General features: G+C 40.6%; 50 protein-coding genes (1 of these 50 running past the window's edge). 13 read left to right on the forward strand and 37 right to left on the reverse strand.

Translation table 11 applies throughout. From position 1 onward, the window contains the following. Nucleotides 1-373: 373 nt before the first annotated feature. Nucleotides 374-2,050 (forward strand): ribonuclease J, encoded by a 1,677-nt coding sequence (locus PBAT_RS05780; RefSeq protein ID WP_068647477.1) that lies wholly within the window; start codon nt 374-376, stop codon nt 2,048-2,050. Between the two features lie 34 nt (nt 2,051-2,084). Here PBAT_RS05780 and PBAT_RS05785 read toward each other — a convergent pair whose 3' ends face one another. Next, a complete protein-coding gene (locus PBAT_RS05785) occupies nt 2,085-2,687 on the reverse strand; it encodes a DNA-3-methyladenine glycosylase I (RefSeq protein ID WP_068647479.1) in 603 nt (200 codons plus the stop codon). A 157-nt stretch (nt 2,688-2,844) separates the two neighbouring features. On the opposite strand from PBAT_RS05785, the gene pepT reads away from it, so the two are divergent. Then, a complete protein-coding gene (gene pepT, locus PBAT_RS05790; protein WP_068647481.1) occupies nt 2,845-4,077 on the forward strand; it encodes a peptidase T in 1,233 nt (410 codons plus the stop codon). A 169-nt stretch (nt 4,078-4,246) separates the two neighbouring features. Here the strand turns inward: pepT and PBAT_RS05795 are convergent, their stop codons facing one another. Continuing rightward, nucleotides 4,247-5,896: an alkaline phosphatase family protein gene (locus PBAT_RS05795; protein ID WP_248912407.1), complete on the reverse strand. Its 1,650-nt coding sequence runs from the start codon at nt 5,894-5,896 to the stop codon at nt 4,247-4,249. Between the two features lie 147 nt (nt 5,897-6,043). On the opposite strand from PBAT_RS05795, the gene PBAT_RS05800 reads away from it, so the two are divergent. Further along, nucleotides 6,044-6,751 (forward strand): DUF421 domain-containing protein, encoded by a 708-nt coding sequence (locus PBAT_RS05800; protein WP_068647483.1) that lies wholly within the window; start codon nt 6,044-6,046, stop codon nt 6,749-6,751. A 125-nt stretch (nt 6,752-6,876) separates the two neighbouring features. On the opposite strand, the gene PBAT_RS05805 is transcribed toward PBAT_RS05800, so the two are convergent. From PBAT_RS05805 to PBAT_RS05860, 12 genes are all read right to left on the reverse strand, one after another. Beyond that, the gene (locus PBAT_RS05805) at nt 6,877-7,221 is read right to left on the reverse strand and encodes a 4Fe-4S binding protein (protein WP_068647485.1); all 345 of its coding nucleotides are present in this window, start codon (nt 7,219-7,221) and stop codon (nt 6,877-6,879) included. Then, on the reverse strand, nt 7,218-8,831 hold the full coding sequence (locus PBAT_RS05810; RefSeq protein ID WP_068647487.1) for an FAD-dependent oxidoreductase: 1,614 nt from the start codon (nt 8,829-8,831) through the stop codon (nt 7,218-7,220). Before PBAT_RS05810 ends, PBAT_RS05805 begins: the two co-directional genes overlap by 4 nt. 199 nt (nt 8,832-9,030) lie before the next feature. After that, a complete protein-coding gene (locus tag PBAT_RS05815; protein ID WP_068647489.1) occupies nt 9,031-10,083 on the reverse strand; it encodes an ABC transporter substrate-binding protein in 1,053 nt (350 codons plus the stop codon). A 242-nt stretch (nt 10,084-10,325) separates the two neighbouring features. Further along, a complete protein-coding gene (locus PBAT_RS05820) occupies nt 10,326-11,216 on the reverse strand; it encodes an ABC transporter permease (protein WP_068647491.1) in 891 nt (296 codons plus the stop codon). 15 nt (nt 11,217-11,231) lie between these two features. After that, nucleotides 11,232-12,035 (reverse strand): ABC transporter permease, encoded by an 804-nt coding sequence (locus PBAT_RS05825; protein WP_068647493.1) that lies wholly within the window; start codon nt 12,033-12,035, stop codon nt 11,232-11,234. Between the two features lie 99 nt (nt 12,036-12,134). Next, the gene (locus PBAT_RS05830) at nt 12,135-12,911 is read right to left on the reverse strand and encodes an ABC transporter ATP-binding protein (protein ID WP_068647495.1); all 777 of its coding nucleotides are present in this window, start codon (nt 12,909-12,911) and stop codon (nt 12,135-12,137) included. Between the two features lie 254 nt (nt 12,912-13,165). Continuing rightward, nucleotides 13,166-13,870 carry a M50 family metallopeptidase gene (locus PBAT_RS05835; RefSeq protein ID WP_068647497.1) on the reverse strand — a complete coding sequence of 235 codons (705 nt, stop codon included), beginning with the start codon at nt 13,868-13,870 and terminating at the stop codon, nt 13,166-13,168. Nucleotides 13,871-13,948: 78 nt separating this feature from the next. Further along, nucleotides 13,949-15,067, reverse strand: coding sequence for an NADH-dependent flavin oxidoreductase (locus PBAT_RS05840; RefSeq protein ID WP_068647499.1), 1,119 nt, complete (start codon nt 15,065-15,067; stop codon nt 13,949-13,951). A gap of 173 nt (nt 15,068-15,240) precedes the next feature. Then, on the reverse strand, nt 15,241-16,326 hold the full coding sequence (locus tag PBAT_RS05845) for an ABC transporter substrate-binding protein (RefSeq protein ID WP_068647501.1): 1,086 nt from the start codon (nt 16,324-16,326) through the stop codon (nt 15,241-15,243). A 56-nt stretch (nt 16,327-16,382) separates the two neighbouring features. Then, nucleotides 16,383-17,213 (reverse strand): ABC transporter ATP-binding protein, encoded by an 831-nt coding sequence (locus PBAT_RS05850; RefSeq protein ID WP_246168339.1) that lies wholly within the window; start codon nt 17,211-17,213, stop codon nt 16,383-16,385. Then, nucleotides 17,189-17,950 (reverse strand): ABC transporter permease, encoded by a 762-nt coding sequence (locus tag PBAT_RS05855; RefSeq protein WP_246168338.1) that lies wholly within the window; start codon nt 17,948-17,950, stop codon nt 17,189-17,191. The genes PBAT_RS05850 and PBAT_RS05855 overlap by 25 nt, the downstream gene beginning before the upstream one ends. A gap of 36 nt (nt 17,951-17,986) precedes the next feature. Beyond that, nucleotides 17,987-19,447: a sulfatase family protein gene (locus PBAT_RS05860; protein WP_068647505.1), complete on the reverse strand. Its 1,461-nt coding sequence runs from the start codon at nt 19,445-19,447 to the stop codon at nt 17,987-17,989. 284 nt (nt 19,448-19,731) lie between these two features. Between PBAT_RS05860 and PBAT_RS05865 the strand changes: the two genes are divergently transcribed. Beyond that, nucleotides 19,732-20,529 carry a helix-turn-helix domain-containing protein gene (locus PBAT_RS05865; protein WP_068647507.1) on the forward strand — a complete coding sequence of 266 codons (798 nt, stop codon included), beginning with the start codon at nt 19,732-19,734 and terminating at the stop codon, nt 20,527-20,529. A 71-nt stretch (nt 20,530-20,600) separates the two neighbouring features. On the opposite strand, the gene PBAT_RS05870 is transcribed toward PBAT_RS05865, so the two are convergent. The 3 genes from PBAT_RS05870 to PBAT_RS05880 are packed head-to-tail and all read right to left on the reverse strand — an operon-like array spanning nt 20,601 to nt 23,551. Continuing rightward, nucleotides 20,601-21,503: a glycine betaine ABC transporter substrate-binding protein gene (locus PBAT_RS05870; RefSeq protein ID WP_338045662.1), complete on the reverse strand. Its 903-nt coding sequence runs from the start codon at nt 21,501-21,503 to the stop codon at nt 20,601-20,603. A 6-nt stretch (nt 21,504-21,509) separates the two neighbouring features. After that, nucleotides 21,510-22,355 (reverse strand): ABC transporter permease, encoded by an 846-nt coding sequence (locus PBAT_RS05875; protein WP_068647509.1) that lies wholly within the window; start codon nt 22,353-22,355, stop codon nt 21,510-21,512. Continuing rightward, nucleotides 22,352-23,551: a quaternary amine ABC transporter ATP-binding protein gene (locus PBAT_RS05880; protein WP_068647511.1), complete on the reverse strand. Its 1,200-nt coding sequence runs from the start codon at nt 23,549-23,551 to the stop codon at nt 22,352-22,354. The genes PBAT_RS05875 and PBAT_RS05880 overlap by 4 nt, the downstream gene beginning before the upstream one ends. A gap of 260 nt (nt 23,552-23,811) precedes the next feature. On the opposite strand from PBAT_RS05880, the gene PBAT_RS05885 reads away from it, so the two are divergent. After that, a complete protein-coding gene (locus tag PBAT_RS05885; protein WP_068647513.1) occupies nt 23,812-24,375 on the forward strand; it encodes a GbsR/MarR family transcriptional regulator in 564 nt (187 codons plus the stop codon). Nucleotides 24,376-24,469: 94 nt separating this feature from the next. On the opposite strand, the gene PBAT_RS05890 is transcribed toward PBAT_RS05885, so the two are convergent. From PBAT_RS05890 to mobB, 6 genes are all read right to left on the reverse strand, one after another. Then, entirely contained in the window at nt 24,470-25,081 is a 612-nt protein-coding gene (locus tag PBAT_RS05890) for a flavin reductase family protein (protein WP_068647515.1), read from the reverse strand. 26 nt (nt 25,082-25,107) lie between these two features. After that, a complete protein-coding gene (locus tag PBAT_RS05895; protein WP_068647517.1) occupies nt 25,108-25,734 on the reverse strand; it encodes a nitroreductase family protein in 627 nt (208 codons plus the stop codon). 19 nt (nt 25,735-25,753) lie between these two features. Then, a complete protein-coding gene (locus PBAT_RS05900) occupies nt 25,754-26,158 on the reverse strand; it encodes a DoxX family protein (RefSeq protein ID WP_068647519.1) in 405 nt (134 codons plus the stop codon). A 291-nt stretch (nt 26,159-26,449) separates the two neighbouring features. Next, nucleotides 26,450-26,785, reverse strand: coding sequence for a FlxA-like family protein (locus tag PBAT_RS05905; protein WP_068647521.1), 336 nt, complete (start codon nt 26,783-26,785; stop codon nt 26,450-26,452). 136 nt (nt 26,786-26,921) lie between these two features. Beyond that, on the reverse strand, nt 26,922-27,485 hold the full coding sequence (locus tag PBAT_RS05910) for a molybdenum cofactor guanylyltransferase (protein ID WP_068647523.1): 564 nt from the start codon (nt 27,483-27,485) through the stop codon (nt 26,922-26,924). Nucleotides 27,486-27,539: 54 nt separating this feature from the next. Beyond that, complete coding sequence (mobB, locus tag PBAT_RS05915) at nt 27,540-28,067, reverse strand: molybdopterin-guanine dinucleotide biosynthesis protein B (protein ID WP_068647525.1); 528 nt, start codon at nt 28,065-28,067, stop codon at nt 27,540-27,542. 248 nt (nt 28,068-28,315) lie between these two features. Between mobB and PBAT_RS05920 the strand changes: the two genes are divergently transcribed. Next, nucleotides 28,316-29,782 (forward strand): alpha-amylase, encoded by a 1,467-nt coding sequence (locus PBAT_RS05920; protein ID WP_068647527.1) that lies wholly within the window; start codon nt 28,316-28,318, stop codon nt 29,780-29,782. A gap of 116 nt (nt 29,783-29,898) precedes the next feature. On the opposite strand, the gene PBAT_RS05925 is transcribed toward PBAT_RS05920, so the two are convergent. Beyond that, the gene (locus tag PBAT_RS05925) at nt 29,899-30,795 is read right to left on the reverse strand and encodes a TetR/AcrR family transcriptional regulator (RefSeq protein WP_068647529.1); all 897 of its coding nucleotides are present in this window, start codon (nt 30,793-30,795) and stop codon (nt 29,899-29,901) included. A gap of 223 nt (nt 30,796-31,018) precedes the next feature. Between PBAT_RS05925 and PBAT_RS05930 the strand changes: the two genes are divergently transcribed. Continuing rightward, nucleotides 31,019-32,509 carry a DHA2 family efflux MFS transporter permease subunit gene (locus PBAT_RS05930; RefSeq protein ID WP_068647531.1) on the forward strand — a complete coding sequence of 497 codons (1,491 nt, stop codon included), beginning with the start codon at nt 31,019-31,021 and terminating at the stop codon, nt 32,507-32,509. A gap of 234 nt (nt 32,510-32,743) precedes the next feature. Continuing rightward, nucleotides 32,744-32,926 carry a hypothetical protein gene (locus PBAT_RS25160; RefSeq protein ID WP_149466273.1) on the forward strand — a complete coding sequence of 61 codons (183 nt, stop codon included), beginning with the start codon at nt 32,744-32,746 and terminating at the stop codon, nt 32,924-32,926. A 33-nt stretch (nt 32,927-32,959) separates the two neighbouring features. Here PBAT_RS25160 and PBAT_RS05935 read toward each other — a convergent pair whose 3' ends face one another. Further along, entirely contained in the window at nt 32,960-33,763 is an 804-nt protein-coding gene (locus PBAT_RS05935; protein WP_169810083.1) for a serine/threonine protein kinase, read from the reverse strand. Between the two features lie 322 nt (nt 33,764-34,085). On the opposite strand from PBAT_RS05935, the gene PBAT_RS05940 reads away from it, so the two are divergent. From PBAT_RS05940 to PBAT_RS05955, 4 genes are all read left to right on the forward strand, one after another. Next, entirely contained in the window at nt 34,086-35,999 is a 1,914-nt protein-coding gene (locus PBAT_RS05940; RefSeq protein ID WP_084402854.1) for an acyltransferase family protein, read from the forward strand. 96 nt (nt 36,000-36,095) lie between these two features. Then, nucleotides 36,096-36,602 carry a sigma-70 family RNA polymerase sigma factor gene (locus tag PBAT_RS05945; RefSeq protein WP_068647535.1) on the forward strand — a complete coding sequence of 169 codons (507 nt, stop codon included), beginning with the start codon at nt 36,096-36,098 and terminating at the stop codon, nt 36,600-36,602. Between the two features lies 1 nt (nt 36,603). Next, nucleotides 36,604-37,479: an anti-sigma-V factor RsiV gene (gene rsiV / locus PBAT_RS05950; RefSeq protein WP_068647537.1), complete on the forward strand. Its 876-nt coding sequence runs from the start codon at nt 36,604-36,606 to the stop codon at nt 37,477-37,479. A 126-nt stretch (nt 37,480-37,605) separates the two neighbouring features. Beyond that, on the forward strand, nt 37,606-38,841 hold the full coding sequence (locus PBAT_RS05955; protein WP_068647539.1) for a peptidase: 1,236 nt from the start codon (nt 37,606-37,608) through the stop codon (nt 38,839-38,841). Nucleotides 38,842-38,925: 84 nt separating this feature from the next. Here PBAT_RS05955 and PBAT_RS05960 read toward each other — a convergent pair whose 3' ends face one another. The 10 genes from PBAT_RS05960 to PBAT_RS06005 all read right to left on the reverse strand — a co-directional run bounded on the left by PBAT_RS05960 (nt 38,926) and on the right by PBAT_RS06005 (nt 54,100). Then, nucleotides 38,926-39,606 carry a DUF4956 domain-containing protein gene (locus tag PBAT_RS05960; RefSeq protein ID WP_068647541.1) on the reverse strand — a complete coding sequence of 227 codons (681 nt, stop codon included), beginning with the start codon at nt 39,604-39,606 and terminating at the stop codon, nt 38,926-38,928. Between the two features lie 20 nt (nt 39,607-39,626). Further along, complete coding sequence (locus PBAT_RS05965) at nt 39,627-40,337, reverse strand: polyphosphate polymerase domain-containing protein (RefSeq protein WP_068647543.1); 711 nt, start codon at nt 40,335-40,337, stop codon at nt 39,627-39,629. Between the two features lie 2 nt (nt 40,338-40,339). Beyond that, a complete protein-coding gene (pelG, locus tag PBAT_RS24635; RefSeq protein ID WP_084402855.1) occupies nt 40,340-43,441 on the reverse strand; it encodes an exopolysaccharide Pel transporter PelG in 3,102 nt (1,033 codons plus the stop codon). Next, nucleotides 43,417-44,856: a GT4 family glycosyltransferase PelF gene (pelF, locus tag PBAT_RS05975; protein ID WP_068647545.1), complete on the reverse strand. Its 1,440-nt coding sequence runs from the start codon at nt 44,854-44,856 to the stop codon at nt 43,417-43,419. Before pelF ends, pelG begins: the two co-directional genes overlap by 25 nt. Nucleotides 44,857-44,861: 5 nt before the next feature. After that, nucleotides 44,862-46,694, reverse strand: coding sequence for a DUF2194 domain-containing protein (locus PBAT_RS05980; protein ID WP_068647547.1), 1,833 nt, complete (start codon nt 46,692-46,694; stop codon nt 44,862-44,864). A 1-nt stretch (nt 46,695) separates the two neighbouring features. Further along, a complete protein-coding gene (locus PBAT_RS05985) occupies nt 46,696-47,589 on the reverse strand; it encodes a hypothetical protein (RefSeq protein WP_068647549.1) in 894 nt (297 codons plus the stop codon). Further along, nucleotides 47,582-49,765, reverse strand: coding sequence for an NAD-dependent epimerase/dehydratase family protein (locus PBAT_RS05990; RefSeq protein WP_068647551.1), 2,184 nt, complete (start codon nt 49,763-49,765; stop codon nt 47,582-47,584). Before PBAT_RS05990 ends, PBAT_RS05985 begins: the two co-directional genes overlap by 8 nt. Before the next feature lie 200 nt (nt 49,766-49,965). Beyond that, complete coding sequence (locus tag PBAT_RS05995) at nt 49,966-52,038, reverse strand: choice-of-anchor Q domain-containing protein (RefSeq protein WP_068647553.1); 2,073 nt, start codon at nt 52,036-52,038, stop codon at nt 49,966-49,968. A gap of 30 nt (nt 52,039-52,068) precedes the next feature. After that, entirely contained in the window at nt 52,069-53,391 is a 1,323-nt protein-coding gene (locus PBAT_RS06000; RefSeq protein ID WP_169810084.1) for a DUF4832 domain-containing protein, read from the reverse strand. A 367-nt stretch (nt 53,392-53,758) separates the two neighbouring features. Continuing rightward, complete coding sequence (locus tag PBAT_RS06005; protein ID WP_169810085.1) at nt 53,759-54,100, reverse strand: hypothetical protein; 342 nt, start codon at nt 54,098-54,100, stop codon at nt 53,759-53,761. A gap of 229 nt (nt 54,101-54,329) precedes the next feature. Here PBAT_RS06005 and PBAT_RS06010 point away from each other — a divergent pair, with 229 nt between their 5' ends. Further along, a complete protein-coding gene (locus tag PBAT_RS06010) occupies nt 54,330-55,202 on the forward strand; it encodes a TRM11 family SAM-dependent methyltransferase (RefSeq protein WP_420848735.1) in 873 nt (290 codons plus the stop codon). Between the two features lie 72 nt (nt 55,203-55,274). On the opposite strand, the gene PBAT_RS06015 is transcribed toward PBAT_RS06010, so the two are convergent. Then, nucleotides 55,275-56,390 carry an MBL fold metallo-hydrolase gene (locus tag PBAT_RS06015; RefSeq protein ID WP_068648067.1) on the reverse strand — a complete coding sequence of 372 codons (1,116 nt, stop codon included), beginning with the start codon at nt 56,388-56,390 and terminating at the stop codon, nt 55,275-55,277. A gap of 121 nt (nt 56,391-56,511) precedes the next feature. After that, nucleotides 56,512-57,671, reverse strand: the 3' portion of a protein-coding gene (locus tag PBAT_RS06020; protein ID WP_068648069.1) for an FAD-dependent oxidoreductase. It continues 280 nt past the right edge of the window; 1,160 of the gene's 1,440 nt are visible here — the last part of the coding sequence; its start codon lies beyond the right edge, outside the window; its stop codon occupies nt 56,512-56,514.

The following is a 57,671-nucleotide window of genomic DNA, read 5'->3' on the forward strand; positions in this document are numbered from 1 at the left end:
TTCTCTATCAAATGATTTCTCATTTGTTTTGATTTCACTTATCGCAAAATCTACTCACTCGTTGTTCAGTTTTCAAAGACCAATTATTTCGTTTCGTCAGCACCGTATGTTCTCGGCGACAACTTCTATATTATATCATGTCCGGTTCGTTTATGCAAGCTTTTTTTCGATTTAAGTTTCAATCGATTTTGGCTTGCCGATTCAACAAATGTGTTATTTGTTGGCCGGACTAATAATATATCACGTCTATCAACAGGTTGACAAGTTGTAAAAATTTACAGTCAACGGTTTGTCATTTACGTTATTGTATATTCCTCATAATAACCACTAATAAGGGGAGACTACTTTTATAATTTAATTGGAGGTAGTCTGTTTGAATACTAATGAATCAACACTATCGATTGTCGCTCTAGGTGGTGTAAATGAAATCGGCAAAAATATGTATGTTCTCCGATATGCTGATGATATCATCGTCATTGACTGTGGTTCAAAGTTCCCCGATGAGAGCTTATTAGGAATCGATCTGATTATCCCTGATATTTCATATCTATTAGAGAATCGTGATAAGATTCGAGCCTTAATTGTCACCCATGGACATGAAGATCATATTGGCGGCATTCCATATATTCTGAAGCAATTGAATATGCCCATATATGGAACACGATTAACGCTAGGCTTAATTGAAGTTAAACTACAGGAGCATAACCTTCTCGGGATTACTGATTTATTCACAATCAATGCCGAATCAACTTTAGAGTTCGGCAATATCGAAGTAAGTTTTTTCAGAACAAATCACAGTATTCCTGATTGTGTTGGTGTTGTATTCAGCACCCCTGAAGGGACTGTCGTTCATACAGGAGACTTTAAATTTGATCTAACACCTGTAAATGATGAGTATCCGGATTTACACCGCATGGCTGACATTGGAAGCAACGGTGTTCTGGCACTTCTATCCGAAAGTACCAATGCGGAACGCCCGGGATTCACTCCTTCAGAACAACTCGTAGGTGAAAATATAGAAGAAGCATTTATCAGAGCAAAGAAAAAAATATTCATATCCACCTTTGCATCCAACGTGCATCGTCTACAGCAAGTGATCGATGCGGCCCGGAAAACAAATAGAAAACTCGCATTGTTGGGAAGAAGCATGGTCAATGTTGTATCCATTGCTCATGAGCTAGGTTATTTGAAAATTCCTGACACCATGTTAATTGAGCCGAGTGATGTCAAAGCCTATGAACCTCACCGAATTGTTGTCCTATGTACGGGTAGTCAAGGCGAACCTATGGCTGCCTTATCCCGTCTAGCTAGTTCCGACCATAGACAATTAGAAGTTCTAGCTGGAGATACTGTCATTCTAGCTTCTACACCTATCCCCGGAAATGAACGAAACGTAGCGCGTATCGTAGATAATTTATTTCAACTAAAAGCCAAGGTCATTTATGGATCAGCATCGATTACAGGTATGCATGTATCCGGTCATGCCAGTCAAGAAGAACTCAAGTTAATGTTGTCTTTAATGAAGCCAAAATATTTCATACCGATTCATGGTGAATTTCGAATGCTTCATCAGCATCGGTTATTAGCTGAATCCGTTGGCGTGGATCAGAATAATATCTTCATTGTTAATAATGGTGATGTCGTCGATATTACCAACCAAGAAGCTATTCAAAGAAGAAGAATAACAACTGGGAATACACTTGTTGATGGACTGGGAATTGGTGATGTAGGAACGATCGTTCTACGTGACCGTAAACTTTTATCCGAAGATGGTATTCTTATTGTGGTTGTTACACTCAGTAAAATGGAAGGTAACATCTTGTCTGGACCTGATGTTATATCTCGTGGGTTCGTGTACGTTCGTGAGTCAGAAGCTTTATTAAATGAAGTACGCCAAATCACCGTACAAACGATTCATAAATTACATGAGAAGAAGAATATTACCCAATGGGACTTTTTTAAACAAATGATTAAAGAATCAGTCGGAAATTATTTGTTTACTCACACGAAAAGAAGACCCATTATCCTTCCAATCATCATTCAAGTCTAAATTACGTACCCTAACTATAGCGAAGGACACTAACCTATTCATAGGTCGTGTCCTTTTTAACTTGTTTATTTGGTTGCGTTCGACAGAAACAATCTAACGTGTGGTCGTTCACCATACCCGATGCCTGCATGAATGCGTAACAGATCGTAGTACCGACAAACTTGAAGCCTCTTTTTTTCAAAGTCTTACTCATATGATCCGATATTGGTGTATTTGCAGGAACCTCAGATATGCTTGTCCATTGATTCACGATAGGCTCACCATCTACAAAGTGCCACATATAGTTAGCAAATGAACCTTCTTCCTGCTTAATCTCTTGATAGATACCAGCATTATGAATGATTGCCCGAACCTTTAACTTATTACGGATAATACCGGGGTCTTGAAGTAACGCTTCAACTTTCGCTTCATTATATGTCGCTATTATTGCAGGATCGAAATCGTCGAATACTTTGCGATAATGCTCTCTTTTCTTCAATACTGTATACCAGCTCAATCCAGCCTGCATTCCTTCTAACATTAACAATTCAAATAACTTCTGATCATTCGTAAGTGGCTGGCCCCATTCTGTATCATGATAATCCATATATAGAGGATCTTGATTCACCCATCTACAACGTTGCTTCAATTGTTCCATCTCACTCACACTCCTCTCATTGATCAACCTAGGTTATGATTCCAATGTATCTCATTGAGATAAGAAAAACCATTACCACTTTCACTCTTTTTTTGAAATAAGTCGCTGCAGGCCATGATAAAATACAACTATACAAACCAAAGGAGTGAATGAATACATGAAACAAGAACTCATTGAACGATTTATTTCCTATGCAACGGTTGATACACAGTCTAATGAAGACAAGGACACATGCCCTACAACCCCCGGACAACTGACTCTTGCGAATATGTTGGTGGAAGAACTTAAGACTATTGGTATGCATGATGTAACGATCGATGACAACGGTTATGTAATGGCCACTCTCCCTTCTAATACAGAAAAAGAAGTCGATACGATCGGATTTCTCGCCCATCTAGATACTGCAACAGATTTCACAGGCTTGAATGTATCCCCGAAATTAATAGATAACTATGATGGAAAGGATATTACATTAAATAAATCTTTACATATCGTAATGTCACCTAATGATTTCCCTAGTCTTGAAGAATATAAAGGGCATACGTTAATTACGACTGACGGAACGACTCTTCTTGGAGCAGACAATAAAGCAGGTATTACTGAGATCATGACCGCTATGGCCTACTTGATTCAACATCCTGAGATCAAACACGGAGCAATAAGAGTAGCCTTTACCCCAGATGAGGAAATTGGTAGAGGACCTGAGAAATTTGATGTTGCTGCATTCAACGCTAAGTATGCCTATACGGTCGATGGAGGTCCACTTGGTGAACTAGAGTATGAGAGTTTCAACGCTGCTTCCGCTAAGATTACTTGCAAGGGAAGTAACATCCACCCCGGAACTGCCAAAGATAAGATGGTGAACTCCGCCAAAATAGCGATGAAACTTCAAAGCATGCTTCCAACAGAGGAAGCTCCTGAATACACTGACGGATATGACGGTTTCTATCATTTATTAGAAATTCAAGGTGATGTTGAGCAGACAAAACTTAGCTATATTATTAGAGACTTCGACAAAGAGAATTTTCAAGCCAGAAAATCGAATATGGAACGTATTGTTGCTGAACTTAGAGCGCAATATGGTCAAGACCGCATCGTCCTAGAGATGAGAGATCAATACTATAACATGAAGGAAAGAATAGAACCTGTTAAACACATTGTGGATATTGCATATGAAGCAATGAAGAATTTAGACATCGAACCGATTGTTCGACCTATTCGTGGAGGTACAGATGGTTCTCAGTTATCTTACATGGGACTGCCTACACCGAATATTTTCACTGGAGGCGAGAACTTCCACGGGAAATTCGAGTACATTTCGGTAGATAATATGATCAAGGCAACACAAACGGTGATTGAGATCATTAAGTTGTACGAGCAAAAAGCGTAAGAAAATTATTAAGAAAATTATCGCATATACTGTTAGGATGCCTTAAAGTTGTTCGTATGGGTATCGTTATACCCCTAACAGTTATCCTGATTGAATCAAGACAAGATTTGTATGTAAGAGAAGGACACTAACCTATTCGTAGGCAGTGTCCTTCTTTATTTTCTCAATTTCAGTTTGTTTTTTCCGATTTCCCCAAAGGTTTCGTTAGCAGTCGTAGGATATACGATTTCAAATCAACAATTCGTGTATGATCAGGCTTATCAGTCGTTCCGCTAATGATCAAGGGAACTAACGACTCCACTCTATGGAGTGCCCCATGTCCTCCTCCACCCTTATGTGTGGGTGAACTCTGACCACTCAGTTCATATCCTTGCTTCGCAGAGACCACTAGGAAATCCCCTTCATGCGAATTTAAAGCGCCATAGAGTCTCTTTAACGCGTCAGGGTATTCTCTGTACTTAAGGGTGTTCAGATCTTTATTTATGTGTAGATCCAACACATCTGGGTTACTTCCTATCGTCCATGTTTGTCCATAAGAATCCGTTATTTTTCCATTTGGTTTATACGTAAACTCCTTTGCTGTACCAGCCTCTACCACATGAATCCATCCCGCTTCTTTCCATGAAATGAAATCGATACGTGTCTCTTCTTTCAATATATCAGCGATTTGCTTAAGTGAATCTTTAGTATTCAGCTTATATACATAGGCCATAGTTTCATTCACAGCAAGAGCAATGTCTGTTGCTGATGTAGCTTCAGCTCCCGGTCCTAAAATCGCGTATTGGTGTAACACCTGTGGTAAATCAATGACCGGATGTTTACTATCAGGTAGAATGGTACTCATTCCGCTATCCCCAGCAATCATAATAATCGCCTGATCTAGCGCTTCTTTAAAAGATCCAAATGCATTTAATATAGATTGAACTTGTTTATCCGTCTTGATAACACCATCAATTACTGAAGGGCCTTTCTTATGTAACTCCTGGTCTAAATCAGGTAAATATACATAAAGAAAATCAGGCAACTTATTATTTCGCACTAAGTATTTAACTGACTCTACAGCATATTCATTGTTGAATCCCATCCGTTTCGTTAAAGAATCAGGCATCTTCTTTATGCCTTCCAACGGATTAGAAAATGAACCCAACGATAAAAAATCAGGACCTTTTACTATTAATTCTCCCGGTAGTGAAGTCGGTCCCTTTATCCATTCAGGAATATTTAACGTGTGTTCTACAGTTCCTCTGTAAATCAAGCCGTTGATTGAACCTGATTTCAGTCCAACTGTATTCAATTGTTCATATATCGTTAATGTTTGCGCACTAAGATGATCTCGATTTAAATGAATCATGGCATTACTTAACACGGGGTCTACGCCATGCTTAAGTATCTCCATAGGGCCTGTTCCATAATTAATGACTTTCTTATCTTTAGCCGAATACCAGATCAGCCCAGGAACACGATGTTGGTCAGGGTATGTCCCCGTAATTAAAGAACTATCGATTGTGACGGACATCGTTGGGAATGAACTTACGAGATCCTTATAATACTGACCATGATCAATCAGATATTTTAATGCGGGAAGCTTATTTTGCTGTAATCCTTTATCAATAGATTGATACATGAGAGAGTCTACCAAGATAAGAATAACTTTTTTCGAAGGATGCTCTGCCTGAGACTTCACACGGAGAAGATCTTCTTCCTTCGACTTCGCTTCATGCCCATAACATCCTGAACAAATTATGAGCAGCACAACAATCCAAATCAACCAATGGATGATACGCAACAATACCACACCTTTTCCTTCAGTCTTTTTCAACCTATTTCATATTGAGTATACTCAGTTTGTTCTTTAGTAAATTCAAGTATGCAAGGAAATATTGGGTAGTTTATCTGGATGATTAACTGAATTTTTTCACAATAGTGGGTAAAACTAACGGCATGAAATGACTAGGGAGTGAATAGATTGGATTTTCTCAAGAGCCAAGAATCGTTGACAACACTTGAATGGATCTTCAGAGCCATCATTAGCTTTATTTTTTTATTAATTGCAACCAAACTAATGGGACAACGTTCGATATCTCAATTAAGATTCCTCGATTTCATTATCGCTCTAACTCTTGGAAATATTATCGCTCACCCGCTTTCAGATGAGAAATTAGGTATGAAGGGATCTGTAATCACGACCCTTGTTCTAATTATTTTGTATGTTGCAGCGACATGGTTAAGCCTGAAATGGCCATTATTCAAGAGATATCTCGATCCGTCACCCATTACGCTCATTAAAGGTGGGCAAATTCATTTCCAGAATCTATCCAAGGCAAGAATTTCGATTGATTTCTTATTCAGTGAGCTACGAAAAGAAAAAGTAGAGAACGTAGAAAAGGTGTCCCTCGCAGTATGGGAACCGGGAGGAACCATCTCTATTTTTATAGATACCCAATATCAGCCGCTTACGCCCTCAGATATGAAGGTAAAGACACAACCATTCTCCCTCACAAGGCCTATCATCGTTGAAGGCGTTACCGACTTATCACTTCTAAATGAATTGGGAAAGGATATTAGCTGGCTTAAGAATAAGATAGCACCTATTTATACAGATATCCGTGACTGTGTATTAGCGACTGTTGATGACAATGAGAATGTGCGGATTTATGCAAATCCTAATAAATGATTACCTAACACACGTTGACCAATAGCCGAGTGAGTGTAATATTTCTACGCAAAAAACATTCAAATCCATGATTATGGGTTTGAATGTCTCTTTTACGTCTATAGAATAATAAGATGAACCATAAATTAGTTGCCTCTGTATTGCTCGGTGAACACTTCAAAAAAGGGTGTTGTATCTCGCTCTGCCATTGATGCTCCCGAACCTTGTCCCCAGCCTATTTCTTGTCGCCAGCTGCCGAGCAGACCGGAGCTTATCAATTCTTCTTCGTTGACTTCGACAGTACGATCTGCCTGTGGTGCAACGTACATCGCATCAACAGGGCAATACGCCTCGCACATGAAGCAGGTCTGGCAATCCTCCTTACGAGCAATAACGGGATGATCTTCTTCCATATCGAATACGTTAGTCGGACATACCTTTACGCACAAATTGCAATTGATGCAACGATCCGAACTAATAAGTTCAATCATACCGTATGCCCCTCCTTCAATGCATTCAGTTCATGGGCGTGGGGTACGCTTTCGGTACTGATGCTAATATCGTCGATACCCGACAGAATTAATCGATGAGTCTGACTTGGATCAAGCTCGGGGTATTCCGCCATCTTCTGTAATCCGCGACTTTCCGTACGTGCTAACGCCGCAGTATACATCCATCTTCCAACAGTAAGCATGGCTGCTGCTTCACGAGACTTCACTATGCCCTGCACTGTGGCTGGCGCTTGATCTTTCAGGTGAGGAACCAATGTATCTAGCTCTTTCAATGCCGCGGAAATGCCAGGTTCGCTACGGAAATAGTTAATCTTCAGTGGTAATATTAGATCCTGAATTGCCTTAATCAGCGGTTGCACCTCAAGCTTTGTGGAAGAATCGACACCTGCTGCCATACCATAGTGCCCCGCAGCTACCAACTGCCGATTGTCCGCTCTCCTTGGCTGAGACATCGCGTAATGTGCCGCTCCCTCACCTGCCCAATGTCCACTGCATATGGCCCATGAAGCATTATAGGCTCCGCCCCCTGATATCGCGCCAGTTACTTTTTCCCGCGATGCAGCATCCCCAGCCGCATACAAACCAGCGATCGTGGTCGCACAATCGTTTCCAGTCAGACGCAAGCCACCTGTACCGCGCATTGTTCCTTCATAGCGAAGCGTAAGTGGGAATCTCTCCTTAAATGGATCAATACCAGACCGCTCTAAGGGCATGAAGAAGATTGGATGAGCACGACGTAGAAATTCCCGCTTCTCCTCTGTGTCTGCGAGATCCATTGCAGCGTAGACGGGTCCTTTCATCAACAACTCTGGAATACTTCTATTGGTGCGATCGCCTTTCACTAAAGGCTCACCATCCTCACCATACAAAGTAGACCAGAAAAGCATACGCCCACGCGTTACCGTACCCTCGGCAAAGCTCGGGGCATATTGACGACTGAATTCCATCCCTGACAAATCGGCGCCTAGTTCAGCAGACATCAGTAACCCTTCACCAGTCAATACATTACATCCGAGACCTTTACTAAGAAAAGCACATCCGCCTGTAGCCATCACAACTGCATTGGCCTTTACCTCCCAAGTCTCCCCGGTCATACGATTTATGCCCCGTGCACCACCAACACCGTGTTCATCATGTAGCAACTCAAGTGCCGGAGATTGATCCATAATCTTAACTCCCGCTTTACGCACTACATTTCTCATCAGCTTCATATATTCTGGTCCGTGCAAATGTGTACGTAGCGATTGTCCCTCTTCATCTTTGGGAAATGGATAACCCCACTGCTCCACCAACTCCAAATTCTTCTCAACCTGGTCCAATACACGGTGTATCCAAGCATTCTCCGATAAATATCCGCCTGCTTTCAGTCTGGCCTGAACAGCCTGCTCTCGCAACTCTGCAATCGGAGGAATAACAAGCAATGTTGTACCTCCCGGAGAGGTAGCGCCGCTTGTTCCAAGGTATCCTTTGTCTGCAAGTACTACGCTTGCTCCCTGTGAAGCCGCACGCCATGCCGCCCATGCTCCGGCTGGTCCTCCGCCGAGAACAAGCACATCTACGGTTAGTTGCTTAACCTGCTTCTGTAACATTTCTCTTCCCCCTCTATATCTATTTATTAGCTAAAACGGATACGCCTTCCCCTTAAGGACGGCCATCCGTCTTTTAGGAAATATTAAAAGAAGCGTATCGAGTGAAAGTAATACGTTCTTATATTGTAATAAAGGAGACACTGGGGAATAACACCCCAGTGCTCCTTAGCTAATTAACGTAGCTTTACATATTCAACTGTTATTGTTTCTGCCAATCGCTAATCTGGAATTCTTTCTTCGCAAGCTTTTCTTTCACGAGGAAGTTCTTCGTTCCCTCCAACAGCTTTAACCCCTCTTCTGTAAACGCCGTATCATTAATACCACTGATCGGACTCACTTTTTTAGCCAGTTCAGGAGTTGTACCTCCAGCCTCCGCTAAGAATTGGTAGTATTCATCTTCATGCTGCTTCAAGTCAGCAAGAGCCTTCTCACGCGCTGCGTTCCATACCTTTGGGAAATCCGGGAATTTCGCCAAATACTCTTCCGACACTACCGTTGCACCGGTGCCCAACAGATCCGGATGTTTCGATGCATCGTCTAAATACGTGTACCCATCGTCAATTTGCTTCAATGCCCCTACTCCAAGATTAGTCGTAGCATCGATATCCCCACGGGCTAGAGCAGCCCCAGCGTCAGCAATTAACATATGAACAAGCTTGTAGTCTGTTACACCTTCTTCTTGCAACAATCCAACCACGTACCGGTGCATAAAGGAGCCTTTTTGGATGGCAATGGTTTTACCTTCTAATTCTTTGACTGTTGTCGCACCATTCTTCTTACCGATCAAATATCCAATGTTATTCGCCGCAGTTTGTGTAATTAGACGAGTCTTTGCGCCAGATCCGTAGGCGATAATAGCAGGGGTGTCACCAAGACTACCAATATCCAATCGACCACTAATAAGGGATTCTGTCTGATCTGGACCATTCGGAAAACCCGTTAGTTTCACTTCGGTAATCCCGGACTTTTTCAGTTCTTCTTGGATAATACCTTTATATAAGCCCCAACCCTCTGCGCCACCACTCGGTACATTCAGCTTATTAATGCCGATATATCCATAATTCAACACGGCTGGAACCTTACTTGTTGCTTCTGTGCTTTCTCCTGAAGAGGATGGCGCTTCTTTGTTAGCGGTACTGGCATTATTTCCACAAGCTTGAAGGACCATCATGACCATGACTATCGTTGCAATAAGCGCAAATCGAACTCCTTTAATAGGTCCCACATGAGTTTCTCTATACGCATTTTTCATTGTATTTCTCCCCTTTGATATGTTTGATTTATCTACAACCCAACCCTAGTCGATAATTTATACATAAAATGATGACTTGCTACTGGCTGTCCGCCCTTACCCAGCCCACCTTTTCACGGTAACCCCCAAGCATCCCATGTACCTGCTGGACCTCCACCAATCACAAGCACGTCCGTAACTAAGGAGAGTGATCCTTGTTGTGCTACTTCACTCATTTGCTTCGCCCCTAGAATTTATTAGCGCTAACCATGATAACTATCCCGCCAGAACAAGAACTTGCGTTCAATAGCATGGAAGAGAGAATCGATTAATTTACCAACAACTGCAAAAATAATAATACCTACAAAGATAATTTCTGTTCTCGAATTCTGCTTCGCTTCATTAATAAGAAATCCGATCCCCGACTGCGAACCAATAACCTCTGCAACGACGAGACCAATCCAAGCTACCGCAAGCGAAATCCGTAAACCCAACAAAATACTCGGTAACGCCGCTGGTAATATCAACCTACGCAACTGCTGATATCGACTAAACCCGAGTACCCTCGCTACTTCAAATAGCTTGTTATCCACATTACGAATACCCATAAATGTATTAATATAAAGCGGAAAGAAAGATCCACTCAGAATGATCACTACCTTGGAGATTTCACCGAAACCGAACCAGAGAATGATGAGGGGAGCAATCGCTAAATGTGGAACAAGACGTAACACCTGTACGCTTGGGTCCAATAGGTATTCCACACTGCGAAATAATCCAGTTAATACTCCGAACAGCAGCCCAAGTATGCCTCCAATAAGAAATCCAATTCCAGCTCTACCTATACTGATTCCCAGATGATGTATCAGTTCACCCGAAACGGCTAGCTCCACCAAAGCATCCAATATCTTTAGCGGCGTTGGCATAAATTCTGCGGATATCCATCCAGCATTACCTGCCAACTGCCAGACGACGATGGTTACCACCGGAATAATGGCACCTATACTTAGATCGGACAATAGCGATTTCCACACGCCAGGTGTTGTGTTACTTTCGAGCTCTTTATTACTATTTATCGGAGCAGTTCCCACGTTATTCGGCGTTTCTTTTACCCCTTTTGTCGTCTTTATCAGGGCTTCTACTCCCTCACTCATGGTGTTATCCTCCTTTTATCCTTGGTAACTGTCTTTCCATCTCAGCAACCGCCGTTCAATCAGACGGACAACAGAATCACTCAACAATCCCGCAATAGCGAATATAATAATGCCTACGAATACGACAGGCGTATCTGCGAACTGACGAGCATCTGATATCATATATCCGATTCCTGAGGAAGACGCGATCAGTTCTGCAACGACTAGACCTAACCAAGATAGTCCCAGCGATAAGCGTACTCCGAGCATAATGTTCGGTACCGCTGCCGGAAGAACCAGTCTGATAATCTGTTTCATTCTGCTGAATCCTAACACCCGAGCCACTTCGAATAACTTGTTATCCACATTGCGGATGCCCATAAAAGTATTAATATAAATCGGAAAGAATGCGCCTTTAGCAATAAGTAGCACTTTCGATTCCTCACCTATACCGAACCAAAGAATAAACAGCGGGATGACCGCGAGACTCGGAATCATACGAATCATTTGTATCGAAGGGTCTAGTAACTTCTCTGATCTTCGGAATAATCCGACCACAATGCCTAGCAAGAGGCCGAGTCCTCCACCGAGGAGAAACCCTAATAGTGCTCTGGCAGCACTTATTCTGAAATTAGTCCATAAATCTCCTGCAATCGCTAGTGTTATAAAAGATTCTGCAATCGTGTAAGGTGTTGGAAACAACAGCTCTGAGATGATGCCATAATGTCCCAACGTCTGCCACAGAATCAGTACGCTTGCCGGTAAAATCATACCAAGTCCAATAGTTGCCGCCTTCCCTGGTCTACTGGAGCCCCTTACCACGACAGCCTGGTTGGTCATATAGCAACTCCCTCCTTCTTCTCTTGAAATAAATAAAGAGACTCCCGATGAATGACATGTTCGGAAGCCTCCAATGTGTATGGTTGACTTGATATTTATTTAAATTCCAGCTCCGTCTGTGAGCTCTAGTTCATCGACTTTCTCGAACTGATTCAACACTTTCAAACGTAACTCTTGAAATGACGTTGTCGTCTTTTTACGTGGATACGGTAAGTCAATCGGTATTATATTGCGTATTTTACCTGGACGGGGCTCCAAGATCACGACACGATTACCCAGAAATACCGCCTCATCAATGTCATGTGTAACAAATATCATCGTGGTTTGGTTCGTACGCCAAATATCTAGCAACACCGTCTGCATATGCGCTCGAGTGAATGCATCAAGGGCCCCGAACGGTTCATCTAATAACAGGATCTTGGGATTCCGTAGAAGTGCCCTAGCTATAGCTACACGTTGGGCCATTCCACCTGACAACTCCCGAGGATACGACTTCTCGAAGCCCTTTAATTTCACTAGTTCAATAAGTTCATCTACCTTCTGCCTAACTTCCTTATTACCAAGGGGTAAATCTGAGGCAATATTCTTCTCTACGGTAAGCCAAGGGAATAGGCGATGCTCCTGAAAAATAAATCCTTTATCAATACCAGGTCCGCCAATCTGAACCCCTTCTAGCGTAACACTACCCGTATAGCCACTGTCCAGACCAGCTACGATGCGCAGCAGCGTGCTCTTTCCACATCCACTGGGACCAATAACTGTAACAAATTCACCTTCTTGCACTTGTAAATCTACATTGTATAATGCCTGAACATGACCTGCTGCTGTGTCAAAACGTTTGTTAAGATTCGATATGGCGAGCATTGCATCTCCCATTTCCAGCTCCCCCTTCAACTATTGGCATACACAAAAACAGAGGTATCGCGTAAACAACCGCAATACCTCTGTTTATACAGTCGGTAATGTCTTTCAATTAATTCATACCATTCACGTAGGATTAATGAATTTAAGTTATCATTTTATCCAAACATTGTCAATAAAAATGTAAAATTTAGATATCAACACAATTATGCTCACAACAAAAAAACGAACTCAGCATAAATCATACTAAGTTCGTAAAAGCTTTTAATTCATTTATTAAGAAAAGTATGAGTAGAATCTTGTACTCGTGAAGACGGTCGTCTGTTAAAAAACCACGAGAACGCCATCTTCGCACAAACAAGCGAAAATGCTACAAATAATAATGCCCAGAATATCGCAGGTACCGATGTCCAAGAAGCAAGATTAGAAGCGTCCCCTGCCCTTCCTCCGCCCGAAAGAGAACGGGTGACGAGATATATCGGTCCTAATACGGATTCTTCTAACGTTAGGAAGGCTAGTAATCCATAATACATATTGCGTACTGTAAGAGGTAAATACATCATGACGATATTCAGGACGATAAATCCAACAAGCCAAAACACCCCATACCCATGATGTACATACATGACAAGCATCACAACTGCAATCACAGTAAGTAGTACCATACCCCGCTTTTCTTGGCGTCTACTCATCCAATAGAACAATAGCGCAGCACATAATGACGCCAAGGTATAGCCTGCAAGTGAGACAAGTATGGATGACCACGTCGATGTCGTCGTCGAATACGTAACCCCACTATGGTCTGGATTTAATTGAATAGCTAGCACACGCCCTGACGTCAGTAATGTCACTACCGCATGAGCGAACTCATGAATCATGGTATCTACTGTACGAAAGACATAACTAAAGGGTATAAGTCTCGTTAAGATTGCTGAACCTACCAGAATTACAATTGTCTTCAGCCACTTATTCATATCTTTCTCCCTAATTTGCCTATACCAGGCAAGTATTCTTATTCTGATAATAACAAGAATACATGGGATTTACATCTATTAGACCACAGGGAACCAACCGGTTCTACTTACAATGGCTTGCCATAATGGATCTGGAACGACGAGTAGTTCTTGTTCATCTGTACTTAATGTCGTTCTGATATCCGCTTCTCTACCTGCCTCTATCTTCTCCACCCAATCAGGTTCAACAATAAGTTCTCTACCCAATGCAATAAGTGGAATTCCCATCTCAAGAGCTTTCAAGGCGTCATCCGCAGTATGAATAGAACCTACGCCCATGATTGGAACGCTTGCGCCAACACGGTCTCTAATTAATTCCATCCGTACAAGACCCGTATCTTCTACACCCCGTCTTGCCTCTGACCAGAAATCCATAAGAGAAATATGAATGTAGTCTAAATTCTTCTCTGCTAATGCATCAAGCAATACGAGAGTATCTTCCATGGTAAACCCTAATTCCTCTGGCTCTTCTGGTGATAAACGATACCCTACAAGAAATGGGCGATCAGCATACTTAGCCACAGCTTGTTTTATCGCATCTACAACAGCTAATGGAAAAGATAATCGCTTCTCAAGACTTCCACCCCAACGGTCTTCGCGGCGGTTCGTATGACCAGAGAAGAACTGATGCAATAAATAATTGTTAGCACCGTGGATCTCTATACCATCATATCCAGCTTCGATCGCTCTACGTGTCGCTTCCCCAAAGTCATGAATAATCGCTAAGATCTCTTCATCTGAAAGAGCACGGGGTGTTACTTTACCGTCATCCGTTGGCACTGCGCTTGCACTGACAACATCTCCATTAACGAGTTCAGGCGGACATTGACGTCCACCGTGGAAAATTTGTAACACAGCTTTTGATCCTTTTTCCTTAATCGTTGTTGCTAATCTTGCCAAGCTAGGTATCATCTCATCGTTATACCCTGCGAATTCACCATGAAATCCTTGTCCATTCTTGGAAACATGGGTACATGCCGTAATAACCATACCTACGCCACCAGCTCTACGGCTATAGTAATCAACCTCAGCATCTGAGACTGTTCCATCTAAATTTGAAGACCAATTTGTCATCGGAGCCATGACAACACGATTCTCTACTTCAACTCCACTGCGAAAAGTAAATGATTCAAAAAGCGGTTTATACTTAGCTTCCATGACAATTCCTCCGTGTGATTCATATTATGACTTACTGTAATTATTATAGTTACAATTATATTGATTTGCAAATAAGCCACGTTATCCATCAAATTGGTCAGATACTCATTAACAAATAAAGAATGCCCGAGAATGTTCTCGAGCATTCTTTAAAATTAAATTGTTGTACAATATTACTTGTTTATCGATTTGATTGCGGGTTCTATAGTTAAGAAATTCCCAGATGGTACAGCACTCTCTAGTTTACCATTCTTAACGAACTGCTTCTGCAAATTATCATACCATTTAACAGCTGAACCATCTAGGAACACTTCAACCAATTTCGTATTATCAATCCAGTCAATCGACTTAAGCTCTTCCGTGAGACTATCTTCAGGAACTCCTGTATATGCCGCTGTCAGCTTTACAGCTTCTTCAATGTTATTGATTTTGTACTCTGTTGTCTTCGTTATGGCTTTCATAAATTTCTCAACAAGCTCTGGCTTCTCCTTCAAGAACTTCGGACTTACGACCCAACTTGAAGGAAAGCTATATTCTGGGTAAAAATCACTGTTATCGCCTAATTTAACCATGTTATCCTTGCCGACTTGCTTCTCAATTTCCACCGTAAACGGAGACCAGATGGCCACTGCATCCACTTTACCTGCGATATATGCTGTAACTGCACCCGCTACCTCCATATTGACAATATTAACGTCGTTAGGATTTAATCCTGCCTTTTCCAGTCCTAGATTAAGTACCATTTCACCAGAAGTTCCTTTAGGAACACCTACTGTTTTCCCCTTCAGGTCTTTCCATTCTTTAATTCCCGATTTCTTAGTAGCAAACACCATATCGCTTTTCCCTAGACTCACTAATCCAATAATATTCCCTTGCCCTTTGGCAGCTAAGAACGTGGCTCCGGGTCCAATATAGGCAATATCAATATCCCCCGCAGCCATCGCTTGAAACTCAGGAGGACCACTCAGAAACTTCACTGCATTCAATTTGATGCCTTCGTCTTGAAAGAATCCTTTCGCCTCACCAATGGCAACTGGAGTTGCACCACCCATGTTCGGCATATAAGCAAAATTGATCGTCTCTATTTTCTCTTCTGCCTTCGCTATTACGGTCGTAGTCTCTTTCACATCCGGAATAGACTTTTCTGCTCCTGAGTTAACACCGCTGTTATTTGCACCACAGGCACCAAGGAGAAGTGTCATACTGACTAGTGCTACATTCATAGAAATCTTAGATAATGACCTGAATTTGTTAAACATGAATAAATACCCTCCCATGAAATCTATATGCATCATGCTTTCGCACAGATGGCCGATTATTTAGATACTTCGAGATATTCGCGATACACCTTAGACCAAATATCGTTCTTGATTCTGATAAATCGCTCATCCAGCTTCGTTGACTGATCTCTTGGGTAAGGAATGTCGACATTAATAATTTCTGTAATCCGACCAGGCCGTGCACTCATAATGACAACACGCTGAGCCAGAATAACGGCTTCCTCCACATCGTGCGTAATAAAGAAGCAGGTTTTCTTTTCTTTCATCCATGTCTTGAGCAACTCTTCCTGTAGCTGCGCTCTCGTCTGTGCGTCCAAAGCTCCGAATGGCTCATCCATGAGCAGTACCTCAGGTTCAACCGCATAAGCGCGAGCAATCGCTACTCGCTGCTTCATACCACCCGATAACTCTTTCGGATACGCATGTGCGAAATCTTTCAAACCAACCAATTCCAAATAATGCTCTGCCCTTTCTTTACGCTCCTTCTTGCTGATCCTTCGCAACTTCAAACCGAATTCTATGTTCTCAAGTACGGTCTTCCAAGGAAACAGTGCATACTGTTGAAATACGACTCCCCGCTCCCTGCCAGGTCCTTTCACTTCAACCCCGTCCAATTGGACAGATCCAGAAGTTGCTTCTTCCAATCCACCAATGATGTTGAGTAGTGTTGTCTTCCCGCAACCGCTGGGTCCTACAACGCAGACAAATTCATTCTCCTGAATGGATAAGTCTGTATTCTGAAGTGCGATTGTATTCCCACTCCGTCCTTTATAAATCTTCGTAAGTCCACTAATCGCAATCTTGGTATTCAAAGATTGCGTCACAATACTATTACCACCGTCTACTCTTGCCTCAGTTCCTGCCACCCGGTCAGCCTCCTCTCCAGAAATAGTACAAATCTATCCATGGCTAGCCCGATCACTCCGATGACAATAATGCCAAGAATGACCGTGTCCATACGGAAATATAAGCTCGCTTCCATAATCATATTTCCAAGACCTTTATTGGCTCCGGTCAGTTCAGCCGCTACCAATGTTGTCCATGCTGCAGCAAGCCCAAGTCTGACACCAACCAGAATAAAAGGGAAAGACGCGGGCACGATAACCTCGAAAAAGATATCTCTATCCTTGGCACCAAGTACCCTGGCCGCACGAATTAGCGTAGGGTCCACATTGCGAACACCTTGGAAGATCGTAATAACCATGACTAGAAAGGTGGCTACAAAGATTACTGTTATTTTGGCTGATTCTCCAACGCCCTGCGAAATGATAACTAGCGGTATAAGTGCAATCGGCGGTATTGTACGAAAAAATTGAATCCAAGGATCAACAATGGAGCGTACCATAGGGTACCAGGCCATAAGAAAAGCAACAGGGATGGCAACGATTAAACCAAGCGAGAAACCACCCACTACGCGCAGTAGACTTGCCCACACATTAATCCACAAACGCCCGCTCATGATTTCAGTCTGAAACGTTGTGAAGACCTTCACAGGATTCGTTATAATCGTTCCAACCGCCGGTATAGCAGATAACAGGTACCACGCTATTAGACCAATGACGATAGAAAATAGGGTTAATAGCCAGTTCGGGGGCTTTTTCATAAACTCCATCTCCTTATGCGTGGTGTTGAAGGTACGTTAACCATCGTAAGCCGGCTGTAATGCTTCGCTCTTATATTTGCCGCGGATAACATTCGCCTCTTCTTTCCTGCCTACTCGCTCAAGCTTTCGTACCCAATCTTCTGGCTTCAGATATTTCCACGGACCCGTCTCCAGTACTTTCTGCATCGGATCCACTTTATAGCCTGGCTTGCGGGTCTGTTCATGTTGCCAAGCTGCTAGCCTGTGATCCATTTCCTTCACAATGTTTGGGTACTCTGCTGCAACATTACGTGTCTGGTTCGGATCGCTCTTCATGTCGTACAAAATAACTTCGTCAAAATGCAGATACAAGCCCGGATGATACGTCCGGATAAAATACCACTGCTCATCACGTACAGCACGTTGACATACATATAGGGCATGATCCATGACCAAATAATCGCGTCCCTGCCAGTGTTTTCCTTTTAGCGCGGGTAAGAAAGAACGTCCATCCCAACCCGAAGGTACTTCAAGACCGACCAATTCAGTAATTGTCGCGATAACATCCACATTGTATACAAAGCCTTCTACCACTCGTCCTGCCTCAGTTAGACCCGGCACCTTAATAATTAATGGGATATGATGTACGGCCTCGGTTGCACATGGATGCTCGATGTAAATACCTTGTTCCCCCATAGATTCTGCGTGATCCGCACTAATGATGAAGCATACTTCTTCTTCAATACCAAGCTCTCGAAGCGTATCCAGAATCTCACCCACATATTTGTCCATATAGTTGATTCCACCGTCATACCCATCAATGACATGTTTGAAATCATCACGGTTAGCGATCTGACCTGGCATGGTTGCCGGATATTTATCACCCCAGTGCAGTAACGATGCAGATCGAGGGAAGGAGTCCTTTTGTTGGGATGCTATCGTCGCTTCATCCGGAAAGTCTTTCACCTGAGCATCTTGCCACTGTTCCATGTATTCAATGGGGTACGTATAGAACGTGTGTGGATCCCAATATTGGATATGTAAAAAATAATTATCATCCAACCCATGTTGCTTTAACCAAGGAATAACCGAAGCATTAACTTCATCTGCATTCTCATTACCTTCCTTCAACGTGTGCGTATGTACCTCATTCCAACCTGCAAAATACCACCACGCATGATGTCTGTCACCGAATGTAGAGAATGTTGTCGTTCTATAACCCGCTTCGCGAAGATATCTCGTGAAAAAAGGGACCTCTTCACTATGCCCATCTCCATCTGGATATTGAAACTCTCCTCCCGGTCCCCAATGCGTAAGCGCGCCATGATTAATACCGAAACGTCCAGACATGAAGCTCGCTCTTGATGGAACACATGGAGAGGATGCCGTGTAACAGCTGTTGAATCTTATACCTGCGGCTGCAATGGTATCGATATTCGGTGTCGTGGTTCGATTGTAGCCATAACAGCTCATATGATCCGGTCGGAGTGAATCGATATCTAAATAAATAATTTTCAAATCATGTCCTCCTCCTTGAGATAGCTACTAAATTAAAATAATTAAGTCTTGTGAACCGTTCAATAAAGGGTTAAAGTAAGTATCAAACAAATCCTCCCTATATACTTGGTATTTAATTATTATAGTACTGGATGGAGTAAATGAAAGTCCATGCATAATACACCGATGATGTGTATGATTCTCATGTCATCGTAATCTGAACAATCCTCGCCTCCTATTTCAAATAACCCCCATCCTGTGTAAACATACGGTCAAGCTATTCCACAAGGAAGGGAATCCCCTATATGATGTCTCTAATTTCGGTTCATTTTGACAATAACATCCCCAACTGGCGAAAAAATCAGGAAGTGCTGAATCACAATGTACTTGCATTAGTTGTTGAAGGAAGAGTTAAATATTATATTAATAATATTTCTATGATTGCTGAAAAAGGAGAGCTGCTATTTATTCCAATTAGTACGCTTCGTTCCAGTGAAAACTTTGAAGGAGAACATCAAAAAATCACCATCTTATTTACTCATGACGAAGAAGACGCGCAACAATTATCGCTTCTTAGTAAAGCAACGTTCAATACGTGTAGAAGCCGTAATTTCGAATATATTAAGCGCCGCTTCGAACAGTTGTATCTTGAAGTGGCAGGAGCGGGGATATTCAGTCCGTTTATTATTGCGGGTGTGTTCCAGGAAATCGTTGGGCTAGTTGCACGTGAATTCGAACTCGTAGAGGTCACCCCTATCAAGCTAAGACTCGCAAACCAATTACAGAAATATTTAGTTGCTAATTACCGTGAGACGATCCAGATTGAGCAACTCGCTGCACTTATCGACCGTTCGGCTAACTATACCATTTCATTATTTCGTGAAATGAAGGGATTATCTCCAATCCAATACGTCCACATGCTTCGCATGAAGGAAGCGTGTAACCTATTAGCGAATTCCGATCTTACGGTGACGGAGATATCCGATTACCTCGGGTATTATGATCATTCTTATTTTTTTCGTATATTCAAAAAATATATGTCTTCATCACCTACGGAATATCGTCAATCCGGATTACATACTCAAACGATGCACGTATTTTAGCTGATATCGATCATATGAAACAAAAAAAAAGCAGACCCACGTTTAATTCGGGTCTGCATCTTCTTACGAAATTATTCTATTCCAGCAATCCATTGGTTAACCTTCGCTTCATTGGCTTCTACCCATTTCTTAGCAGCTTCCTCTTCAGGCATGCCAGCAGATATATCGCCCATCACAGATTCCATATCTTCTGGCGTCCATTCAAATTGATCTAGGAAACGATAAGCCGCAGGATGATCTTCTTTCAGACCTAAGCGTACCAGGGTATGAATTTCTTCATTTCCACCAAATACTTTCTTAGGATCATCAAGATATTTCAATTCCATGTCATTGAACATCCAATGCGGCGTCCATCCTGTAATCACGATTGGTTCTTTTTTGGCATAAGCATCTTGAAGCACTTTTACCATCGCTGAAGATGAACTTCCAAGTAAATTCCACTTATTAAGGTCATATTCAGTGATCGCCTTCTCAGCCTGAGACATGATACCCGCACCCGGTTCAATCCCTGTAATCGTGTGATCAACTGATTTCCCTACATCTTCTTTCTTCAAGTCTTCAATCGTCTTAATATCCATATAGGTTGGTACGACAAGCCCATTCTTAGTACCTATAAGATTAGCTCCCAAATCTTCAAGCTTGTCTTTATTTGGTTCATAGTAGTTCTCACCATGTGTACTCGGTAACCATGCAGATACCATACCATCTACGCTACCATCTGCAACACCCACATACATAGGTCCTGCATCAACCTGTAACATTTCTACTTTATAATTCAATTTACTCTCCAATACTTCCTTCACGACATTCGTACTGGCAATTTCAGAATCCCATGCCACATAAGCCAATTTAATTTTTTTAGCCTTCTCACCACTTGTACCATTCGCGTTATTGTTACTAGAACAACCCGCAAGTACTAACGTCATCACCATAAAGGCAGCGATCAGGATATTCATCTTCTTATTCTTCAACAATTACGTTCACCCTTTCTTACTTTTCTTATTTTTCTTAGCTAACTTCTGTGTCATCCGATCTAACATAATTGCAAGAACAACAACCGCTAATCCAGCCTCCGTACCTACACCCGTCTTCGCTTGCGTTACTGCTTTATAAACATCAGCTCCCACGCCTTGCGCTCCAATCATTGAAGCAATAACTACCATCGAGAGTGATAACATAATCGTCTGATTAATACCCGCCATAATGGTTGGAATCGCAATGGGTAACTGTACCTTAAATAACTTCTGCATGCTTGTTGAACCAAAAGCATCTGCTGCTTCTACTAAATCCTCAGGCACCTGTCTGATACCCAAACTGGTCAAACGAATCGTAGGTGGAATAGAGAATATGACCGATGCAATGACGCCCGGTACGACACCTAATGAGAAGAACGCAACCGCTGGCAACAAATAGACAAATGCCGGCATCGTTTGCATCAAATCCAGTAAGGGTGTTATCACACTCTGAACTTTCTTGTTTCCGGCACATAAAATACCCAAGGGAACGCCGATAACAATAGAAATAAAGGAAGCTGTCAACACCAATGCAAGGGTGTCCATGGTATGGGCCCAGTAACCTAGGTTAAGGACTAGCAACAAACCAAGCAGCGTAAAGGCTGCTAATCTATATCTTCCTAGCCAGAAGGCAAGGATCGTAAATATAGCGATAACGACAAGTGGTGGGAAGAAATTAAATCCATCTGCCAACCCATCAACAATACTACCAACAACGGTTTTAACACCATTAAAGAACGGTTCAAAGTTCGTCTCCAACCAACCTTCTAACGACTCTACCCATTCCCCAATAGGGATCTTAGGAACACTCATTCAACTTCACCTGCTTCCGTCTCATTATTACCCGTCAATGCTGCAAGGACAGCGCCTCTAATCACAATGCCAACTAAGCGATTACGTTCATCAATAACGGCAACTGGAATTTTGGCACTACTCACAACATCAAATAACTCAACTAGAAGTACATCAGGAGACACAGTAGGTGTATCTCGAATAATAATCTCCCCAAGGGTCTGACCAGACTTGATAGCATTTAAGGCATCTTCAGCTGTAACTACGCCTAGGAGTTGACGAGATTTGTCCACGACATAAAGGTTCGAAATTCTTCGATCACGCATGAGCTGCAGCGCCACTCTGGGTCCACGGTCCATTCCAATTGTCTCTGCACGAATCATGACATGAGCTGCCGTAAGTACCTTGGATAAATCCACATTCTCAACAAAACGCTCAACATAATCATTGGCAGGGTTCATTAGAATTTCTTCCGGTGTCCCAATCTGAACAATGGCTCCATCTTTCATCAACGCAATGCGATCCCCAATCCGTAACGCTTCATCGAGGTCATGCGTAATGAAGATAATCGTCTTCTTCATGTTCTCTTGTAGCTCAAGTAATTCATCTTGCATATCTTTACGAATGAGTGGGTCAAGCGCACTAAAGGATTCATCCATGAGCAGGATATCAGGATCGTTAGCCAAACCTCGGGCTAGACCGACACGTTGCTGCATCCCCCCACTTAATTGATCAGGCTTCTGATCTTCGAAACCAGACAGGCCAACTAATGCTAGGGATTCCTTAGCTTTCTTTACACGTTCTTCTTTGCCCATCCCTTGTACTTCTAAGCCATATTCAACATTTTCTAGTATCGTTCGGTGTGGAAAAAGAGCAAATTTCTGAAAGATCATACTCATGGTCTTTCTTCTAACCTGTCGTAGTTCTTCGCGATTCATACGAACAATGTCCTTACCATTAACAAGTACTTGTCCAGCCGTTGGTTCAATCAGACGGTTCAAAAGTCTAACTACCGTTGATTTCCCACTACCTGACAAACCCATAATAACGAATATTTCACCAGGTTCAATTGAAAAACTGACCTGATTAACCCCAACTGTTAATTTCGTTTCTTTCAAAATACGTTCCTTAGACCAACCTTGCGCAAGTAGAGGAAACGCCCTTTTCGGATCATTACCAAACACTTTACTTAACGATTTCACCTCTATAATTGGCATCTTTATGCCCCTTTCAATCATCTGTATCTAATTTATGGCACTTATTATAGTGTAGACTCCCACAAAAATAGGGTCAAAATGTAAAAACGTCCGTATAGTGCGTACAGTTTTAACTTTACGTACTATACTAACTGTATACTCCGTTTAACATACAAATGCTCATACAGCGTATTCTTTACTTTTCAAACACTTTTTTTTACAATGGATGCTGTGGATATTGTTTCCGCTCATCGCAAGCGTTATTCAAGGGAGTGTACGATATGACAACATTTGATGGATTAAATGAAGAACACACTAAAGTGATCGAAAAGGCGCGTCAACGCGTCATGGATTCTATTGGAAAAAATATGGATCTTTATGGGGTCACGATGTCCATTGGTCATTTGTACGGAAATATGTATTTCCACGATGGTCCCGTCACGCTCGACGAGATGGGTCAGGAAATGGGTATGAGCAAAACGAGTATGAGTACGGGTATGCGTGCATTAGTCGATCTAAAAATGATCAATAAGGTATGGGGAAAAGGATCGAGGAAAGATCTATACGAAGTAGAAGACGATTGGCACCAAAATTTCGTCGAATACTTCTCTATCAAATGGCGAAAATCTATGGAAATGAATATAAATTCTTTACATAAATCGTTAACAGAGCTTAAAAAGCTTCGGGAAGAGAACATTGATCATGAGCCCTTAGTGGCCCTGGTTGACATGGATATCGATAGAATGAAACATGCTATCCAATATTATAGATGGTTAGGACGTTTTATTGATGCACTAGAAACCGGGCAAATTTTCGATTGGATTCCCAAAGAAGAGCCAGAATAACAGTCCAACATCTTCTTATACATGTGAAATGCCGTAAGCTATGATCACCATAGCTTACGGCATTTTTTTGTTGTACATAACACATAGAAACTTTTTATTCAGGACGTTCCAAACTAAATATCTCTCCTAATTTAGCGTAGGAATTGCCAGCAAGCCGACTTACCGGTTTCAATCTTTCAGGGTCAATATATCCATCATGATACACGGATTCATCCATATGAAAACAAACCACTCGCCCGATTAATAAGTCCGTAGCCGGCGATTCTTTCGTCCCCCCGAGCGGAATACAATGTTCAAGTAGGCACTCCATTCGGATACTCGCCTCAGCAATGCCAGGGACCGCTATCTCGTCACTTTCTACAGGTGTAAGCCCTGCTAAGAGAACTTCACTCTGATCCGGTGGCAAACTTGCTGCTGTCTCGTTAATCTGCTGAATGTACGATTCATCTGATATATGGACAACAAATTCCCCCACTTCTACGGCGTTCCTAGCAGTATCCTTCTGAATACCGTTCTTTCGCTGTACAGATATAGAAATTAACGGCGGATTTGTCGTAACAATATTAAAATAACTATACGGTGCACCGTTCAGAACGCCATTATTCGATAGCGTTGTTACGAAGGCCACAGGCCTTGGAATAATGCTCCCTATGAGCAATTTATAGTTATCGCGATCACTTTGGGCTGAAGGATCAATAGATATCACGTACATTCCCCTTTCTCACAAAAAAATCAGAACTGGTTATAACTTACGAACTCCCCTACTGGCTTACGATATCCTCGTGGTCTTCCACTACTTGTATCCTCTTTCCCAATGGCGATCATTAGTGCTGGTACATATGCTTGCGGAATATTTAAATCTGTACGTATCGCCTCCGGGTCGAAACCAATCATTGGACAGGTGTCCCAACCCTTTTCTTTAGCTATTAACATGAACATCATGGCGCTTAGACTCGCATTACGAATAGCCTCTTCTCTCTTGAAGGTTTCCCCTCTACTCTCATAAAAAGATTCCACTGATTCTACAGTCATATCATATTCCTGTTGATTAATCACGCCTAGATGAAGTAATCCCTCGTTCATTCGCCCAACGTCCTTGTGTGCATGCTTATTACCAAGAACTATAATGACCGCAGAAGCAGTCTGTACTTTATATTGCTTATTAGCTGCTAGATAGACTTTGTTCAACATCTCAGGATCTTTAACGACCACGTAATGCGTATGCTGCAAATTAAACGCAGATGGGCCATACTTCACAAGATTAAAGATATCCTCCAATTCATTATTAGCTATTTCTACACCAGAAATGAATTTATTAGCTGATCTTCGTGACTGCAATAGTGGAATGAATTCGCTCATGTATGGTTCCCCCTAATCATTATTTCAGTAGAATAGCATCTAGTGAGTAATCTCCGGCACCAGTGAGTGCCAACCCGACAGCAACAGCAATCAACAATAAGTTGTATTCATATCCGTTAGCTGTAGCCCAATATCCATTTGGACCATGTACTTTAACGATAGCTCCGAGCATCGTCGCAACAATAATGACAGCACCAATGACTGTGAATAGTCCTGAAGCTAACAACAATCCACCGATGAGTTCCATTAAACCCGCCATGACAGCCATCAGAACTCCTGGTTTCATCCCCATGGATTCCATCCAACCCCCGGTTCCCTTCGGGCCATATCCACCGAACCACCCGAACAATTTCTGCGCACCATGTGCCATAAAACTTAACCCAACAACCAAACGTATAATTAACAATCCTAGTGCAATACTCATTTCTAATTCCTCCATGTTATCGTATTTGTTTATTCTCGTTACGCGCCAACACACACTATCTTAATATTAAGATATATATCCAAAAAAAATTATTCTTCTATCTGTTATATTCCCAACTCATCTCTTCGCCTCTTTATCTCTATTTGTTATCTCTTGATTTAAAGATACTTTATTTAATTATATTAGTCAATCTTTATTTCATATCTGTCCTTAATAAATAAAAAAATAGCAGTCCCCGTTAATATCAAGTGACCACTACCTTATTTAGATCTATGTAATTCCTTACTAGCCTTACACCAAGATATCAATGCCACCACTTGCACTGATTGTACCCTTAGCTTTTTGCGTATTGCTGTTTGTAATATTGTTGGTGTCCTTCTTAGTCGTATCTACTGCACTACTTTGACTTGTATTCGAACTCCTCTGAGTAATTTGAGCTGAAATAAGCTGAATCTGTTGTTCTAGTTGAGCCACTTTCTTTTCTTTGGTGCTTGCATCGTCTTTACTTGCATTCTCTGTCTTAAGTTCAGCCTGAAGTTTGGCTAGTTGTTTCTCAAGACTCGATGTATCATTTGTTGATGATGAGTAAGATGTACTACTTGTCCCTGATATGGATGAAATACTCATTGTTAATCCCCCTATGATTGATAATGGTGAACCACTTAAGTATACGCGGAATCATTACCTCCTACCTGAGTGCTTGCTGAATGCAAGCTGAAAGTTACACCAATCCATCGCCCACGTATGATGCAACTCTTTCACTCTAGTATTCCCCTGGTGTATTCATATTCCGGAATATATCCTGAGCATTCATTGTCAGCTCGTTCCCCTCTACCCATCGTACAGCAGCTCCGTTCAACCATTTCATTACACTGTATTGCCCATGTTCCAAAGCATAATGTATGGAGTCCTTCATTCTATGATGATAGATTGCCACAATGGGATGATGTATACCTTCTACCTCCACTGCTAGTACGTCATCATCCTCATAGGCCGCAACCAATGAATCTATTACATCACTACTTATGTAGGGCATGTCACACGGAAGGATAACATACCGATCTGCTGGGAAGTGTGCCATGACGGAATATATGCCTGCTAGAGGCCCACATCCCATGAACTCTTTCACATCAACAATAGCATTCAATCCTTGATGAAATTCTCCAAGAAATTCCGAGCGGGCCACTAACACAACCACATCACTTACCGTCGATAAAGCTTCATACGCAATCTCATAATAAGGCTTACCTTTCATCGTTGCAAAAGCCTTCGGAGATCCATACCGCCGCGACAATCCGCCTGCAAGCACAACACCTATCGTGTTCATTATCCACCTCCTATCTTGACTACTCCAAAGATTATTACACCTTTCATCAACATCTCAATTAAAGTTACTATTATCCTTTACGCCAAGCATGAAATGCATCATCCAACCCTTGATCTTTATCTCATCTGAAATGTAGAATACGTCATAATCCTCGTCTATCTTCACTCCTTCATATACCAAAACCAATATAATATTCGTTAGTGTATGTAAGCTTGCCCATTCTTCCTTCGTTCGTACGATCACAACTTTCGGTTCACTCGCTTGCTTAAATCCCTCTATTAATATGAGATTAGGGTCAGACAACTTGGCCATATTCAATAACCCTATATACTCATCTTCCTTGCGCATATGTATCTGAACTACACCACCGCCGACAACGATAGAACTAGCGGCCCCACTATTCAAGAACTTCATACTATCTGTTTCAGAAGATGGCATCTCGAGTGCTCCGCCATGTCCATGATGTTTGATTACCGACACACGAAAGTGTTGAGCTACTAATTCTCGAATCCAGTATTCAATGAGTGTTGTTTTTCCACTATCTTTGTAGCCCACAACCTGCAATACCTTTACAGCATTCATTAAGGTAGACCTCCCTTCTTTAAGCTGCTACATGAAGCTTGTACTATGACAGCCTTCGTGTAGATCCATCATAGGATAACCCCTTCACCCAAACAACTGATTTCATTCGTAAATTCACTTATCTCCATCTATAAGTTTAATAACTATAGAACTTTGGGTAATCTGTATAACAGAGCAGACATATTCCACTTATGAGAGATCATATTATTCATACTATTATTTATTATACCTAGGGGGATTACACTAACATGAAGCGCAATCATACGATGATGCAGTTTTTCGAATGGCATGTTGAATCAGATGGAACACATTGGAATCGTCTAAGAGACTCCGTATCTGAATTGAAAGAAAAAGGGATTACTACCGTGTGGATTCCACCGGTCACCAAGGGACAATCGGATAAGGATACAGGATATGGTACATACGATTTATACGATCTGGGCGAATTCGACCAAAAGGGATCGGTTCGAACAAAATATGGAACCAAACAAGAACTCGTCGATGCGATCACAGCATGTCACGATCATGGTCTTGCAGTATATGTAGATCTGGTCATGAACCATAAAGCTGGAGCAGATGAAACAGAGAAGATTAAGGTCATTGAGGTAGATGGTGAGAACCGGACGAAAGACATATCAAAGCCCTTTGAAATCGAAGCCTGGACGAAATTCACTTTCCCAGGACGTGGAGATAAGTACTCCTCATTCAAATGGAATGCCGAGCATTTTAATGGGACAGACTATGACGCTCGAAATTCACGTAATGGGGTTTTTAGAATTCTTGGTGAGAATAAACATTGGAACGAGAATGTAGACAATGAATTCGGTAATTATGACTATTTAATGTTCGCTAATATTGACTACAATCATCCACAAGTGAAAAAAGAAATGATCTCTTGGGGTAAATGGCTTGCTAACACTTTGTCTTGTAATGGCTATCGACTTGATGCTATCAAACATATTAATCATGACTTTATTAAAGAATTCGCTACTGAAATGATGAAAGAACGTGGAGAGGATTTCTACATGGTAGGTGAGTTCTGGAATCCCGAACTATCTGAATGCCAGCAGTTTCTAGATACGATTGATTACAAGATTGATCTGTTCGACGTATCGCTTCACTACAAGTTACGTGCGGCTTCAGAGGCTGGTAAATCTTTTGATCTCAGAACTATTTTTAAAGATACGCTAGTCAGCTCTCATCCACAGAATTCTGTCACGTTCGTCGATAACCACGATTCCCAACCTCATGAAGCGCTAGAATCGTGGGTTAAAGATTGGTTTAAACAAAGTGCATATGCTCTTATTCTGCTAAGACAAGATGGCTATCCTGTCGTGTTCTACGGAGACTATTATGGCATTGGTGGATCAGAACCACAAGCAGGCAAACAAGCAGCTATAGATCCTCTGTTGTATGCTCGTTACCATAAGGCTTATGGCAAGCAAGAAGATTATTTCGATCATCCGAATACGATTGGATGGGTGCGCCAAGGAGTGGAAGAAATTGAACGTTCGGGCTGCGCAGTTGTAATCTGTAATGGTGATAATGGAGAGAAACGAATGTGTGTTGGGGAACATCATGCAGGGGAAGTCTGGGTCGATCTAACCAACACTAGAGAAGAAAGTATAACCATTGAAGAAGACGGTTTTGCAACATTTCCAGCTAATGGCGGTAGTGTATCTGTCTGGGCATATCCAGAAATTGATGTAGAATAATCGTGAACCATCCAATACAAAAAGGGCACTCGTTACAGCGTATACGCTACCTGTAAGCAGAATGCCCTTTTTCCTCATGAAATCTATACCTTAGGATGTGATTCAAATATAATTCCTTAATTCCTTGTTTTTAGCGTATTCATCACTAGCATGTCCAATTGTTGAATAATATCCTTAAGCCCATGCTCTTTCTCTAGCAATCCAATAAGCGCGCGAATCAAGACCCCTTTGGGTTGTTCACATGCAAGTTGCTCTTGCAATAGTTGTGTAGCTTCCTGAAGTTCCGTCTTCTCCGAATTCGATATATTAAGTTCCTTGATGGTAGACATGACTTGCTGGATTAGATCACTTATTTGTGTAACATCAGGAACTTGCTCCCCTTTTAGCCCATACTGTATATATTCACTCATGTCTGAATCTTGTAATAAAGCGGGTCTTGTTCTGACTTGTATATTTGTCGTCATATCCTCCATGCACTGTACGGCAAATATAGCCAAATCCCGAGCAATAAGTGACTTTTTCTCAAAAACGAATAAGAATATAAACTCTCGCATAATTCCATTATAAATCATCACGAGGTCCCATATATTAGGTTCGATACCCTCCCCAAATACGCGCAAGAGGCTCTCTCGATTATAACTCAGCAGATTAGCCCTTAGGCGGAATAAAAAAGGCGCGATCTTTCCATCAGGCAACGTTAATTTCTTCACTTCCTGCATAATAAAACTATTATCTAGAAAGAAACCAATTTGACATTCCGTCTCGCGAATAAACACTTCCTTTAGGGAAAGCGTCTGGTCTATTCGAATATTTCTAATTTGTTCAGTCATTCTCTGTTGTTGCATCATCAAGACTTCAATAAGTAAATCTTCCTTGGAACTAAAGAAGTTATATAAAGAACCCTTAGCGACGCCACAGTCATCTGCAATGTTCTGTATAGATGTAGCAAGATACCCTTTTTCCAAGAAAAATCGCATGGCTGAATCTAATATTTTCTGTTTTATTACGCTCAATTCGCATCCTCTTTTCAAGAAATAAATTGACTTTATTTAAAAATTGAGTAAAATTTAGTATATGTTTTGACCGATGAGTTTTATAAAAAACTACATGGTCAATAGTACATACTAATTCATTTAACGTCAAGATATCTAACTCATGGAGTTGATGAGATTACATTGATTCCATTCTATATATATCACTAAGTAACTCAATGGAGAATGGGAGAGAGATAACTGAATGGCATTACAAACCGTAACAAGTGCACCTGTAAACACCGAGTTTTCTATAAAGGCAATTATTGCTCCCCTCATGGCTGTTATCCTAGGTATGATTATGGTCATCCTTGACAGTACCGTTATCAACGTGGCTATTCCGAACCTACAAGCATATTTCGGAACAGACTTGAAGACAATTCAATGGACGATTACCGGATATATGCTAGCATTATCGGCCGTTATCCCACTTGCTGGATGGATGACCGATAAGTTCGGGGCTAAGAAGATCTTCGTCATTACGATAGCCTTATTTACATTCGGATCCATTCTTTGCTCTCTGGCTCAAACCTCAGAACAACTCATCATCTTTCGAATCATCCAAGGGCTTGGAGGAGGTATGGTCGCTCCCATCGGAATGGCTATGGTCTTCAAGCTTGCTCCACCTGACAAGCGAGGGGCCGTCATGGGTACGCTAGGTATTCCAATGTTACTCGCTCCTGCCTCAGGACCGATATTGTCGGGTTGGCTGATCGACATCGCATCATGGCATTGGATTTTCATTATTAACGTACCCATCGGAATTGTTGCTGTCATCGTAGGCATTAAGTTCTTACCTTCATTTGAGAGTAAAAAGGTACCTTCCCTCGATATTCTTGGAATCATCCTCGCTCCGATCGCATTCGCTATGTTAGCTTATGGCGTAAGTGAGGCAGGAACCAGTTGGACATCTAGAAGTACATTAACAGGATTGATCGTTGGTGGCGTTGCCCTCATCCTATTCATTATCGTGGAGCTTAGACAGAAAGAACCTTTATTAGAACTTCGTGTCTTTGCTTCTTCTGATTTCACAAGAGGTGTAGTCTTGTCTTGGATCACCCAAGTCGCTATGTTCGGTGCTATTCTCATGATTCCTCTATATTTACAAAATGTTAGAGGCTTTACACCACTTGAAAGTGGCTTCACCACACTCGCTCAAGCCCTTACATCCATGGTCTTTATGCCATTTGGAGGTAAAATGTTCGATAAATGGGGCGCACGTCCACTTCTCTTAGCAGGTCTAACGCTAGTATCGACAGCCCTTTTCTTATTCTCTCAGATTACGATTGATACAGCTATGTCTATGATTATACTTCCACTTATATTTATGGGTGCAGGTATGGGGCTTACGATGATGCCACTTAATACGCACATCCTAAATTCAGCTCCACGCAGACTTGTGAATCGGGTAACGCCTTTAACATCAGCTACACAACAAGTGGTTACATCGTTTGCTATTGCTGGATTGACTGGGTATTTAACTTCACAGATCGTCCATTACATGTCTGCTCCCGAGACAGCGGGGAACTTGCAAGCCAGCTCGACCGCAGCATTTGCTGATACATTCTTGATTACAGCATGCGTCGCTGTTGCAGGTCTTGTGCTAACCATATTCTTACGCAAACCTCGTGTTAACCCTGGGGATGAGCTTGCAGATGGCGAAATGCCAGACGTAAAAACAATGATTTCGCATTAATTGAATGTACGTGTATTGAAATAGGAGAGGATGTCCCGCAAGCCTTGAATTAGGCTAATGGGACATCCTCTTGTTTATTAGACTCAACGTGACTACTCATGTTGTTCAGCTATAGTGTCGTGTTATTGTAGTCAGTTGCACTGTCCTGTTCTCAGGGTAATAAGTTCATATGAGTGAATTGAAACTTCACGACCTATTATTCGTAGTAAAACAAAGCCAAGGAGGAATGAATATATGATCAAGCGTTTACTTCAAAAATTATTAGGGTCAGTCCAACATTCCAAACAACGAAATCATCGGTACAGCTCCAGTAATCGTAAGCAACAATATAGTCGGCATAGTTCGTCCGACCGCGGTTATGGACGCAACAATCAAGGCCAGGGCTACTACAAGAAAAGATCTAGAAGTTCTAGCTAGTCGACAAGCCGCTATCCGCGGCTTTTCTTATTGTCATCGATTCAGCCAATGGTCCAAGTCCCGCACAAACTGTTGTGGATCTGTATAAGGAGGATCCATCTGGAGAAGCTTGCGAAGCATATGTTTAGTCAGAGGTGAGACTGTTAATTCGTCTTCCCATCCTGCATTTGATTCAACTTCAAATGTATCCGAATTATACCCGGAATACAGCATAAATAGCATGAAGTGGCCAATACCATATAGATCATTCGGAACTTCCGCGGTTGTACTAAGTGCTCTTTCGTCATCTGAGCCGAATTTATTTCGAATCGGCTCACCCATTCGAGAGGCCAAGCCAAAATCAATGAGGTGAATCTGATCTCCGTCCAATATGACGTTCGGTAACCGGATATCGAGATGGACGAATCCTTGCTCATGGACATAACTTAAAATGCCCATCAATCTGCGAACGAAATAAATCGCCTCGTGTTCAGAGAACACTGCCCCTCGCTCGAAAATTAGATCATCTATCGTCTGTCCTTTCACATACTCCGTTACCATATGCAATTGATTCTTATATTCCAACGACGATAAGCATCTCTGAATCGAAGGATGCCTCAGCCGACCCAGAACGTCAATCTCTCGGTATAACAAATCTCGACCGACCTTCCCCTTACTAGGCTTAGCTTGCTTTAGAACTACCTCTTGCCCAGAATCCAAATCTACGCATATGTATGTCAACCCGTAGCTACCAAGGCCAAGGAATTGTTGTATTCGGTATTTGTCAGTAATGACAGTACCCTCTTTTGTAGGATAGTCGATCCAAGCTTCGTATACCCCTTTCAAATACTCGATCACATCCATCGTGCCTCCTGAAATATTGAATTTTGTAGAGCCACTTAGAGTTATTACTTTTATACCATCATAGTCATTAAATTATATCATTTGCTCTAGATTCAATATACATAAACGAATTGGGTTGGGGACAAGCATCCCAAATCCACTTCGCTTATGTTAGCTACTATGAGTAATTTTCTCATCCTGAATGTGTACATGCCTCTCCGAAATGTCGATAACCCCAGCGAAATTATTATAAAAAGTTAAACCCACTGAGAACTTTTTAATATGCCTCGTGCGTCTTACCCACGTAAGACAAAACAGGTGAAGGACTGAACAGCATATGAAAGACATCTCAGAGAATAACAGAATAACAACAGAAGGTGACGTTTCTACTCATAAACAAACCTCTCATCAAAGACGTTACATACCAGGGTTAGATGGCCTTAGGGCATTATCTGTACTCGCCGTCATCGCCTATCACCTCAATCTTACTTGGGCTCCCGGCGGACTCTTAGGTGTCGGAGTTTTCTTCGTTCTCTCCGGTTACCTTATTACGGATCAGATCGTCACCGAGTGGCAACGAAACGGTAGACTTAATCTCAAAGATTTCTGGATTCGACGTGCCCGTCGTTTACTACCAGCCATGTTCGTCATGCTAGCTCTTGTTGCTGTGTGGCTCTTCATCTTCGATCGTTCCCGATTGATATCGTTACAAGGTGATTTTGTATCCTCGGCCTTGTATTTCAATAACTGGTGGCTCATATTTCACAACGTATCGTATTTCGAAAGCTTTGGTCCTCCTTCGCCTATTGGACACCTTTGGTCGTTAGCTATCGAGGAACAATTTTACTTGATATGGCCTTTAGTTCTAATTGTCGGATTACGAATCGCACCACAACGTGGCAAACTCATTCTATTCATTCTTGCAGGTACAATGCTCTCTATACTAGCTATGACTTTACTCTTCGAACCGGGCATGGACCCCAGTCGAGTTTACTACGGTACAGATACTAGAGTATTTGCCCTATTGATTGGAGCGGCACTTGCTATAGCTTCGCCAAGTCACAAGAATACCAAAGCAATCTCACGCAGAGCTCGGAATGTCCTAGATCTGACTGGAACGATTGGACTACTCAGCATCATTCTTATGATTTGGCGAACCAATGATCAAGGTGATTTCCTGTACTATGGCGGATTGATTCTTTTGTCTGTTCTGTCTGCAATGGTTATAGCTGTCCTTGCCCATCCTGCGACTCGACTAACCAAGATCATGGGTATCAGACCTTTGCGGTGGGTCGGTATTCGGTCCTATAGCCTATATATTTGGCATTATCCAGTCATTATTCTAACTAATCCTGTCCTTAATACCGCTGAACCCAATGGCCTGCATATCATTCTTCAAATAGGAGCTAGCCTTGTGCTGGCCGCACTATCATTTAAATACATCGAAGAACCGATACGCCATGGTTTATTAGGAAGATTGTGGGGAAAAATAAGTATTCGGCCCCGCTTTAAATTTCGAGCTACGTTCCTTGTCATTACAAGCTCATTCATCCTATTCTGCATAGCTTGCAACAGCAATATAGATACACAACCCTCAGTCCAACCGACGATAGAAACCACTATTACGAATAAGGCTGAGCATCCCATCGACATGGTATCCCCAACAGAAGAATCCCCTTCGATAGCCATTGAAGAGACGGATAAGCCATCTGATCTACCCATGACACCTGAACCTAAAGAACCGACCGATAAGCCCCACACGAAGAAGAATGGCGTGGGTAAGGGGGTATTCGCCATAGGTGATTCCGTTATTCTTGACGCAGCTCCTTTTCTAGTAAAAATGCTACCTGGTATTGTTGTCGATGGTAAGGTTGGCAGACAAATGTCTCAAGCTAAGGAAGTCATCGATAGACGCAAGTCAACTGGGGAACTTGGCAATCAAGTGATCATTGAGCTCGGAACGAATGGGGCATTTAGCGCTAAGCAGTTGCGAACGTTACTCTCCTCGTTGGATGATATTCAGCACATTATATTGGTAAATACCCGTGTCCCAAGAAAATGGCAAAATACCGTTAATTCAACACTACGAAAAGTAGCTTTTGACTTCCCAAATGTTACAGTGGTCGACTGGCATTCTTCAAGTAAAGGTAAACCTGCGTATTTCTCCGAAGACGGAGTCCATCTTACACGTGAAGGTGCAGCCTTCTACGCATCACTTATAGCCAATGCCATTCAGACTAAGAAACCATGAGTAATCCTCATGATGAATTTAGTTAATAGATCTTAAAACTTTTTAGTGGGGGTCATACGTCTTCCTTATATAAGACACTGGAAAGGATATTACAATATGGCGAACCGGAATATAGAAAAAATACTTACACGTTGTATAACCGATAACAAAGAGAATGTATATCGATTATCCTACAGCTATGTGAAGAATAAAGAGGATGCTTTGGATATTGTCCAAGACTCTATCTACAAAGCTATTTCGTCCATCGATCTACTCAAGGATCCTGAAGCCGTAAAGAGTTGGTACTATCGCATTGTGGTGAATACTGCATTAGATTTCTTAAGAAAACAAAAAAAAGTCCAAGTCGTGGACGAAGAAACGATTCTATCTAACAGTCCCGGAACCGAAGATGTATACCAAGATATTGATTTAGAAAGAACATTGGATGATCTACCCGACAAATATCGAAGTGTTATCGTACTGAGATATTTCGAAGATTTAAAGATTGATGAAGTCGCAGAAGTATTAAATGAAAATGTAAATACGATAAAAACCCGACTATATCAGGCTCTCCAATTGTTGAGAGTCACAATGAATGATGAATATTCTAAGGAGGTAAAGTAACATGGACAACAAATTAGAACAGCTACAAGAAGAATATAGGAATGTACCTATTCCAGATGAACTTGATTTCATCGTAAACAAAGCATTAAAGGCAAAGAAGAAGAAAAAACTTAGCTCGAAGTGGTTAGCAGGGGTTAGTGCAGCAGCTATGGTCTTCGTTATTGGAATCAACGCCAGCGCAACAGTCGCCAATGCATTCTCCGTTATACCGGGAGTTGATAGTATCGTTAAGGTGCTGACCTTCCGAGAATATGCCGTGAATGAACCGACCTACAATGCAGATATCAAGGTACCCGTCATTACTAATCTAGATAATAAAGAACTAGAGCTAGGTCTAAATCAGAAATATCTTGCAGAGAACAAAAAGCTATTTGAGGAGTTCCAAACAGAAATGGAATCTTTAAAGAAAGACGGAGATGGCCATTTAGGAATTGATACTGGGTTCGAAGTTAAAACAGATAACGACAGTATACTTTCAATCGGAAGATATGTTGTAAATACGGTCGCCTCCTCTTCTACGACCATGAAATATGATACGATCGATAAGAAAAATCAAATATTATTAAATCTACCTATGTTATTTAAAGATGATAAATATATCAACGTCATCAGTGAAAATATCAGTAACCAGATGATCGCTCAAATGAAGGACGATCCTGACAAGATCTATTGGGTTGCAACCGAAGAAAATAAAGATCCGCTATTTGATTTTAAGAGCATCACAAAAGATCAAAGTTTCTATATCAATAATAGCGGTCAACTCGTGATTTCTTTTGATAAATACGAAGTTGCTCCTGGTTACATGGGGCTTAGTGAATTTGTGATACCCACAGAAGTTATTTCTGATATTCTTGTTAGTCATAATCTCATTAAATAGAAGTGAGAGTGACCAATATTTCCACTATTGTGCAACATTTTCATGAAAACCTCCGTCTAAGACTATGTAAGCAACGCAAGTTCCCAGGAAATATACACAATAATTAGACTATTGGAGGAATCACAAATGAAGAACAAAATGTATAAAGTATTAACAACAGCATCCATTCTAGCAATGGTATCTATACCTATGGCAGTAAGTGCACAGGACGTTCCAACGGTAACCAAGCATAACGGACAAGGAATCACTCACAATCAAGCCAAGTTTGCTCCTGGTACTATAGGTCAAATAACAGACTTCGTGAACGATAAAACAGGTAAATACGTTACAGTAACAGGTCGCGGTCTTACGACAGCAGATCAAAGTGAAATTAAGCTGTTAATTACAAAACATACTAAGATCGTTGATTCTAAAGGTAAAAAAGTAGCTTTAAAAACCATTATTGATGAGCAAAAGGTTGTTAAAGCATTCTACGGACCTAAGATTACGAAGAGCATTCCAGCACAAGGATCAGCATTAACACTTGTTGTTCAAAATGAGAGCTTTACAGCAGTTAACGGAAAAGTAACTGAAGTTACTGACACCGGTATCGTTGTAACAGGTAAGAATATCTACACGCAGTTCGAAGATACAATCGTTTTACATTTTGCTAAGAACGCTACGATTATGGGCCAAGACGGAAAGTCTATCAAAGCCAGTGATATCAAAAAAGGCATGAGTGTTAAAGCATTCTACGGCCCTGCTGTAACCATGAGTATCCCACCTCAATCGACAACTAACTATGTTGTAGTGGATACAACAGTTGAAGAATCCGTTCAAGAACAAGTACCAGGTACAGACGGAATCATTACAAATGTAGACGATAACAAGATCACTGTGATGGGTAGCTCTATGAAAGATGGCGGCATGAATTATGTTATCTTATCCGTTGATAAAGATACTAAGATCGTCAATCAAGACGGTAACCCATTAACACTAGCTGCACTTAAAGCAGATGTTCTTGTAGATGCTTACTACAGTGGACCGATGGCTATGAGCTATCCTGGTCAGACACATGCAGATAAAATTGTTGTGAAAAAAGCTGCAACGAATAAAATTGAAGGTACAATTATTGGTTCTGATCGTACAGACAAAGGCCAAGTGTATGTCAATGTTGGTTCTGACGAAAACATTAACAACGATGTGATTCTTAACATTACAGAAGATACTAAAGTAATCTCAGCACTTGGTGGAGAAGATAAATTGGCAGCAGGCATGAAAGTTGTCGCTTACCATTCCCCAATCATGACTAGATCATTACCAGGGATCACGAATGCTGAAATTGTAATCATCACTTCTGATAAAGTAGTATCACCTAAGTAACAGAAATTTCTTAGTCATATGAACAATAAAAACCAGCCGATCTCAATAGAGATCGGCTGGTTTTGCATTCGTAAAACAACTTACTTACTGTGCATAATCGCCTGTGTAATTAATAAGAGAAGCATCTTGTACACCCGTAATATCGCTTATATCATGAACAAACGCTGTATTATCGTCACGTAATCGAATCTCAACGGTTATTTCCGTAAATTCTTTTCTCACGGTCTTGGATTTCAAACGATAATCTAACTTTCTTAACTGTTGTCTTACTTCATCAGCCGCAATAGAAGAATGTCGAATAATTAACAAATAAGGTTGGTCTTTTATTTTGCGACGAGATAACCACATTAATGTTAACCCAATCAATAATGAACCCAATAACGCAATGGGATACAACTTCGCGCCTGATGCAATTCCTGCTGCAATAGCCCAGAACATATATACAATATCTAAAGGGTCTTTAACAGCGGTTCTGAACCGCACGATACTGAGTGCTCCAACCATCCCTAGTGAGAGTACAATATTAGTACTAATCGTCATAATGATAAGTGCCGTGATCATCGTCATAAGAACGAAGGATACATTATAGTTGTAACTGTATACTACACCACGAAATGATTTTCTATAAATCCAATAAATAAACATTCCAATCGCGAATGCTGATAATAATCCTACAAAGACATCAATGTATGAAATATTACGGAAAGCTTCAAGATTGAGTACACTTTTTTTAACAATATCTTGAAAATTAAAATTCTCTGCCACTATTATTCCCCCTAAACAACCTATTCTTTAAAATGCTTATTATTTAATTCTCGACAGATGACATACTTGGAAATTGCAGATCGAACGAATCCCGCTGGTTGAACAACGCTTCTTATGAATTCTGGCAAGAAGGAGTCATATTTCACTTCCATAATGGTAACAGGATCCATAAGAACCTCCTCTAACACAAGATTGTCATCGAATAGATCATACGTGCCAATGCCTGCAGACAACCTTTTGTCAAACGTAATTCTTACATTTCCGAACTCATATACGTACGCTTCTCTCGTATAATCGACGATTACAACTGGGCGAAAGGCACGATGGATCAATGCTGTATGGAACTCTTTCAATAGAGGACTATCTTTACTTTGTAGAAAATCTGATTCTCCAGATAGAATGGAATCGTACTCCTCACGCGTCAAGGTAGCTCCATCTTTACATACAAAATCACCATATTTACTTTTGCGTTCTAACGTGATTCTGCCATCACTTCCGTTGTAAATACGAATGCGATATTTATCTCGTTTGAAAACCCCGTTGTTCTTATCGTATAAGGAATGGTCCTGAGCCCCATCAAAATAAAGACTCCGGATACCATATCCCTCACCATCGATAGAATAATCATCCATCTTCAACAATTGAGACATCTGATGTCGAAGAGCAATATATTCATGTAAATGCAAATAATATTTGTACTCATTACGAAACTTTCTTCCTTGAAAAGGCAAGATTAATTCACCTCAAATTTCTTTACACCGTAATAATAATCGCCATTCTCATCAAAGAAAGTCTCAAAAGCGATTTGCTCATGCCCAGCACTATCGCGAACAATGACCTTCCAATAATACGTGTTATTTTTAAGATTCTTGACTGTCAACGTTGTTGACTTGATATCTTTCACCTCTTGTACAACTTGATTAAATCCTGGATCTAATGCAATGGATAAATCATAAACAAGATCATCTCCTTGGAAATCATACGAAAGTCCCCAAGAAAAAATTTGTACACCTGGTTCAACATCAACGTCATCGAGGAAGAAGGGTTTCGGTTTCTCTAGATCTTCGAGGAACCTTTGCATACTCTTCTCTGGAACTTCTGATATATTCTTATATTCATCTGAAATATCCGATATTTTCCCCGGTAAATACTTCAAGTCCGGTGAACGTTTCAAGAACGGCTCTACTTGTTCTTGATAGGCTTCTAGCTGCTTCACTACCGTATCTTTATTAATGAATTTTGACATTTCCTCTAGCTTAGCTTTGAGCTGATTAATATGTTCTTTACTCCGGAAATAGCGATTGTGCAGTGAACTTCCCCAATAATTGCTAAGTCCGCTTTGGTAATCACTTATATCTCCAAGATTACGCTGTGATTCCCAACCGCCATCATAATCCCAAGGGAGGAAGTACCACTTATCTGAATTAAGTGGCGAATACAAGTAAAAGTTATTGGCATCTGTATCCATGTTATCTGTCAGAATGTTAACCGCCATCCAGGTCAAATAATTATCAAGATCAAAGTGTTTTTCAATAACTTCTTCGATTGGAATTGACATGTTATTCACATCATCCAACATCGCTATAAGTTTATCGTGATCCTCACGACCTTTAATCTCAAGAATGGTCTCGAATTTGTTCTTATCGTATGTTGGATCTGATTGTGATTTAATCTCATCTGGATACCGTCCAAATTCAAAAAAGGCTACTTTGTATAATTGTCCATACGGATCTAGCCAATGTGACTTTAAGAACATTTTATTCGGTTGTTCAATCTGCGTATACAATCCGTAATCCTCATATTGGCTATTGTTTGCGCCTTCTGATTGATCCTTCACATATAAATGAACAAACTGTGTTCGTAGACTCGTAAAATTAGGTATTTGTTCAAATAAGTCGAAGCTAAGTTTATTCCTAATTCGAGACAGATCAATCGAATGCTTATTCAAATTAATGGTCTGTTGATTGTTCCATAATCCTGATTCATCAGACAAACGAATTCTGTAGGATTTCTGTGAAGTATATCGCGCAGTGTTTCCACGAAGGCTGATTTTGGCATTTGGTTCACTTTGTCCATAACCAAACAATCCTTGTCCGGGCCCTTTGCCATCACTAGCACCTTCTTGCACAATAGCCTTCAAATCCGCATCTGTATTTCGTTCCGTATCTCTGTTCAATCCATACCAATTCAGCTGTTTCTCATCGCTTACTTTCTCAGGCAATACAGTAACATATAAGTTCTTTAATGAACTATCTTCATCTTTATCATAAATCCGCTTATCCTCGATTAAATGCTCCACCGATTTAGACGTAGTAACTTGCTCAGAGGTTTTCCCTACTGAACTTACGTCTTCAACAGGTGCTGCACATGCCGTTAACATCATTATGGTCATGATTATAGAAACAACCGAGACAGGCTTACCCCAATTTTTTCTCGAACGATTCTTTTTGGAGAATCCACTGATCGGCTGTTGACAGAATGTATAGTAATCTATATTGCGTAAGACATACATTAATCTTGTGATTGCAGCAATGACTGCGATAAAAGAAGCGATAAACATACCCAGTCCATCATTCTCACCTTTCATCGTCCAATACGTTAATACCGCATTCAGCACCACGAAAGAGGTACTAATAATAAGTACACCCTTTCGGTCATCGAAGTACAATAACAAGTGTAAGACAACAAACATCATGATGAACATAAAATAACCTACTACAAGAAGGTTAAATGCATCTGTCTGGGCCATTGTAAATCCAATCATAGGAAGTGCCTTCATTCCAATTGCAATCGATACAATTGTGAATAACAACTGTACTTCCATTAAAAAGCTAAACTCTTGCATTAGTGTCTTTTGCATATCTTTTTTGGCTCGTTCCATTTCTTGAAAAGTACCACCTTCAGTAACTTGCTTATAGTACATTCGAAAGCGCTCATAGAATGATGTCTCAACAGATACAACAAATGTCACTAATGTTGGAATGACAGAGATAAATGCATAAAATACTGGTAAATCATAAAAAGGAGACACCCAATACGCATCTGCCACCAATGTGTCTCTTGAAATAAACCAATAAACAAAACTATGAATATAAATACCGGCATAAAAAAATGTACCAATAAAAAATAACGACGGGAATTTCTTGAAATAAGATAGAAATCTAAAATAAAGATGGCTTCTTCTTGCTGCGAATACTTGTTCAAAATGATAGGATGACATAATAGCTATGATGAAAAATCCTATATCAATAGCTAATATAGCTGCTGTTGTCGCATTTAACTCTGTATATCTCAATAGTATCCATCCGGATATCAAGGAAATGACTACACCTATCGCGAAACTTCGCACAATACGCGTATAATCCTTGAGCGCGGATAAATACACAGCTTGAACCCAGATGACAATCAGTTCCATGAAGAACAAATAAGTAACAAACTTATAGCTTATGCTAGCAGATACATGAGGAACAAATAACCATACCGTCAATGCCCCCAATGGTAAGCAGATCATAAGTGCTCCATAATAAGACGCCAATATATGATCATACTTTTTCTCGAAGATCATATCGGATAAAAACCTTGTTAATACCAACGTGATGCCACTTGTAATCAAGATTGAGAATATAAAGCAATATTGTACTGTAGCGATATACAGCTCCCAATCTAAGTAGTTACCGTTATTAATGGCCATCAATCTTTGTAGTGCAATAATTAAAAACATGCATAGTACCATAGGACCTATTGTCGTTAAGGCAGAAAAAGTATACGCCTTAACATTGTTTATTAGCCCTTGTTCACGGAATAATTTTCTTAGTTCAAAGCCGATTCCGGCCATTGTTGTCCCTCCCCTAATTCTGCATATAACCTTTGATAATTAGTAATGAAATCTTGATGTTTATAATAACGTGAGACACGCTCTAACCCGTTACGCCCCATCTCATCACGGAGACTAGGAGATTTACATAGTTTGATAATACTTTGTGCCATAGGTTCATAATTCATAACCGGCGTTACCAATCCAGCGGGTCCAATACCATCATTCACACCATTTAAAAGTTCCTTACAACTGCCCACATTCGTTGTGACACAAGGTATACTGCATGCCATTCCTTCTAAAATAGCCAACGGTTGCCCTTCGCTTATGCTGCTTAATACCAAGATATCCATCTTTCCTAAATAGTCCTTCACCGCAACCTGACCTGTGAATATAACATCCTGTAGTTCCAATGACTCCGCCATTTGCAAACACTCCTGATAATATTCTGGGTCCTCTTCGACCGGTCCCATAATTATCAGTTCTGCATTCAGAATTTCACGCTTCACAAGTGCAAAGCTATGCAACAACGTCTTGATATCTTTAATAGGAACAATACGAACGAGTGCGCCTATACGAATGACATCTTGATCAGGTGCCTGAGGAAGATCAAGATAATCACTTACATTGACTCCGTTAGGAATAATGTCGATCTTAGCAGGATCACAACCTAACTCTATTTGAATTTCCTTATTACGATTAAATAATGTAACAATCTGATCAGCAGCATTGTAAATACATCCAGATAACGTATAGAAGTATTCGATCCATAGATCTTTAAAGTAGCCTTTAACCCAATCTGCTTTAATAATTTCTTCTTCTCGTTCCCGAGAGTAAATCCCATGTTCCGTTAAGATAAGTGGACTTCCATGTAGATGCTTAGCTAGTGCTCCGACTACTCCTGCATAACCTGTAGACACGCTATGATACAAATCAGCTTTAGGAATATCACTACGAATCGTCATAAAGAGCGGCAAGATCATCGAACGAACCGTCCAGAACATTTCAGTAAAAGGGACTCTAGCGTATTTGGTTCGAGATAAATCTTCTAAAATATCAAAATAATCTTTACTCGATAGAAAGTTCGCAGCATTCTGAAACTTCTCCGTACGTAATAAATCGAAGATGTTACTCCAGTTCACTGTTCCTTCTCCACCTAACAAGGACCTTAAATCTTCTTCTTGTTGTGATGTCAGTCGAAAACGATTTCCCCAATCTTCAGGCTCATCGATGTAAGCATCTAGGAACACTTCTTTAATCTCAACCACATTGTTAGGCAATTTGTATTTAAATTTCCCTTTTTGCTTACTTTGAGCTCCTATAGCATAAATAATGAATTCATGTTCTGGCATTTTCGTGATCAAACTGTGGATCCAACTTGACACGCCACCTGTGACATAAGGATATGAACCTTCGGCTATCATACAAATTCTCATCGTTGTTAACCACCCAATCCGATCTGGAATTTTGCTTCCGTAGCTCTAATTAAATAGGTATTCTCATCAATTTTACTTGACGTACATTTCTGTAACTTGGCGATGCTTCTCTCCGTACGTAGAACGAAATAGTTATCATCCTGAAAATAAGTGATTTCTCCGCTTATGGAATCAACATCATATGTCCACTTCACTTTAGAGTTCAGAACTTTCTCCAGATCGATAGCTCCCTCTGTGGCTGTCATAGCACGTAGCCAAGGGTACGTTTTATTTAAACGTTCAAATTTGGAAGAGAAGGCCTTCGATAGCTCTTTCCAAGACAATTGCTTACCCCTGAGTTCATCTAGCACATCATCAGGATGGACAAAGTGTGAGTAGATCCCAAGGGAAGTAATGGTATTAGCCTCTGCCCAACGTTCAAATGGCGTATCCACATATCCAGATGTCACCCGAGGCATCTCAATAATTCCATCCTCTGCCACCTCATATTCTTGAACATAGGACATATTTGTTGAATCCTCTTCATACAAGGAAGAAATGACGGTTAGATCAGGCCAAGCCTCTTTCAAGGCATCGCGTCCTTCGGGACTCATCATATTTGAAGGGGGTACATAGCTCATAATTTTATAATTCGGAAAAGAATTGTTCGTATATTTCAAGACTTCGGCAATCGACTGAGACATTTCTTTCGTACTTGGCCACACTTTATATCCGTAGTTATCTGCCACTTCATCGTCCATTTGTAACGATTGATGGTTATACCCGTGAATGCCAATCTCGCCACCGCTCTTAATAATCTCCCGACCATACGATATTAAGTTATACGGGTCCTCATCAACGGGCGCATTAAACGGTGGATCAACTTGATCGTTATAAGATTGAATAACCATCGCTGTATATTTTAATCCTGCATTTTTGGCTGCCTTCAACATATCCGGCCACCATATATCACGATAAAACTGTGGGATATCTTTGTGATACTCATCGTAGATAGAAGCTGTTTTTCCTTTCCGAATGGGTGATGGAAAATCGTCTATAAATAGTTGTTTGGAGTTAAATATAGGGTAAATGAAATTGGGCTCTAGTAAAGAGATTCCTCCCGCAAGGATTCCTCTATTAATTTTCTCCGTTAACATCGTACCGTTAAAGACCATAAAAGCCCCTTGTCCATAAGCTCTTCTCCACATCAAAGGTATACCATCAAGGTTTGTAGCTAGCAGTTCCGAATCATGATCAATCTCTATACTATTCGTTGTATTAGCTACAAAGATATCCTCTATAATAAGGTCACTCTCTCCAATAAGTACATTCGATGTCAGCTTAATTCCTTGGGATAGAAAGGCGTCCGAAACAGAAACTATACCTAACTTCCGATAGATTTGGTTAAATGCATGATCTCTCTCTAACGAACTCGTAAACATGACATATCCACCGTTATTCACATATTCCGACAAAGAGTTAATATTGTCTATGGGATCCAGTTCTTGGTTCGTAATAATCGTCATCGCACAAGGTTCAAGATTAAGCTGATCCACATTCGTATTTATACTAATGTTCTTCTTCTTCATGTATTGTAATATTCGGGTAGCGTTATTCTTCATCTTAACACTAGCCTCTTCATCCGAGTTATATACGACACAACTCGTAGGTCCATCTATATCTATCGCTTCAGCTTGTCCAAAGTTACTTGGAAATACTTGGCGATCTTCTGCAAGATTTGTATTTCTACTAAACTGCAAAATATACTGAGAGCGAGAGATTTGCATGACCATGGCTAATACAGCGATGGCTGCCAACATCACATAGATATTCCTATTTAATTTAAAACCCTTCTTCATTTTATGCTCCTTCCGACCAGAACCTCACCAGCGTTAATGCCCTATTAGATAGACTAATGGGTGAGCTTTTGAGTGAGTTTAATATTTCTTGCAATCGACTATATGATTTCATATAGAAATACACTTTTAGCAAGCAGAGATAAGCCTCTTCACTGTGAGGGCGTCTATTCAAATAAAGCAGCGCAGTCTTCTCTGCATCCAATAAAGCTCCAACTTCCAGTTCAGTATCTACCTTTTCTATATAAGCAGAATCATCTTCGGGTAAGATGGTGATCAACTGATCAAGCACTAGGATGTAAGTGAACTTATATTTTCTTAATGTCCGCTCATCCAAAAAACCACTCTTCATATAGTTACTTAGTACATCCGAATATGTCCGCAAAATATGAGCATCATCTTTATTAGATTCGTATTTCAAAGATAACTCTTCGAGGGATAATGTCAGTTTACGTTTCATTTCCATAATGGCACTTACGGCATAATGTGACGTTTCCGTATCCTCATTACTCACTGCCTTTTGCAATATATCCATATAGTTCATGGAGTCTTGCTTCAAGACATTGATCATCACTGTTCGTCGCGCGGCGTACTCATTTACAATTAATGCTTCTTCAATAGGAATAACATTGAGTTCCTTTTCAACTTCAACCATGTTGTATATTCCATTCATCTGCATAAGTGGTTCTTCCGCATCTTCAAACAGCTCCGCACCTAGCCCTTCACTCTTTGACTGAAACCATCGCTTAGGCCAAAATACGGGGAAAAGCCAGCCAATAACGGGTAAGGCAGTAACGATTAACCATTTCAAGGACCAGTCACGTAGCGAATCACGATATATAATTTTGATAATGGCGCCGGACAATAGGATATAGATAATAAAAATAAGACTAACCATGAGCAACTTCCTCTTCTAGCACATGTAACAAGATACCCTGTTCAGCAAATCTCTTCAGGACTAGGGAAGCTTCCACAACGCCAGAATTAGATAATACAATTAAGGTTTCTCCATTAGCGCCTATACCTATATAATCCGTTTCCCGTAATAAACGTGTCACCTTTTGAGAGATTTCCTGTACTGAAGCACCAGCAAGCGTACAAGACACCAACAAATAATTAATATTATGTTTAGCCTTGGCAAGTTTCTTATTCTCAAGAATAACTTCGAATGCATCCTTGTTTAGTATAGATGTCCCTTCAATGTAACGTTGACCTTCTGTTGCTTCAATATATGAGAACGCTCTTGAAAGGGCCGAAGAGACTAAATCTACTGTGATTTTGAACAAGTTTTGATAATATAATGAGAATTTCTCAAACTGTATGCCATCTATTGCGATAATTGCGACCGTCTCACCATTATTGTGGATAGGAGCAGACATCAATGGTACGCCCTCTACTAGATCCTTATTAATGTGTATCTTTCCATCCAAAAAGATCTGATTAATATAATCGTAATCATCGACCTTGATCGATTTATGATTCTCCATTTCGTGCCCTAAAGAATGTGCCACAAGTCTCAAGTAGCTTCCATCCTTGTTAACAGAATATATGGATACATCATTCGTGCGCATAATAGATTCCACTACACTTACCGTTGAAGTCACGATCTCTTCTGGAACCAGACTATCCAATTCCTTTGTAATCGAATAAATCTTCCCAAAGCTATCTTCACTGTTCTGAATTCTTTGCTGTAACTCTTCTTTCACCTCTCGAACTTCGGTATATACACTGTTTAGGAACTCATATTTCTCCTCAATATCTTCCATGTGGCTGACTTGGGATTCTATTAATCTATTCTTTCTTTCAATAGCGTAACCAACAACTAAACCAATAAATAGATACATAGCGACTTGGAAGAAGAAATCCATATCATACAATAAGGAAATAAGTTCACGACCATCTATTAACTTCTCATAAACAAGTAATATGATCGATAGTGCTGATGCCGTTATAGACTGCCTCTTGCCATAAATAATACCAATTATCATGATGTAGAAAATTTTGATATCCATGAACCCAAATGAAGTACCCAATTGTGCTAAGGTAAGCCATGCTGTCAGACCGAATGCAATCGCATTTTCTACATACGGTTTGATGTTATTCACTAGTAGTTTCATGACTGAAGGAGACGTGTCTTTAGTGGATGTTGTGTGAGTAATGGCATGATTCTGCTTAAACCATGTGTATGTTCGACTTAATCCTTCTTCTAAGCTGTAGATAGGCGACCAATCAAGGTCTCTCTTAATTCTCGTGTTATCTAATGTTGAACGTTCGATATCACCGATACGTGCATCTTTATATACAACTTCATTAACGCCATGTAATTTTTTAAGCGTACCAATTACGGAATTTACTGTATTCTCTGTATTGGTAGATAAGTTATACACGCCTGATAACTGCGAAAAAGATGCTCTGTATATCGCATCCGCCACATCCTCCACGTATACAAAATCTCGTGACTGCTCACCATTACCGTATACAAATAAGTCTTGCTCCTTCAGAGTACGTTCCATGAAAATGGAGATTACTCCACCTTCTCCTGCACTACCTTGGCGTGGGCCATATACGTTAGAAAAGCGGAAACAAAGTGTTTTTAAATCATAAAGCTGCTCCCACTTAAGACAATAGGACTCTCCTACCCACTTACTGATTCCATAAGGAGATATAGGATTACATGGCTCTGATTCGCTCAAAGGTAGTTCCTCATTCATGCCATACACAGCTGCTGATGATGCAAAAACAAACTTCTTCACAGTATATTTATTCGCTAGCGTTAACATATTAACTAACCCAAGAACATTTGATTTCACATCCTGTCTTGGATTCTCAATGGATGTCATGACATCTACCTGAGCAGCTAAATGCACCACAACATCGAATCGATTAGAACGAAAAATCTCTTCACATTTCCGATCTTCAACAGATAGATGATACCCTTTATGTTTAAAATTCACGTTATGTATGTTACCCGTTGCTAAATTATCTATGATGAATACTTCATAACCTTCCTTATTAAACCTCTCCGCAACATGAGATCCAATAAATCCGTATCCGCCCGTTACTAATACTTTCACAGTCTCACCTCATGTCAAAATTTGGTTTATACGACAACTTATAATATCATGTAAAGTTAATGTTTACTACCGAAATACTGTCAAAAACAAGTACAAAAGAACTATTTTTTTATAAAAAAATTAAAAAAATAGATGTTAATGGCATATTTACATGCATTAACACCTACTTTATAAATTTTAGGCACCACAACATTAATTCATTATTTTACCTTTTTCAACAAAACAGTATCCTTTACGATTGACAAATCACCAGTCGCTGGTAGCTTGTTGCTGTTTGAGTCGTTCCATACAAATCCAATCTTGATTGGATTGGATTGTTTAATACCTAAGTCAGCTAGCGGAATTAACACCTTAACTAAAGTGTTCGTAGTAATATAATTGGTGGCACCTTTATAACTCGCCACTTGTGTCCACTTCCAATTAGATCCGCCAGTTCCAATGTAACGATACAGAACACCATTCTCTAGCAAATAATCTGCTCCGCTAGTTTTCCAATAAGATGCTACGAATCCCGTGTTTGTTTTATTATCTGTATTTATATAAATTTGGCCCTTCTTAGTTAAATTACTTCCTTCAACATAAACATTCAGATTCAAACTATCCTTTGTTGCTTTCAATATCCGGGCATTACTGGTTCCGGAGCTAAGAATAGCTACTCCACTCCAATAAGCATTATCCAAGGGCGTAATTTCAGGAGGCTGAGGATTGTCATCCCCCGGTGATGGTACATGCTCTACTGCTCCTATATCTACGGATTTCCCCTGTATTCTTGCTAATCCATTATAATCATAGACGCCTTCTCCAACGTTTAGAGAAGACCCTTTATCAATTGCACTTGATCCCGACTTCACTTGTATATTGTTTTGAGATTTATCTATAAACAGGGGGTCTCCAAAAATAGAGTGACTATCATTTCCGGTTGCTTTGGTATACGTAGCCCAAGTACTATACGTCGTACGATTCCAATTCCATTTGGCCCCACTCGCACCATCTATAGTGTACATCAGATTATAATCGAATATATTGCCTGAACCATTAGTACCTACTTTATTGAGTAATACTTTTTGTGAGTTGCTATACATAATATTATTCATAATCTGATTATTCACATTATTCCACTGCAGAGTTATCTCCCCATAGCCTTGCTTCAAGCTATCATTCTCCACAAACGTATTATTCAATATCTTATTGTTTGAGGCACCACCGTTCCCAGAGCCAGAACCACCTATAATTAGCCCTGCACCATAATTGTGATGGATATAATTATTCTGTACCCTAATATCACTTGTAGATCTGCCCTGCTCTTCACTCGCTAATGATATCCCGAAATCGTTACTATACAGATGGTTTCTCTCAATCAGAACATTCGCAGCTCCATCAGCATAAATTCCCGCTGCAATATGTGATCCCATTCCATACGCTGGGTTCTTAGATGTATCGATATGATGTACCGTGTTCCCACTGATAACACCATTACGGGTCTGATCCACACATGGACTTGAGCATGCTTTATAGAATCCAGCAACATCTATACCAATATTATTATTCTCATATACTTGATTACGCATGATCGTGAATCCATCGATATTGCCACTCAGCGTTACTGATTCACTACTTCCGGTGATGAGATGGTGAACTTCGTTATCCTGGATATCAATCTGAGTCATCGCTTGGATGCTGTTACCTAGCACATGAATCCCGTGCGCGTTACCCTTCGTTGCTCTATTCTCAATATGATGAACATTGTTATTTAACAGTTGAATGTAGCTTCCACCATTCCTCACTCTTATCCCTGCTGGATCTAGTGATTGGTTGGTTGTGATTAGATTTCGTATTTCAAAACCTTTCACTTTAACATAGTTCACATTCGATAAATCCAGTAATGCTTGATTAGTACCCGTTACATCTTTCCCATTACCATCAATCACTGGTATTTCATCCAAATAGTTCTGAAAGGTAATATACCCGCCTGCCTGCGTACCCGAAACTTTGATAGATACGTACTCTAAATAGGTCCCACCACGCACATAAACGGTATTCCCAGGTAAGACTGTATTGGCCGCTTTCTGAATCGTTCTCCACGGTGAAGTTAAGGTCCCTGGATTGTTATCATCTCCTGCTGTAGATACATAATAAGTACCTGTGTCTGCAGCATAGACGACGTTTGAATTGTTCATATTCAGAAAGGAATAGCTAAACATGATAGCTAACGCAAAAAATAAATGATGAAACTTAAAACTGACAACATTGTTCCTTCTGCTTGTCTTCATCATGATCTTTCACTTCCTCTCATTTTTCGAAACTTATTCCACAACCATAGTTCCAAGTGTATATCTTCCATCCGATCTTTTTCCATCCATGGCGAACTCTATACCAGGCAACTGAGTATCTGGATCAAGTATAGCTACGCATAGTGTATAATTGCCCGCCACCAAATCCTTGGGGACTAGCAACGTCTGTCTTGTTTTCTTGTTACCCGGCTGCCATGTACGGATATCTTCCTTCGTCAATTGCTGCGTTACCAAATTTCCATCTTCATCAACCAATGAAAGTTCAAGTGGCCACGTTTCATAGAAAGGAGCAACACCTGTATTTGCCCAATCCATATCAACATGAAGCTTACGTCCCGGTTTAACCCGTTCTTGATGTGTCTCTGATAGGAGAGAGAATCGATAGCCTATCGTTCTCATAAATCTATCAACATTCCGCTGGATCTCCCCATCCATTGGCACATCATTTAGCGCATAGGGTCCAAGCCAACTCGGATGAGTTAGCTTAATCTGATTTAATGTCTCTTCAATATGCTCATCCTTGAAGTAGAATTCAGGCGTCTCTGCGGACGAGAATTCTCCCCCTGCTGGAGCATTAGCCCAATAATTAGGCATAGCAGGCATCGGTTCATCTGTTAGCCAGAACGTATATCCCTTGTTAACCCACTGATCAAATTCATCGACGGTTGACTCCTTGTTGCCAAAGGCATCATTAAAGAGTCCCATGTTTGATTGCTTAGCAAGCGGATAAGGTCTACGCATCATCAAATGTTTATTGGTGAATACATTAATATAGTGTTGCACATATTGGTCAGCTATATTTATTTTCGGAAAGGGTATCGTTACCATGTCATCATTTATAGTATGCCATTCTCCCCAATGACCCAGACTCCCCAATTCTACATAAGCAATTCTTGAATCATCATTATATCGATCTGCTAACTTCTTAATTAACTCTTGATGCAATGTAATCAATGTAGGATTGAGATAATCCGGACTAAACCCCTTGCCCCACTCTATATCATATTCAGTTCCTTGTTGATTGGTTGCTTCATATACCCACTTTGGAATATCCATATGTGGAATCTCTGAAGGTCTATCTAACATTACACGAATGACGAGCTTCACGTCACGTGCATCCCATTCTTCAAAATGATTGTCCTTCTCTACTTGTTCAAAGGCATATTCCCCTTGCTCAGGCTCTAAATCCTTCCAAGTTATATTAGCATGAGCCAAGCGATATACGGGTTGCTCCGTATCAGGAATATAACGTGCATCCGCTACAAATCCCATAAAGGGATTGTTTAATACATTGTCGGTTTGTATCGGATTAAAGGTTACTTTTTTTGTATCCAATCTAAACCACATTATACCAAAAGTGATGAGACACCCACTTATTACAACAAAAGTACTGTTTCTAATCCAACTTTTGATAATATCACTTCTTCCTCATAATTTTACAGTCTCTTATAACTATTTACGAATATAGATGACGATAGGAAGCAGAGAATAAATATCTCCCTTCATATCGCCACTGATACACAGTTTACTACGTATCAATATAATGGTAAATATTTCTGGAATAATCTATAAACGAAGACAAGCCCTCCCCTAGACGGGAAGAGCTCGTTCTTTACACTTTAGCAGAACTACTACTATATATATCTACTTTTCAAATTGACTCTCGACTTTAGCAGTATTAGATATTATTCGCAATTCACCATTATTTCTTCTTGAGCACAGCAACGGTAAAGGTAACTGCTTCTAGAACCTCTTTTACAAAAGGAATATTCTCCGCTTCCCATTCTGACGGGCTATCCATACCATATTCATCTACGTATTCTAATAATTGTGCCGCTGCTTCATGGAGTTGAGATCCTTTAGCTGCCGATTTACCTCGTAACACTTGAATCGAAAGCTTCATTGCTTTCGAGGTTTCCTTAATAAAAGGAAATTCATCCTTCTCCCAAGCCTTCGCATCGTCCATGTCATATACAGAAATCCATTTCTCTAGTAACTGCGCTGCTCTTGTTGCATCCATTTGACTCATATCTTTGTTCTCCATTCTGATCATCTATTGATGTGGGAGTCATCCCACAGATTCTTTTCAACTATCTTACCACGCCACATCCACCTAATTCGTGTTTTTTTTGCTTTTCTAGACTTTTACGGATATGGTTTATGAGGAAGATCTATTAGACGTTATAAAGGATGGGAAATTATTGAATAATACTAGCCAATTTATATACACTTTTGCATATAGTGATGATGAAAGTTCCTTATGCAGCTTGGAGATGCGCTCTCTATTTGGAGTTGAAACAGAATCTCTTATCATCAAGAGCGACATTTCTGTCGATCCTAGTCGAAGTCCCTTTGTGAAAGAACGGATTGAGATCATGTACGAAGGCGACACCATGAATGATATTCTGAAACAAGTGGAAGATATTGTTCTCCATGATTCTACATTCAAAGTCATATTCGTCAAGATTAATGATCTATCTTCAGAGGACAAAATATCCTACGGCGATCGCCGAATCATCGAACGTGACTTAGGTATGCACATCGAGGGTGAAGCAGACGTACACAACCCCGATCATGTATTTGGCATCGTGACGTTAGGTGGACGCTGGTATTTCGGGAAGTATCGTCTAAATGAAGCGGTATGGTTCCTTCATATGAAGAAACCCCGCAACTATTCGATTGCATTAGGTACACGTCTGGCAAGAGCTGCCGCTAATATTGCCGTCCCGAATCCACTAGGTGTAAAAGCGATCGATCCTTGTTGTGGCATTGGAACCGTGTTGGTGGAAGCACTCTCCATGGGCATTGATATCGTGGGCCGAGACTACAACCCACAAATTGTCCAAGGCGCACGTGCAAATATTGCCCACTTCGGATACGTTGGTGAAGTAACTTATGGGGATATTGCTGACGTCACTGAGATGTACGATGTAGCTATTATTGATATGCCTTATAATCTATTCTCTTCCACAACACCAGAAGAACAACTCTCGCTTCTTAAACATACACGCCGTTTCGCAAGCAAAGTGGTTATTATCACCATCGAAACCATCGATGACATGATTCAAGAAGCTGGATTCACTATTATTGATCGTTGTGTGGCCAAGAAGAGATCATTTACCAGACAGGTTATTGTGTGTAACTAAATAGATTGAACTAAAGTTTACGCTCCCAAATTCAATCATTTCTAAAGAGAATCATGAATAGGAGGTTCATCTTTAGTTCATTCTATGTAGTTCTCTCCACCATGTTGAAACAGGATAGTTAGATGATCTAATCCATACAATCTCCCCTATTCTAGGCGTAGATATCTGTACATCATGTTCCTTCGCAGCCTTTAATGCACGCTCTACTGGATCGGTCCAGTCGTGAAATGCCAAGGTAAATGTACCCCAATGGATTGGGATCATCAGCTTCCCTTTTACATCTAGCTGTGCCTGAACCGTCTGTTCAGGATACATATGAATGCCAGCCCATCGCTCATCATATTGACCACATTCCATAAGCGTCATATCGAAAGATCCATATTTCTGACCTATTTCCTTGAAATGAGGGCTATACCCACTATCACCACTGAAAAACAACCTCGTCTGCTCACTACTTATGACCCATGAACCCCACAGCGTGGCTTCTTTATCTACGAACTTTCTCCCTGAGAAATGTCTTGCAGGTGTACACACCAGTGTAAGTCCCTGAAATATAACCTCTTCCCACCAATCCAGCTCTGTAATTCTCTCTTGGCTGATTCCCCATCTCTCTAAATGTGCTCCCACACCAAGTGGAACAAAGAAATGTTTCACCTTCTCTTTCAATTTCAACATAGAACCATAATCCAGATGATCATAATGATCATGAGATAATATAATGGCATCTATCGTTGGTAAATTTTCGATTTCAATGGGTAACCTACCGTAACGTTTACCCCCTAGAAACGGGAAGGGTGAAGTTGATTTCCCTAGCATTGGATCGATGAGTAGCTTTATTCCGTTGATGACTACTAATAATGCAGAATGTCCAAACCATATGACATAGTCCTGCTGATTTTCTTTTAGAAAAAGGGGATCCACCAACTCTACAGGTAATGGTTCCTTTGGATTTCCTTGCGGGTTACCTTTTATAAACTTAACCATCATCGAGACGGTTACTCCCAAGCCATTACTTACCGACGTGGGGAGCGTGTTAAAGAACCTTCCCTTGAAGTAGTTCGATCTATGAATCTGTTTCGCTAATTTCTCATAAGATGTCTTCCCGCCAAAGGGTGGGTACAACATCATTAGTAAGTAGACAAATAGGATAATCACAAGAACGATACAAGCAATAATTATAACAGTCACCACTCTCACCGCCTCTACATTTTAGTATATACATTATTATGTTCATCTTTGAAAGTCAGTAATCACAACAAAGGCGCCCATTTCATATGGACGCCTGTAGTATCGAGCATAGCACTCTACATTAGCTTTGAAGCTTAATTCGATAATCCTTTTGCAGATACTTGTGAATGCGAACAAAATCAGATTTTGTAAGCTCTCTTAGCCTCTTATTCTTCAGCTCTTTACCTAGAATAATACCTATTGTCTGTCCTGCTAATGCTGTATTAGGCATAATGCGTGCGCTACCATACGCTTTGATTGTCGCTCCGAGATTACTCCCTACCACAAGTACATTCTCATAGGACTTTAATTCAAAGGATCGTAGAGGAATACCATAACGGTCAGGTTTCCCAAAGCTTAGCCCTTTGCGCATCTTAGTAGTCCCTTGGAGATCCGTTGCATAACTAGCAATACTTACGTTGTCCCAGAACATCTTGTTAGACATTAAGTCTGGATAATCTAAGATATACTCGGTCTCAAATCGATTGTAATCTCGAATATACAGGTATTCAGGGAATCCATTTAATTGTGCATTAGCGTAACCAGGAATGTCCTTACGCAAAAATTTCAGCACCTCTGGAGCCTCAGCCTTAGCCTTCTTCATGGCCGATTCAATCGATTTAGGGTTGGCAGGATCAACATCGAATATTAATAAGGCATTCATTATAACTTGTCCATCTTTTTGGTACGTAGAGTTAATGCCTCTCAACATCAATTGAGGATCAATCGGCTTATATTTATAAGTAATATTGCTAAAACCTGTAGCATAATCCCAATCGACATACGTGTTCTGTCCATACTTCTTCTCCACATTGGTCAAAGGATAATCGTTCAATACCACTTGATGAAGCTTATTCCAATTTACATTTTTGAATTTCAGAACAAGTGTAGCTGCCATATAATCCGGCTTAGTTCCTTTATAAATACTTTCCATACCTGGAATCCGTGTAACATTGAGCTTACTGGTCAATGCATTGAAATCTGTATTCTCTACAAAATATTGTGCTTCAACCGTATACTTCACACCATCTTTGGCACGATAGGTTATCGATTTAAGAAATTTGTCTTGTTTCAAGGGAACTTCATTTACGGATTCAATTACGATCCCACTTCGCATCGGGATATCCTTGATGACGCTTTGATAATATCGGTCAAAAGCTGCTTCTTTGCGAATGGAACCTGCCTTATATCCATCATATAACTTCTTGATATCTCCTTGTACGAGACTTCTACGCTTCTTAT

It is taken from the genome of Paenibacillus antarcticus (assembly GCF_001637225.1).
In the GTDB taxonomy this organism is placed as follows: Bacteria; Bacillota; Bacilli; order Paenibacillales; family Paenibacillaceae; genus Paenibacillus_AQ; species Paenibacillus_AQ antarcticus.

Coding starts and splice junctions, on each gene's coding strand:
- PBAT_RS05945 (WP_068647535.1), top strand. CDS start 36,096: ATGGCGAACCGGAATATAGAAAAAATACTTACACGTTGTATAACCGAT.
- PBAT_RS05920 (WP_068647527.1), top strand. CDS start 28,316: ATGAAGCGCAATCATACGATGATGCAGTTTTTCGAATGGCATGTTGAA.
- PBAT_RS05845 (WP_068647501.1), bottom strand. CDS start 16,326: ATGTTTAACAAATTCAGGTCATTATCTAAGATTTCTATGAATGTAGCA.
- PBAT_RS05810 (WP_068647487.1), bottom strand. CDS start 8,831: ATGTTACAGAAGCAGGTTAAGCAACTAACCGTAGATGTGCTTGTTCTC.
- mobB (WP_068647525.1), bottom strand. CDS start 28,067: ATGAATGCTGTAAAGGTATTGCAGGTTGTGGGCTACAAAGATAGTGGA.
- PBAT_RS05955 (WP_068647539.1), top strand. CDS start 37,606: ATGAAGAACAAAATGTATAAAGTATTAACAACAGCATCCATTCTAGCA.
- PBAT_RS05930 (WP_068647531.1), top strand. CDS start 31,019: ATGGCATTACAAACCGTAACAAGTGCACCTGTAAACACCGAGTTTTCT.
- PBAT_RS05825 (WP_068647493.1), bottom strand. CDS start 12,035: ATGACCAACCAGGCTGTCGTGGTAAGGGGCTCCAGTAGACCAGGGAAG.
- PBAT_RS05885 (WP_068647513.1), top strand. CDS start 23,812: ATGACAACATTTGATGGATTAAATGAAGAACACACTAAAGTGATCGAA.
- PBAT_RS05900 (WP_068647519.1), bottom strand. CDS start 26,158: ATGAGTATTGCACTAGGATTGTTAATTATACGTTTGGTTGTTGGGTTA.
- PBAT_RS05815 (WP_068647489.1), bottom strand. CDS start 10,083: ATGAAAAATGCGTATAGAGAAACTCATGTGGGACCTATTAAAGGAGTT.
- PBAT_RS05840 (WP_068647499.1), bottom strand. CDS start 15,067: ATGGAAGCTAAGTATAAACCGCTTTTTGAATCATTTACTTTTCGCAGT.
- PBAT_RS05940 (WP_084402854.1), top strand. CDS start 34,086: ATGAAAGACATCTCAGAGAATAACAGAATAACAACAGAAGGTGACGTT.
- PBAT_RS05985 (WP_068647549.1), bottom strand. CDS start 47,589: ATGGTTAGTCTTATTTTTATTATCTATATCCTATTGTCCGGCGCCATT.
- PBAT_RS05895 (WP_068647517.1), bottom strand. CDS start 25,734: ATGAGCGAATTCATTCCACTATTGCAGTCACGAAGATCAGCTAATAAA.
- PBAT_RS05835 (WP_068647497.1), bottom strand. CDS start 13,870: ATGAATAAGTGGCTGAAGACAATTGTAATTCTGGTAGGTTCAGCAATC.
- pelF (WP_068647545.1), bottom strand. CDS start 44,856: ATGAGAATTTGTATGATAGCCGAAGGTTCATATCCTTATGTCACAGGT.
- PBAT_RS05830 (WP_068647495.1), bottom strand. CDS start 12,911: ATGGGAGATGCAATGCTCGCCATATCGAATCTTAACAAACGTTTTGAC.
- PBAT_RS05820 (WP_068647491.1), bottom strand. CDS start 11,216: ATGAGTGAGGGAGTAGAAGCCCTGATAAAGACGACAAAAGGGGTAAAA.
- PBAT_RS05905 (WP_068647521.1), bottom strand. CDS start 26,785: ATGAGTATTTCATCCATATCAGGGACAAGTAGTACATCTTACTCATCA.
- PBAT_RS05910 (WP_068647523.1), bottom strand. CDS start 27,485: ATGAACACGATAGGTGTTGTGCTTGCAGGCGGATTGTCGCGGCGGTAT.
- PBAT_RS06010 (WP_420848735.1), top strand. CDS start 54,330: ATGCGCTCTCTATTTGGAGTTGAAACAGAATCTCTTATCATCAAGAGC.
- PBAT_RS05855 (WP_246168338.1), bottom strand. CDS start 17,950: ATGAAAAAGCCCCCGAACTGGCTATTAACCCTATTTTCTATCGTCATT.
- PBAT_RS05805 (WP_068647485.1), bottom strand. CDS start 7,221: ATGATTGAACTTATTAGTTCGGATCGTTGCATCAATTGCAATTTGTGC.
- PBAT_RS05785 (WP_068647479.1), bottom strand. CDS start 2,687: ATGGAACAATTGAAGCAACGTTGTAGATGGGTGAATCAAGATCCTCTA.
- PBAT_RS05995 (WP_068647553.1), bottom strand. CDS start 52,038: ATGATGAAGACAAGCAGAAGGAACAATGTTGTCAGTTTTAAGTTTCAT.
- PBAT_RS05980 (WP_068647547.1), bottom strand. CDS start 46,694: ATGAAGAAGGGTTTTAAATTAAATAGGAATATCTATGTGATGTTGGCA.
- rsiV (WP_068647537.1), top strand. CDS start 36,604: ATGGACAACAAATTAGAACAGCTACAAGAAGAATATAGGAATGTACCT.
- PBAT_RS25160 (WP_149466273.1), top strand. CDS start 32,744: ATGATCAAGCGTTTACTTCAAAAATTATTAGGGTCAGTCCAACATTCC.
- pepT (WP_068647481.1), top strand. CDS start 2,845: ATGAAACAAGAACTCATTGAACGATTTATTTCCTATGCAACGGTTGAT.
- PBAT_RS05875 (WP_068647509.1), bottom strand. CDS start 22,355: ATGAGTGTTCCTAAGATCCCTATTGGGGAATGGGTAGAGTCGTTAGAA.
- PBAT_RS06005 (WP_169810085.1), bottom strand. CDS start 54,100: ATGGAGAACAAAGATATGAGTCAAATGGATGCAACAAGAGCAGCGCAG.
- pelG (WP_084402855.1), bottom strand. CDS start 43,441: ATGGCCGGAATCGGCTTTGAACTAAGAAAATTATTCCGTGAACAAGGG.
- PBAT_RS05880 (WP_068647511.1), bottom strand. CDS start 23,551: ATGCCAATTATAGAGGTGAAATCGTTAAGTAAAGTGTTTGGTAATGAT.
- PBAT_RS05865 (WP_068647507.1), top strand. CDS start 19,732: ATGATGTCTCTAATTTCGGTTCATTTTGACAATAACATCCCCAACTGG.